Here is a 41,836-nt window from a genome sequence, read left to right on the forward strand (position 1 = left end):
AGTCAGATATTGGCTGATGCCGAGCTCGCGCCACAAATCGGCGCACATGGCGATGATTTCGGCGTCGATATCGGGGCCTTCAAAGCCCAGCGCTTCCACGCCCACTTGATGAAATTGGCGGTAGCGCCCTTTCTGCGGGCGTTCGCGGCGGAACATGGGGCCCATATACCACAGCTTCTGGCCGCCGTTGTACAGCAGATTGTGCTCCACCACGGCGCGCAGGCAGGAGGCGGTGCCTTCGGGGCGCAGGCTGAGGCTGAGGGTGTCGTTGGAGTCGGCAAAGGTATACATTTCTTTGCCCACCACATCGGTGTCTTCGCCGATGGAGCGCACGAAAAGGCCGGTTTGCTCCACGATCGGGGTACGGATTTGGCGGTAGCCGAAGCGGTGCGCCCATTGGCCGATGCGGTTTTCAAAGGCCTGCCAGAAGGCGGCGGTGAGCTTGAAATCTTTCTGCTCCACCGGCAAGAGGTCGTTCATGCCTTTTACGGCTTGGATTTTTTGTCCCATGATTCGGTTTGGGGAGAGGGGTAAACGGAAATGCGGATTATAGCGGATATGTGGGGGTTCGGGCTAAAGCTGTGTGCAAGGCTACCTGAAAAAATGCTGCACTCGGTTTTCAGGTAGCCTCTGCCAACACCGCCCACTCCGCCTCGGGGAAATGCCGCTGCAGGTAATCGCGCAAATAGCGTTCGGTTTCCGCGCCGATGACGGGGTCGGCAGCGGGATAGCGGTTGTACACCAGCCGGTGCACCGGCAGGCCGGCATGGCGGGCGGCGGCCAGGCTGAGCAGGGTGTGGTTGATGCTGCCCAGGCGGCCGGACGTAACCAACACCAGCGGGTAGCCGCGTTCGGCGGCAAAGTCGAGCAGGGTTTGCTCGCGGTTTAGCGGCACCATCAACCCGCCCGCCCCTTCGAGCAGCACGGTGTCGTAGCTTTGCAGCAGGGTTTGGGTGGCTTTATCAATCACTTCCAGGGAAATCGGGCGCTGTTCCTGCTCGGCAGCCAAGTGCGGCGAGCAGGGATAGGCAAACACATAAGGGCAGGTGCTGCCGTTGCGGTCGTGCTCGGTGAGCCCGATGCCTTGCAGGCGGCGGTGGGTTTGGATGTCTTCGGCGATGCCTTGGCAGCCGGTTTGCACGATTTTTTGGGTAATCACACGGTGGCCGGCGGCGGCCAGCTCTTTGGCATACAGGCCGGTGGCGATGCTTTTGCCGATGCCGGTGTCGATGCCGCTCACAAAATAAACTGGTTTCTGCATACTGTTCTCCTCTCTGCAAACAGGCTATAGTGAATTAAATTTAAACCAGTACAGCGTTGGCTCGCCTTGCCGTACTATTTGTACTGTCTGCGGCTCGCCGCCTTGTCCTGGTTTTTGTTAATCCACTATACCTGAAAATTTCAGGTAGCCTTCAGCGCGTGTCCCATTATTCGGACTGCGGCCATGCTTCGCCGTATTCCTCCGCCACTGCCGCCAAGGTCTGTTCGGCCAAGAAATCCAATTCCTGCTGGCTGATCACAAACGGCGGCATCAGATACACCAGCCGCCCGAACGGCCGCACCCACACGCCCTTTTCCACCAGCCGCGGCTGCAGGGAAGCCATATTGACCGGCTGCGCCATCTCCAACACACCAATCGCGCCAAGCGCCCGCACTTCGCGCACGCAACGCCATTGCGCCGCCGCAGCCAGCTTACGCCGCAGCGTTTGCTCGATATTGGCCACCCGCTGCCGCCACGGGCTTTCCCGCAGCATCGCCACGCTCTCGGCCGCCACCGCGCAGGCCAGCGGGTTGGCCATGAAGGTGGGGCCGTGCATAAACGCACCCGCTTGGCCCCGGCTGATGGCCGCGGAAATTTCCTCGGTGCACACCGCCGCCGACAAGGTGAGATAACCGCCGGTGAGCCCCTTGCCCAGCAAGATAATGTCCGGCACCACGCCGGCATGCTCCAAGGCAAACATTTCGCCGCTGCGGCCGAAGCCGGTGGCGATTTCGTCAAAAATCAGCAGCACGCCGTATCGGCTGCACAATGCCCGCGCCTGCCGCAGGTATTCGGGGTGGTAGAAATACATTCCGCCCGCCCCCTGCACCACCGGCTCTAAAATCAGCGCCGCCAATTCATCGTGTTTTGCTGCCAACAAGCTTTCCAACGGGCGGATGCTTTCAGGCTGCCATTCGCCATGGAACGGGCTGGCCGGTTGCGGCAGGAAATACTGCACCGGCAGGCTGCTCGAAAACAGGCCATGCATGCCTTCTTCCGGGTCGCATACCGACATGGCATGCCAGGTGTCGCCGTGATAACCGGCGCGGATGGTGGCGAAACGGCAGCGTTTTCCCCGCCCCACGGCATGCTGGTATTGCAGCGCCATCTTCATCGCCACTTCCACCGCCACCGAGCCGCTGTCGGCATAAAACACTTGGTTGAGGGCCGGCGGCAGCAATTCCAGCAGCAACTGCGTGAGCCGTACCGCCGGCTCGTGGGTGAGCCCGCCGAACATCACATGGCTCATCTTCGCCAATTGTGCTGCGGCCGCGGCGTTGAGGCGCGGGTGGTTGTAACCGTGCAGCGCCGCCCACCAAGAAGAGGTGCCGTCCACCAGCCGTTTGCCGTCGGCCAGCTCGATGCTGCAGCCTTCCGCCCGTGCCACAGCATATACCGGCTGGGTGTTGGGCATGGCGGCGTAGGGGTGCCAAATGTGGCGGCGGTCGATTTGCGTGAGGGTTTCCCAATTCATGATGAGGCTACCTGAAAAATATCGGGCTGGCTTGCCCGCTTATGAAATCGAATCAAATCCTTCAAACACGGCCTGACGCGGCGCGGCACGCAGGGCGGCGGTGGCGGCGGATTCGCGGGTGAGGTTGAACCAAACTTCGTCTAGCGAGCGGCCGATTAAGAAGGGCTCTTCCCTGAAATCGAAAGCATAAATATCGAATTCGTCTTGGCTCGGCCTGCTTTCGATATCCCAAAACAGATAAGTGCCGGATTCGCTTTTGGCAAAAAATTCCATCCTGGCCATCAGGCGGAGGTGCTGTTCGGAGAAAAAGCCTTCGTATTCGCCTAACTCATTGATATAGATAGATTTCACCGCTGCCCTGGCCTGCTGCCAGGAATCGCAATATTGCGGATTGGCGGGGATATGGACGAGATAGTTGCCCAGCGAGCGGCCCCAGCCATATTGCGCGGCAAAGCGCTGGTAGGATGCGGGAAAGCCCCGGCCGTTGGCAAAGCGGAAGTTGGCCAACCCGTTGGGATCGCCGAATATTTTGGCCGGTTTTAACACCAGCAGCCTGGTTTCCATACCCTATCTCCGTTTTCGCCATGATTGAGGCTACCTGAAAAACCGGCACGGTATCAGTCAGGGTGGTAGCTGGCAGCATCGTACCAATACATTCCGTAGTAACGGCGCAAAAAACCGATGCTGTCGGTAGCCAGTTGGCGGAACAAATCACTGAGGTTATCGGCAATTTGCGAAATGCCGTTGCCGCCGTCATGCTCGAAAATGAAAATCTTGCCGCGGTACGCACCATCGGCGGGCATCAGCAGGCATTCGGGGCTGTAGCCGAAATAGGCAAACACCACGGCATTTTCCCACCAATCGGGAAAACCGTAATAAGCCGGTGCGCCTTCATCAGTAGTATAAAGCCCCAATTCGTCCTTATCTAGCGTGTCTTCGTCGATTTGCAACCAGTCGGCCAATGCCGCCTTGCCTGCCGCCATGTCGGCAACCGGCAAAAAGCTCAGGCAAGCCTGAGGGTCGTCTTTCCGTGCAAACAGTTGCAAACCATTGTGTCGGCGGTACAGCGCCAACAAGTCATCGCCCGCCCCATTGAGCCGGCCGGCCAAACAGACCGCATCGTCGGCATGGGCCGGTGCGGCCGCATGGTGGAAAACAGGAATCCGTTCGTCCCCGTCCTCGGCATGGTTGATGATATGCGGATCGGCAGCATCCAGCAGGGCGTGTAAATGGGCAAATAAAGATTGAGCACCCATAAGTTCCACAAGCCTCCTAAAATTAAACATCAAATAAACCAATAAAACACTTGTTTTGATAACCGTTGAAGGCTACCTGAAATTCTTTCAGGTAGCCTTCGCTATCCTACCCACTCATCAGCCCAGCACCTTCCGTGCTGTAGCAAACATCCGATACCAGCCGGCCAGTTCGCTGTCGCGCCATTCTTCCGGCAGCCAGCTCATTTGCGCGCTGCGGTACACCCGCTCCGGATGCGGCATCATGATGGTTACGCGGCCGTCGGCAGTGGTGACGGCGGCGATGGCATCGGGCGAGCCGTTGGGGTTGAGCGGGTAGGTTTGGGTGGGCTTGCCTTGGCCGTCGATATATTGCATGGCGGTTTTCAGGCTACCTGAAACTTGGTTTTCAGCTCGCCCCAAGTGGGTGAAATCGGCGCAGCCTTCGCCGTGGCTAACCACCACGGGCAGGCTGCTGCCCACCATATCGGCCAAAATCAGCGAGGGCGATTGCGGCACGCGCACCATGCTCAGGCGGGCTTCAAACTGTTCGGATTCGTTGCGGCGGAACTTCGGCCAGCCCTCCGCGCCGGGGATGATTTCAGCCAGGTTGGCCATCATCTGGCAGCCGTTGCACACGCCGAGTGAGAGTGTGTCCGGCCTAGCGAAGAATTCGGCAAACTGGTCGCGCAGTTTGCTGTGGAACAGGATAGATTTCGCCCAGCCTTCGCCAGCACCCAGCACGTCGCCGTAGCTGAACCCGCCGCAGGCGGCCAGCATTTGGAAGGTGTCCAACTTCACGCGGCCTGCCATCAGGTCGGACATATGCACATCGTAGGCATCGAAACCGGCGCGGGTGAAGGCGGCGGCCATTTCCACTTGGCCGTTCACGCCCTGCTCGCGCAGGATGGCGATTTTGGGTTTAGCCCCGCTGTTGATAAACGGCGCGGCAATATCCTGTTTCACATCAAAGCTTAAATCGGCAAACAGCCGGCTGAGTCCTTTGTCGGCCAGCAAGGCAAATTCGCTGTCGGCGCAGGCGGGATTGTCGCGCAGGCGTTGGATTTGGTGGGAGGTGGACTGCCAAGCGCGTTGCAAATCTACCAGGGGTTGGTCAAACAAAGTCTCCCCGTCATTCACAAGCGTGAAATTGCTGCCGCAATGCGCCTGTCCGATGCAGTAAACCGCGCTGCCCAAACCTTGTTTATCGAATGCCGCCATCACATCGGCAAAATCCTGCTTCCGCACCTGCAATACCGCGCCCAGCTCTTCGTTGAATAAGGCAGTCAGATGGGCAAGCGGCAACACTTCTTCCACAATCGCGTTCGGCAGTTTGCGTTCCCATTCTTTAAACAGAACCTGCGCGTATTCATCGATATTCGCTTCCAAGCCGCTCCGACCGGCAAACGCCATTTCCGCCAGCGTGGCAAACAGACCGCCATCCGAACGGTCGTGGTAGGCCAGCAGTTTGCCTTCCTGCACCAGCTGCTGAATCACGTTGTAAAACTTTTTCAGGTAGCCTGCTTCGATGTCGGGTGCTTCACCGCCCAATTCGCCGTATACCTGCGTTAAGGCCGAGCCGCCCATGCGGGCTTTGCCCCGCCCCAAATCCACCAGCAGCAACACGCTGTCTGCCACCGGCTTGATGTCGGGCGTAACCGTTTTGCGTACGTCCTGCACGGGGGCGAAGGCGGTGGCAATCAGGCTCAACGGCGACACCACGGATTTTTTCTCCGCACCGTCCTGCCACACGGTCTTCATGGAAAGGCTGTCTTTGCCCACGGGGATGCTCACGCCGATTTCCCGGCACATCTGCGACACGGCTTCCACCGTGCGGTAGAGTTTCTCGTCTTCGCCCGCATTGCCGCAGGCAGCCATCCAGTTGGCAGAGAATTTGATGTTGCCGATATTGCCGATATTAACCGCCGCGATATTGGTAATGGCTTCGCCGATACACATCCTGCCCGAAGCGGGCGCGTCAAACAGCGCGACGGCGGGTTTTTCGCCCATGGCCATCGCTTCGCCGCGATGCGTATCGAAGCCCATGATGGTCACGGCGCAGTCGGCCACGGGGGTTTGCCAGCGGCCGACCATTTGGTCGCGGTGGGTCAAGCCGCCGACGGTGCGGTCGCCGATGGTAATCAGGAAGTTTTTCGCGGCCACGGCCGGCAGTTGCAATACGCGGTAAGCGGCTTCCTTCAAATCGATATGGCTACCTGAAAACGGTTTTTCAGGCTGCTGTTGCGTTTTATCGGTGCGTGTGGTTTTGGGCGGTTTGCCGAGCAATACGTTCAGCGGCAAATCCACGGGCTTGTTGGCAAACAAATCGTCGCACACCTGCAAATGCCCGTCGTCGGTAGCCGTTCCGACCACGGCAAACGGGCAGCGCTCGCGTTCGCAAATGGCGCGGAAAGCATCCAAATCTTTTTCCAGAATCGACAATACATAACGCTCCTGCGCCTCGTTGCACCAGATTTGCAGCGGTGTCAGCCCGTGCTCTTCCAACGGCACATCGCGCAGCTTAAATACCGCACCGCGCCCGGCATCGTTGACCAATTCGGGGAAGGCGTTGGACAAACCGCCCGCACCCACGTCGTGAATGGCGATAATCGGGTTGGCCGCGCCGAGCTGCCAGCAGCGGTCGATCACTTCTTGCGCACGCCGTTCGATTTCGGGGTTGCCGCGCTGCACGGAGTTGAAATCGAGCGAAGCATCGTTCGCACCCGTGTCCATAGACGAAGCCGCGCCGCCGCCCAAACCGATGAGCATGCCCGGCCCGCCGAGCTGCACCAACAGCGCGCCTGCGGGAATTTCGTGTTTATGCGTTTGTTCCGCCTGGATATTGCCCAAACCGCCGGCAATCATAACCGGCTTGTGGTAGCCGCGCATTTGGCCGTCAAACTCGGCTTCGAAGGTGCGGAAATAGCCCAACAGGTTCGGGCGGCCGAATTCATTATTGAACGCCGCGCCGCCGATGGGGGCTTCAATCATGATGTCGAGCGGGGAGGCGGTGTGGGCGGGCCTGCCGTAGCCGCCTTCCCAAGGCTGTTTCAAATCGGGGATATTGAGGTTGGAAACCGTATAGCCGGTGAGGCCGGCCTTGGGGCGAGCGCCGCGCCCGGTTGCGCCTTCGTCGCGGATTTCACCGCCCGCGCCCGTGGCCGCACCGGCAAACGGCGCAATCGCCGTGGGGTGGTTGTGCGTCTCCACCTTCATCAGGATATGGGTATCTTCTTCGTGGAAACGGTAGCCCTGATTGGCCGCCGCATCGGGATAAAAACGGGCGATTTTCGCGCCTTCGATTACCGAGGCGTTGTCCTTATACGCCACCACCGTGCCGGCCGGAGCGGCTTCGTGCGTGTCGCGAATCATGCGGAACAGCGATTTGGGCTGCTTTTCGCCGTTTAAGATAAAGTCGGCATTGAAGATTTTGTGGCGGCAGTGTTCGCTGTTGGCCTGCGCGAACATCATCAGTTCCACGTCAGACGGATTGCGTTTCAAAGCCCGATAATTGTCCAGCAGATAATCGATTTCGTCGGGCGAAAGCGCCAATCCCAAGACGGCATTGGCTTTTTCCAGCGCGGCGCGGCCGCCTGAAAGCACGTCCACCGTGTCAAACGTTCGCGCTTCGGGGCGGGCGAACAATTTGGCGGCCGCCTGAAAATCGGGCAGCACCGATTCGGTCATGCGGTCGTGCAGCAAAGCCGCCCATTGCTGTTTCTGCACTTCGGAAAGGCTACCTGAAAGCCACACTGCCATGCCGCGTTCGATGCGCCGGATTGGGGTGAAGCCGCAGTTTTTCGCAATTTCCGTGGCTTTGGACGCCCAAGGCGAAATCGTGCCGATGCGCGGCGTGATGAGAAACAGATGCAGGCTACCTGAAGACTGCGGCAACTCCGATGCCACTTGCCCCGCCAGCAAGGCTTCCAACTTTTCCGCATCTGCCGCATTCAAGTGTTCGGCGCAATCGGCAAAATACCAATATTCGCTGCGGATTTCGGCTTCAGGTAGCCCCAAGGCAGCAGCTTTTTGCAGCAGTTTTTCAACACGGAAACCGGAGAGGGCGCGCTCGCCGCGCAGGAAGAGGATAGGCATGGGCAGACTCGCATGAGAGGGGTTGGGAAAGGCGCGATTATACGCCAAATCTGCCCCGTCCTGTCGGCGGAACGGGCGATTGAAAGCGCTGCGGGCTTGTGGTAGCTTTGCCGCCGGTTCACACGAGGACAAAACCCATGAAAAAAATCGAAGCCATCATCAAACCGTTCAAACTCGACGACGTGCGCGACGCGCTCACCGATATCGGCGTAAACGGCATGACCGTAACCGAAGTGAAAGGCTTCGGCCGCCAAAAAGGCCACACCGAAATCTATCGCGGCGCGGAATACGCGGTGGATTTCCTGCCCAAAATCCGGCTGGAAATCGTGCTGGAAGACAGCATGGTCGAGCAGGCGGTGGAAGCCATCGTGCAGGCGGCCAACTCCGGCAAAATCGGCGACGGCAAAATCTTCATCCTGCCGGTGGAAGGCGTGGTGCGCATCCGCACCGGCGAGCGGGACGAAGCCGCGCTGTAGGCTCTTGCAGCGGCAAACAAAGGCTACCTGAAAAACAGAAATCCGGTTTTCAGGTAGCCTTTTCCCTATTTTCCTCCCGCCCCGCAGAGGCTACCTGAAAATAGCAACAGGCAGGCAAAACAGAATACGGGCCGTACGGCTCCGGTAAGTTTCAGGTAGTCTCCTCCCCGCCCCGCGTTTGCCGTTTTCCCCCGATTGGGTGTAGATTCCCATCCCAACGCTTTTCTATTTCAAAAATCCGCAAAGGAATACCCCATGATGCCCGAACCTTCCGGCCAACACCCCTACAAAGACGCGCCGCTCTTCGACGACGTTGCCTTCCTCACCGGCGCGCTGCAAACCGTGCTGGCCGCGCAAACCGACCGCCCCGTGCAAGAAGCCGTGGCCGCGCTGCTGGGCGGCGAAGCACCGCAAGACGTGGTGTCGCGCAGCCTGCCGCAGCTCAACGACCAACAGCTGGAAGACCTCATCCGCGCCTGCGGCCTGTTTGCGCAAATCCTCAATATTGCCGAAGACGCCCACCACCAACGCCGCCGCCAGGCGCACAGCCAAACCCGCGACAACGCCAAATCCACCTTCGGCCACACCCTTGCCTTGCTGCAACAGCAAGGCGTGAGCGCTGAAGCCTTGCAGCAGCAGCTGAACCACACCGAAGTGGCCGCTGTGCTTACCGCGCACCCCACCGAAGTGCAGCGCCAAACCATCCTCACCCTGCACCGCCAAATCCGCAACTTGCTCGACCAACGCGCCAACCAGGCCGGGCAAAACGAAGAACGCTTGCAGCAGCAGGTGCAAACCATGCTGTGGACGCTGTGGCAAACCAATGAAAACCGCCATTTCAAAATCACGGTGGCCGACGAAATCAGCAACGGCATCATGTATTTCCCGCTCAGCTTCTTCAGCGCCGTGCCCGGCGTATACCGCAAGCTGGAGGCCGCTCTTCAGGTAGCCTACCCACACACCCGCCTACCCAATGTGCTGCACATCGGCGGCTGGATCGGCGGCGACCGCGACGGCAACCCTTTCGTTTCCGCCGACACCCTGCGCACCGCTTTCGCCCAACAGGCCAGCGCCGTGTTCCGCTTCTACCGCAGCCAGCTCTACAAACTGTATGAAGAATTGCCGATGTCGGTTCGGCGCGTAAACGTGAGCCCCGAAGTGTTGGCTTTGTCGGCCAAATCGCCCGACACCGAACGCGCCCGCGAAGAAGAACCCTACCGCCGCGCCCTGGCCTACATCCTCGCCCGCACCGTGGCCACCGCCCACCGTTTCGGCAGCGGACTGGGCAGCCGGTTCGGCCTGCTCGAACCGTATAATACGGTTGAAGAATTTTTAGCCGACCTGCACACCGTACACGCTTCCTTGTGCGCCAACGGCGGCCGCCCGCTGGCCGACGGCCGCCTGGCCGACCTGATCCGTGCCGCTTCCGTGTTCCGCTTTTATCTGATGCCGCTAGATTTGCGCCAACACGCCCAAAAGCATATCGACGTGGTGGCCGGGCTCTTTGCCGCTGCCGGTTTGGAAGACTTCGCTGCGCTAAACGAAACCGAACGCGAACGCGTGCTGCTGCGCGAACTGTCTTCCCCGCGCCCGCTCTACAGCCCGTTTGCCCGATACAGCGAAGATACCGAACACGAGCTGGCCATCTTCCGCGCCGCGGCCGAAATTAAAGCGCAATTCGGCGAGGAAGCCATCCGCCAAAGCATCATCTCCAATGCCGAAAACGTGAGCGAAATGCTGGCCTTGGCCTTGATTATGAAAGAAACCGGCCTGTTGCGCCTAAACACCGAAGGGCTACCTGAAAGCCGGCTCAATATCGTGCCGCTGTTTGAAACCATCGAAGCGCTGCAAGACTGCATCGGCGTGATGGATCATCTTTTCTCCCTGCCGTGGTACCGCCACCTGCTCGCCGGCCGCAGCAATATTCAGGAAATTATGCTCGGCTATTCCGACAGCAATAAAGACGGCGGTTATGTAACCAGCCAATGGGTGCTGTATCAAGCCGAGCAGGCTTTGGTGAAACTGTTTGCCAAACACCAAGTGCGCCTGCGCCTGTTCCACGGGCGCGGCGGCAGCGTGGGGCGTGGCGGCGGCCCTTCCTACGAAGCCGTACTGGCACAACCCGCCGGCAGCGTGGCCGGGCAAATCCGTATCACCGAGCAGGGTGAAGTCATCACCGCCAAATACGCCGATGCCGACAACGCCGAGCGCAACCTCGAAACCTTGGTGGCCGCCGCGCTGGAAGCCAGCCTGCTGCCGCACCGCACCGAAGAGCCCGATGCCGCGCTGATGCAGTCGCTCTCCGATGCCGCCTTCGCCTACTACCGCGAGCTCATCACCCATCCCGATTTCGTGGGCTATTTCCTGCAAACCAGCCCGATTAACGAAATCGCCAGCCTCAACATCGGCAGCCGCCCCGCCAGCCGCAAAACCCTGGCGCGGATACAGGATTTGCGCGCCATTCCCTGGGTGTTCTCCTGGACGCAAAACCGCCTGATGCTGCCTGCCTGGTACGGCTTCGGCAGCGCGGTCGAACAGCTCTTGCGCGACAACCCGACCAACCTCGAACGCCTGCACCATATGGTGCGGCACAGCGCCTTCTTCCAAGCCATGCTCTCCAATATGGAGCAAGTGATGGCCAAAGCGGATTTGGACATCGCCCGCGCCTACGTCGGCCTGGCCGACCAGCCGCAGGCCGCCCAAGCCATGTTTGAGCGCATTGCAGGCGAGTTCGAACGCAGCCGCCGCGCCCTGCTGCAGCTGACCGGGCACGACCAGCTGCTGGCCGACAACCGCAGCCTCGCCCGCTCCCTCGCCCTGCGCATTCCCTACCTGAACGCGCTCAACTGGCTTCAGGTAGCCCTGCTCGCCCGCCTGCGCCAGTACCCGGGCAACCCGCAGCTCGTCCACCTGATCCACCTCACCATCAACGGCGTGGCACAAGGCTTGCGCAATACGGGCTAACCTCTTTCCTACAAACGGCAGACAAGAAAAAGGCTACCTGAAAATTTCAGGTAGCCTTTTCATCATGGCCCCGCCGACAGGAATCGAACCTGTATTTTACGCTTAGGAGGCATACGTTCTATCCATTGAACTACGGCGAGAAATACTCAAACTTTCCAATCAAACTTTTCCGGCAATAAGCGACAAAATCCCCGCGGCAATCAGCGGCCCCACCGGAATGCCGCCCAAAAACGCCACGCCGATAATCGTACCCAGCAGCAGGCCGGTTACCAACACTGGCTGCTCGCTCATCAGCGGTACGCCGCGCCCGGCCAGCCAGGCCACCAATATGCCCGCCAACACCGCCGCCAGCATTTTCCAGCTCATCAAACCGGCCAAACCGGGAAACTGGATTCTACCCGACACCAGCGGGCTGAGCACGCCGATGGTGAGCAAAATGATGCCGGCTTGAATGCCGTATTGTTCGGCCAGCGGGATATAGCGCGCCAGCACGGTTTGCTGCATCAGGAGCAACACGGTGGCCGAGATAGTGATGGATTGGTTGTTGCTGAGCACGCCCAGCAAAATCAGCAGCACCAAAAACAGCGGGATAACATTCAGATGCAATTATATATTCCCGAAAAAGGCCGCTATGATACACGCGCCAGCGACTCTTCGGCAAGCTGCCGCATCGCTTGCGACACTTCATTATCCGGCAGTGCGGCCAGACAGGATAAAGCCTCGTCCACCGCCTTGCGCGCCTCGCTCACGCAATAGGCCAGCGCATCGGATTGCACCACATGGGCATGAATCTGCTCGAAATAGCTGCGGTCGGCGTGCTCCAAGGCGTGGCGCACGGCGTCGGCCACCGGCGGCTCGGCATTTTGCATCAGGTAAATCAGCGGCAGGGTCGGCTTGCCTTCGGCCAAATCGTCGCCCACGTTTTTGCCGATTTCTTCGATGTTGCCGGAATAATCCAACACGTCATCGATAATCTGAAAGGCGGTGCCGATGTGGCGTCCGTAGTCTTTCAGCGCGGTTTCCTGCTCGGGCGTGGCACCGGCCAAAATCGCGCCCACCTGTGCGGCGGCTTCAAACAATTTGGCAGTTTTGTATTGGATTACCTGCACATATTCGACTTCGGTGATGTTGGTATTGCCGATATTCATCAGCTGCAACACTTCGCCCTCGGCAATGATGTTGGTGGCATCGGCCATCACATCTAAAATCTTGAGGCTACCTGAAGACACCATCAGCTGGAAGGCGCGGGTGTAGAGAAAATCGCCCACCAACACGGCAGCAGCGTTGCCAAACATATTGTTTGCCGTTTTCCGGCCACGCCGCAGCTCGCTCTCGTCCACCACATCGTCATGCAGCAGGGTGGAGGTGTGGATGAATTCCACCATCGCCGCCAGCGCGTAGAGCGGGTCTTCATCGTAGCCCAACACCTTGCCGGAAAGGATGGTGAGGATGGGGCGCAAACGCTTGCCGCCGGCGCTGATGATGTAGCGCCCGATTTGCGAAATCAGCGCCACTTCCGATTGCACCGCGCGCTCAATCACCGCATTAACGCGGCTCAAATCGCGAGGCAGGTGTTGCTGGAAATAAGGCAGGTGTTCAAGCATGGTGATGTGCGGCTTTGTATGGTTATCGGCATAAGGCCAAAGCGCTGACTCCTTCCTAGCTGCGTGAAGAAATAACCGCTTTGGCTATACGGCCGGGCAAACGCACCGGCCAAACAGGGGCGGCATTATAGCAGCCTTATGGGCAAACTGCCTATTTCCGCCCTGCCCCGCAGGCTACCTGAAAACACAGTTTCAACGAAGCGGCACAATATTTTGCCTGACCGAAGCCGTACTTCTCCCGGGGCTGCCATCCCGCACCGCCGTTTTCAACCCGCTTCAAATCGCCTAAAGGCTACCTGAAAACCCAAACCGCAGCTTTCAGGTAGCCTTCTATGTTAAAATCCGCCGATTTTAATCTAACGGCATTTTAAGGAACACTCATGAGCATGAAATGCGGCATCGTCGGCCTGCCCAACGTCGGCAAATCCACCCTCTTTAACGCGCTGACCCAATCGGGTATCGAAGCGGCGAACTATCCCTTCTGCACCATCGAACCCAATGTCGGCATCGTCGAAGTGCCCGACCCGCGCATGGCGGAGTTGGCGAAAATCGTCAATCCGCAAAAAATGCAGCCCGCCATTGTGGAATTTGTGGACATCGCAGGCTTGGTCGCCGGCGCGAGCAAAGGCGAAGGCTTGGGCAACCAGTTCCTCGCCAACATCCGCGAAACCGACGCCATCGTGAACGTCGTGCGCTGCTTTGACGACGATAACATCGTCCACGTTTCCGGCAAAGTCGATCCGATTGCCGATATCGAAACCATCGGCACCGAACTGGCCTTGGCCGACCTCGCCAGCGTGGAAAAAGCCGTTGTGCGCGAAGAAAAACGCGCCCGCTCAGGCGACAAAGACGCGCAAAAACTGGTGGAACTGTGCAAAAAAATCCTGCCGCACCTCAACGAAGGCAAGCCCGTGCGCTCGCTCGACTTAGAAGCGGAAGAGCTCGCCATGCTCAAACCGCTGTTCCTGCTGACCGCCAAACCCGCCATGTATGTCGGCAACGTGGCCGAAGACGGTTTTGAAAACAACCCGCACCTCGACCGCCTGAAAGAATTGGCTGAAAAAGAAAATGCCCCTGTCGTCGCCGTTTGCGCCGCGATGGAGAGCGAAATCGCCGAATTGGAAGACGACGAAAAAGCCGAGTTCCTCGCCGAGATGGGCTTGGAAGAACCCGGTCTGAACCGCCTGATCCGCGCGGGCTACGACCTCTTGGGCCTGCAAACCTACTTCACCGCCGGCGTCAAAGAAGTCCGCGCCTGGACCATCCACAAAGGCGACACCGCCCCGCAAGCCGCCGGCGTCATCCACACCGACTTCGAACGCGGCTTCATCCGCGCCCAAGTCATTTCCTACGACGATTTTGTCTCGCTCGGCGGCGAAGCCAAAGCCAAGGAAGCCGGCAAAATGCGCGTGGAAGGCAAAGAATACGTGGTGCAGGATGGCGATGTGATGCACTTCTTGTTTAACGTGTAAACCGCATGAAGGCTACCTGAAAAGTGATAAATGGGTTTTTAGCTTGGCAGAAACTCTGCCTTGGCCGCGCCAAGACATTTTCAGGCAGCCCCTGCTTCGTCAGGCTGCCTGAAGCCCTTTCCTTCTCAAATTAGCGTAATCCTTCGCATCATGAAGAAACTACTCCTCCTTGCCCTGCTCCTTAGCTCCGCCGCCAGCCACGCGCACACCGCGTCAGCCACGCCCCGCGCACAAACGCCCGAGCAAATCGTACAACGCCACTACCGGAACTACTCGCAGCAACACCGCTGCTTCCGAGCCAGCCCATCAGATGCAGAACTGGGATACAACGCCGACTACGGCGGCGAATTCTGCATGCGCCAAACCAAACGTGAAATCCGCCAAACCGCACAGGGCAGGCTGATGTATCTGCTGTATACCGGCGACAGATTCGACTTCGGCAAGGGGGAAAGCACCGGCGGCCGGGTTCAATCTGGCTTGGCCGGTATATTTGTGCTGAAACAGGTACGCGGCGGCTGGCAGCTGCTGGCCGCCAAACCCTATATCGAAATCGGAACTTATGGCGTTGCGCCCGAAGCCAAATATTGGTCATTCCGCCAATTCGGCAGAGCGCGTTGGGGTTTTATGACGCCTATGTCCTACCTAAGCCACGGTTATGCCAACTCGGAAATCCTTATCTTTACCCATAACGGCTCAGGCAAAGTCAGCGAAAGCCGCATCACAACCAAGACAAACAACGGTTATATTTTAGACAATTGCAGAACTAACCGTGATACTGGCCAACCCAACACTCCCGCCGAACGCCAAAAATGCCGTGGCGAATGGTACAAACTATCCGCCGACTTCAGCATTGCAATCCACGCCCGCCCCACCGCAGGCTTCTACCCGCTGCAACTGACCGTATCCGGCTTCGACGGCTTCAAGCGCTACCGTAACCAAACCTTTCTCATCCACTATAATGTCGCAAAAGAAAGCTATGTTGAGCCCCAAACCTACCCCTTGGCAAACAAATAAAGAAACCAACCCGCCTATTCCCGCACCTAGTGCTGCCCCTATTCACCTGCCGGCCCAAGCCGACCCGGCCAACAATCGCATGCGCCGTAAAGCCGACCGGCAGCTTCAATAGGCAAAGCAGTAAAACGCTTGAGGCTACCTGAAAACATCCCAACCATTTTTCAGGTAGCCTCCCCCCAATCCTCCAACCTTAGAAAGCAATCATGAAAATCAGCAGCTTCGGCGAAGTATTATGGGACGACTTCCCCGGCGGCAAAGCCCTCGGTGGCGCACCGCTCAACGTTTTAGTGCGTCTGGCCTCGTTCGGCGCGGACTGCAGCATCATCAGCCGCCGCGGCCGCGATGCCGACGGCGAAGAGCTGCTGCGCCAGATTGCCGCGTGCAACGTGGCCGCCGACTTGGTGCAAACCGATGAAGAACACGCCACCAGCCTGGTGAAAGTGCTGCTCAAACCCGACGGCAGCGCCAGCTACGACATCGTCTATCCCTGCGCTTGGGATAAAATCAGCGCAACCGAAGCAGCGCTCGCGCGCGTGGCCGAATCCGACGTGCTCGTGTACGGCAGCCTCTCCGGGCGCGATCCCGTATCCCGTGCCGCACTGGAGCAAATCCTGCCTGCCGCCCGTTTCCGTGTGCTCGATGTCAATCTGCGCAAGCCGCATTACGAGCCCGAACGCGTGCTCAGCCTCATGCGCCATGCCGACCTCATCAAACTTAACGACGACGAACTCTACGAACTCTCCGCCGCCTTCGGCTCGCCCTACCACAGCCTCGAACAAAACCTGCGCTACCTCGCCGGCCACACCGACACCGCCCACATCTGCATCACCCTCGGCCAGCACGGCGCGGTGTATTTCCGCCACGGCAAAATCCTCGCCCACCACGGTTTCCGTGTGAGCATGGCCGATTCCGTGGGCGCGGGCGACAGTTTCCTTGCCGGTTTCTTATTCCAAATGCTCTCCGGCGCCAGCCCCGAAGACACCCTGGCCTTCGCCTGCGCCATCGGTGCGCTCAACGTTACCCGCCACGGCGCCGTGCCCGATATTTCCCTGGCTGAAATCCAGGCGCTGATGCACCCGGAATAGCATCGAACCTTTGCCTGGGCTGCAAGAGAAAGGCTACCTGAAAACTTAAACGCCAACGGAATAAAGTAATCCTTGGGTTTCTTTATAGTGGATTAACAAAAATCAGGACAAGGCGACGAGCCGCAGACAGCTCACACGTTACGGCAAGGCAAGCCAACGCTGTAGCATTCTTATTTTAATTCACTATAATTCACTATAAACCGAATTTCAGGTAGCCCTTCCCTCCCGTAAGCAATAAAAAACCGGCCGTTTTGGCCGGTTTGCTTTTTCCGTTAGCGGATGGTGTTGCCGATGCGCGATCTGTCGCCCACGTTCATCCACACGAAAAACGCTTTGCCCACAATCAGCTTATCGTCCACAAAGCCCCAGTAGCGCGAATCGGCGCTGCTGTCGCGGTTGTCGCCCATGGCGAAATATTTGCCCGCCGGTACGGTGCATTTAAAGCCGCTGCCGTCTGCCTCGTATTCGCAATTTTCGCGCAAACCGCTTTGGTAGCCTTTTTTGGCAGCATCATCGGCGGATTCGGCCAAGTAAGGGATGGAAACCGTGGGCGCGTTTTCATTTTTCAACACCTCGAAATGGCGGCCTTCCCAATCGGCGGAAAAGCGGGAGGATTCCAAAATCCGTTCCGGTTTGTAATCATCGGGATATTGGTAGCTGCCCACCAAATTATCCTGCTCGGTTTTACCGTTTACCGTCAGCACCTTATCGCGGTATTCCACCACATCGCCCGGCAGGCCGACAATGCGCTTGATGTAGTTGGTGTCCGGCTCCACCGGATAATTGAACACCACCACATCGCCGCGCTGCACCTGCCCCACCGGAATCAACACATTGTTCAACACCGGCACGCGGATGCCGTAGCTAAACTTGTTCACCAGCACAAAGTCGCCCTTCACCAGCCCCGGCCGCATCGAGCTGGAGGGAATCTGAAACGGCTCGGCCACAAAAGTGCGCAGCAAGAACACCACCAAAATCAGCGGAAAGAAGCTGCCCATATAATCGCGGAAATGATTGTCGTCTTGCGCGGCTTCTTCTGCATTGTCGGCCTGCCACATACGCTGTTTGCGTGCCGAACGCGCCCACAGCCACACCGCGCCGGTAAACAGCACCAGCAGCAGCAAAACCGCCGTGAGGCTCATCAGTTTAGCCAAAAGGCCGAACGAGCCCACCATCATCAAAAGGTAGCCCCATTGCAGGCCGCCGCTCCATTCGCCGTTTTCTTGCCGCGTTTTACCGCTCACGGCAAACAGCACGATGCCGGCCACCACAGCGGCGATGGCAGCATAAAGGATTGTATTGGATTGTTCCACTTTTATATTTTCCCGTTTGAAATAAGTTCGATCAGTTTCAGGCTACCTGAAAATCAAAAACCGCGAAGAAGCGCCGGCCACTCCCGTGCCTTATCCGCCCGCACAGCCTGCCGCACCATGCGGCAGCAGCCACACAAACAGCACCCACGCCACCAACACCACCGCAATCAGCAGCCGCGCCCAAAGCGTGCGCAAAGTTTTGGCCGGGCGCCAGCAAAAAACAGTGAACACCAGCAGGCTGACCGCCATCAGCGCATAAAACGCCAACTTGGCCGCACTAGCGCACGGCTGCCAGCCGTCCATATGCAGCACGGCCAGAATAATCCAAGCCAAACCGTGCGCCGTCCACACCGCCAGCGTGGCCACGCAGCGGACTAAAATGTCGATACCTTTGTTTTCCATTTTGAATATATTTCTGAAATGCTTTTATTGTTTAAACTGATAGCTTTCAGGTAGCCTCTATATCAAGGTCATCTAACCTAAAAATTAACTCTTTGCACAGCAACATATTAAAAGGTTCTTTCTTTAATTTACGGTCCAAAATGAACAACCGTCGCCCACCAGCCAAAAATAAATGCACCAATAGCAAGAAAAGGTAAGGCACAAAATAGGATAATCAAATAAATCCGGATTCGCCTCTTATCCCATACCCATATAGGGCTTAATGGCAAAATAAGCATTAACACCATTCCTATATGTCCAACATTTCTTGCCATTTCATTCGACATTGGCACGTTTCCGAAAAGTATCGGTATCCATACCGGCGAGGTCAATGCAAAAAACGAATACGCCCAGCGCAGCTTATAATGGCTCACCGGCGGCTCAGGCGGAAGTTTCTTAATTCGAATTTTTGCCATAAACACACTCCCGATTTCAGGCTACCTGAAAACCAAGCCGCCATTTCACAAACAGCCGCTTATCCGCCATAAGGCTTTCAATATTGGCTTCGGCATCTTTTTTCGTCTTGCACCTGCAACTCCCAAAGGGGGGGAGGAGAAATTACTGCCGTTTTTGAAATCTTGGATGTGGGTTTCCATAGCCATCCCGCGCTTTTCAGGTAGCCTGAATGCGGCTACTTATCCCCTACCTGCAAAATCGCCAAAAACGCGCTCTGCGGAATTTCCACATTGCCCACCTGCTTCATGCGTTTCTTACCGGCCTTTTGTTTTTCCAGCAATTTTTTCTTACGAGTAATGTCGCCGCCATAACATTTAGCCAATACGTTTTTGCGCAGCGCTTTCACGTTTTCACGCGCGATAATCTGGCTTCCGATGGCGGCCTGCACGGCGATGTCGAACATTTGGCGCGGAATCAGTTCGCGCATTTTCGCTGCCAGCTCGCGGCCACGGTGTACGGCATTTTGGCGATGCACAATCAAGCTGAGCGCATCCACTTTGTCGCCATTCACCATAATGTCCAATTTCACCAAATTGGCGGCACGGAACTCTTTGAAATGGTAGTCCAGCGAGGCATAGCCGCGCGAGGTGGATTTGAGCTTGTCGAAAAAGTCCATCACCACTTCGTTCATTGGCAAATCATAGGTGAGCATCACCTGGCGGCCGAGATACTGCATATTGATTTGCACGCCGCGCTTCTGGTTGCACAGCGTCATCACATTGCCCACGTATTCCTGCGGCACCAGGATGGTGGCGGTGATAATCGGCTCCAAAATGGATTCCACCGTGGCCAAATCCGGCAATTTGGACGGATTTTCCACTTCGATATGCTCGCCGTTTTTCAAAATCACTTCATACACCACGGTAGGCGCGGTGGTGATCAAATCCATATCGAACTCGCGCTCCAGGCGTTCCTGCACGATTTCCAAGTGCAAGAGGCCGAGGAAGCCGCAGCGGAAGCCGAAACCGAGCGCTTGAGACACTTCCGGCTCAAATTTTAATGAAGCGTCGTTGAGTTGCAGTTTTTCCAGCGCATCGCGCAAGGCTTCGTAGTCGTGGCTTTCCACGGGATACAGGCCGGCAAACACCTGGCTTTGCACTTCTTTGAAGCCGGGCAGCGGCTCGGAAGCGGGATTGGCGACCAAAGTAACCGTATCGCCTACTTTGGCTTGGCCGAGCTCTTTCACGCCGGTAATCAAAAAGCCTACTTCGCCCGCTTTAAGCTCTTGTCTGTTCACCGATTTCGGCGTAAACACGCCAAGCTGCTCCACTTGGCTTTCGGCTTTGGTGGACATGAAGCGCACTTTGTCTTTCAGTTTCAGCCGGCCGTTTTTCACGCGAATCAGCATCACCACGCCGACATAGTTGTCGAACCACGAATCGATAATCACGGCTTGCAGCGGCGCGTTTTCGTCGCCTTCGGGGGCGGGGATTTTAGCCACGATTTCTTCCAGCACGTCTTCCACGCCCAGCCCGGACTTAGCCGAGCAGGTGACCGCGCCCACAGCGTCGATGCCGACGATGTCTTCAATTTCCTGCGCCACGCGGTCGGGGTCGGCGGCGGGCAGGTCGATTTTGTTCAGCACGGGCACGACTTCCACGCCCAAATCAATCGCCGTGTAGCAGTTGGCCACGGTTTGCGCTTCCACGCCCTGCGATGCGTCCACCACCAACAACGCGCCTTCGCAGGCGGAAAGCGAACGGGAGACTTCGTAGGAAAAATCGACGTGCCCGGGTGTATCAATCAGATTCAAAAGATAAGTTTCGCCATTGCGGGCTTTATAGTTCAGCGCGGCGGTTTGCGCCTTAATCGTGATACCGCGCTCTTTTTCGATGTCCATGCTGTCCAAAACCTGCGAACTCATTTCGCGGTTTTCCAAGCCGCCACAGTGTTGGATGAAGCGGTCGGCGAGCGTGGATTTACCGTGGTCAATATGGGCGATGATGGAGAAATTGCGGATATTGTTCATATTCTGGCAAAAAAGTAAGCGGTCGTGATGGCAGGTAAAAGCATCGGCTTGGCCGATACGGGCTACCTGAAAAAGCGGAGCTTCAGCGAGGTTAAAACAGGGGCGGCAACGCAGCAAGCCGTGCCGAAACCAAACTGCGTATTCTAGCCGAAAACGCTTGAAGCTGCCCGACAATTTGCGCGCCCTCCGGCTTGACCCAACACAAGCCAAAAGCGCAAGCCCCAGCCCGATAGCGCAGAATCGGTTATCATGCCCGTTTTCCGTATCAGGCTACCTGAAACTGCCGATTGAATTTTTCAGGTAGCCTCCAAACCACTCCCGCCATGCACGCCCTATTCCGACTCATTCGCCCGCGCACCCTGCCGCTGGCCATTGCCGCCGTCTGCTGCGGCAACGCCATCGCTTGGCACGGCAGCCCCGCAAGCTGGCGCGGCAGCGTGTTCCTGCTCAGCCTGCTCACCGCGCTGGCCCTGCAAATCGTTTCCAACATCGCCAACGACTACGGCGACGGCATACGCGGTACCGACCGCCACCGCGCCACCGATGCACCCGAACGCCTCACCGCCGGCGGCCAAATTTCCCTCCCGCACATCCGCCGCCTCCTCGCCGCCAGCGTATTGGCCGCCCTGCTCCTCGGCAGCACACTCATCGCCCTCAGCTTGCACCACCCGCAGCAATGGCTCGCCTTCCTGCTCTTAGGCAGCCTCGCCCTCGCCGCCGCCCTCACCTACACCCTCGGCCGTCATGCCTACGGCTACCACGGGCTGGGCGAAATCAGCGTATTCCTGTTCTTCGGCCTGCTCGGCGTGCAGGGCAGCGCCTACCTGCAACAAGGCAGCTGCCCGCCCGAAGGCTGGCTGCCCGCTGCCGGCTGCGGCCTGCTCGCCGCTGCCGTGCTGCACATCAACAATATGCGCGACATCGAAAGCGACCGCCAATCCGGCAAAACCACCCCCGCTACCCGGCTGGGCTTTGAGCGCAGCAAAACCCTGCACCGCCTCCTCCTGGCCGCCGCCCTCGTCTGCTATGCCGCCCTCGCCCCTCAAATCCCCAGCGTCCTCTTCTGGCTAAGCGCACTGCCGCTGGCCATCACCCACCTGCACCGCCTGCAAACCGCCGCCAGCCCCGCTGCCGCCGGACGCGAACTGCCGCACATCGTGCGCCTTGCCCTGGCCGTCAACCTACTTTTCGACAGCGGCCTGCTGCTCGATTCCATATTACCTTAATCCATTTAAATTAAAGGGAAACCACATCATCACACGCAGTTAAAAAATATGTCTATCTTCTCGCAAATCCTTGTTTTACTCACTGCCGCCCTGTTCGGCTACATCATATACCTCGAAACCTTCGCCACCACTTCCCCCGCCACCGCCCGCGTATTCAAGCTCAGCCAAGAGCAACTCTCCGAGCCGCGCTTCAACGTATTGATGTGCAACCAAGGCATCTACAACGGCTGCATCGCCCTCATGCTTGCCTACTCCGCCCTGTTCGCTGCCCAAGCAAAAGAAACCGCCGCCCTGCTGCTACTCAACTGCATCGTCGTGGCTGCCTACGGCGCGTTCACCTCAAATAAAAGTATCCTGCTCAAGCAAGGCGGGCTGCCTATTTTGGCTTTAATCAGTCTGTGGTTCTAGCAAATAGGGGAAAGGCTACCTGAAACCGGTTTTCAGGTAGCCTTTTGCTATGCCGTGTGTCAATCAGCGGCCGAAGCTTGGCATTGTTTGCCAGCTATCGGCCTGGCAACACCAATCTGCAATACAGGTTACCTGAAAATCATCGGTGCGTTTTCAGGCAGCCTGCTCGTTTGCCGTGCGGCCAAAGATTTGCCCGCCCTACCGCCGGAGCCCGTAAGGCTACCTGAAAACCGATCTATTCGTTTCAGGTAGCCCTTTCCTCATTGCCACATGGGTAATAAGCGCCCACCCTGCCGCTGAAGCTTATGAGGCTACCTGAAAAATGGGAACACGGGTTTCAGGTAGCCTTTTATGCCGGGTTTTCAGGTAGCCTTTGCAGGCTATGTAGGATTTGTGCGGTATGCGCGGTTTGGAATGGCAAATAACAGCGTGCGTGCCCGTGGCACGCACCCTACACACGAAATAAGCAGGCGGTATGGGCTACCTGAGAACCGATTGCTTGCGTTTCAGGTAGCCCTTTCTGCATTGCCACGTGAGTAACGGACAACCAGCCACTAAAGTTTGTGAGGCTACCTGAAAATCGAAAATACGGGTTTTCAGGTAGCCTTTTATGCTGGGTTTTCAGGTAGCCCCTATCTTTTAAACCGGGCTTCTATCTTTAAAACCGGGCTTTGATGCCGAGGGTTACGGTGCGGCCCGGGCCGGGGGTGGGGACGTTGCTCATGGGGTCGAGGTAGTAGCGGTTGGTGAGGTTGTTCACGCCGAGGTTGATGCTGAGCCTGTTGCCGATGCGGTAGCGGGCGTAGGCATCCCAAATGGTGGAGGCGCGCCAGTGGTAGGCTTGACCGGTGGTTTTGAGCAGGCGGCCCATGCCTTGTTCGATGAGCCGGTCGTGCTGTTTGCTATCGCGGCGGCTGTGGTGGATGCCGCGGATGCCGAGCTCGAGTTTTTCGCCGAGGAGGCGCACACCCAAGTCTAAATTAATGGAGTATTTGGGCTGGATGGATTGGTAGAACCTGGTTGCGCCGATGCCGCCTTCGATGCAGGCGGGTACGCTGTTGTAGTACATATCGTAGGCGAAGGAGAGGTTTTCGTCGCAGGTTTGTTGTTTTAAACGGTAGGTGCCGCCGAGCGACATGAAGAAGCGGCCGAAATCGAGGCGGCTTTGCAGTTCGAGGCCTTGGGTGATTTTGCGGTCGTATTGGATGAGGTCTTTGTTGGCGGCGGTGTCGATGACGTTTTTGATGGTGTTGGAAAAATAGGTGAGGCGCACGTCGCCTTCGCGCAGCCTGCTCCACAGCGGGGCGAAGTTGTAGCTGTAGCCGATTTCCCAGTTGGTGCTGCGTTCGGGCTTGAGGTCGAACGAGGGCAGCATGGCTTCCAGATACACTGCGCCGAAGCTCATATTGGTGGCTTCGTAGATGCTGGGGAAGCGCGTCATCTGCGCCCAGCGCAGGTGCAGGCGGCTGTTGTCGGTGAGATCGTAGCTGAGGGCGAGCATGGGCGACCAGGCCGAGCCGTTGAGGCGTTTTACCGGCGGATAGTTGGCATCGCCCGTTATCGGGGTATGGATGTGGCGGGCTTCGTCGGGCAGGTCGGTGCTGGCCAGGTCGTTGCGGCGGGTGCGGTAGTCGGGCGAATTATCGTCGTTGGTGTTTTCTTGATATTGGCTGGCTTCATAGCCGTAATCAAACGGATAGTTGTCGTCATTGGGATGATATTCGAAGCGGGCGCTGCGGCTCACGCGCAGGTAGCGGTAGTAGCTGCCCTGCCTGCCCTGCGGGTTGCTTACTCGCTGGTCGAACAGGCCGTTTTCAAAGGCGGGGCCGTGGAATTTGCGGTTGCCGTATTCCACGATTTTGGGGCGCACCGGGCGGTAGAGCACGGTGCGGCTTTCATCGAAAGCCTGGTATTGGCCGTTACCGTCGATATAGCCGGTGTTGCCGTTTTGGTCGTGGCGCGACAGGCTCTCGTCGGGGAAGAAGCCGTAGCGCCGTTCGAAGTTGCGGTAGATGGTTTCGAAATTGCCCGGGTCGGCGTCGATTTCGGCTCTGGCGCGGCGGTAGGCATCGATTTCTTCCTGCGTCATCAGTTGCAAATACGGCAGGGCAATGCCGCTGATGACGTTGCCGCCGTCGGCATTTTGGGTAACGGAATAGGCGGGGTTGCGGCTGGCGCGGGCGCGGGCGAGCAGGTCGTCAAACGCCCAGAAGCGGTCGTAGCGGATGCCGCCTTCGATTTTCAGGCGTTCGGTCGGCCGCCAGTCGAAACTCAGTTGCGCGCCCCATTCTTTGCGCCGCCCGGAGCGCGGGCCGGTGAGCTTGGTGAGCGCGGTTACGGCATCCATCACGCCGAAGAAGTCTTGGTCGTTTTTCGCCACTTCGCTGCTTTCGTCCAGCTTTTCGTATTGGTGGCGGGCGGAGAGGGTGAGGCTGAATCGGTCGTTCAGGCGCATGCGGTTGCTGATGTTGAAGCCGGTACGGGTGGCTTTGGTGGTTTGCACCGCGCCGGAGAATACGGTGTTTGCGCCGTCGATAACGGGCGGGTCGTTGGGTGGGGTATTGCGGTCGTAGCCTTCGTCTATCAACTCTTGGCAGCTGGCAATGCCGCGTGCGGGGTCGGGCTGGAGGTTGTGGCGGAAGCAGCGCGCCCAGGCATCGTATTTGTTGTCGCCGTACGGCACGGCCAAGTCGGGGCCGCCGCTTTGGTGGCGGGTGCTGGTGGTGCGCACGCGCCAGATGTCGGCTTTGAGGTCGATCCAGCGGCTGCCTTCGGGCTGCCATTGGTAGCCGAGTTTGTAGGTGCGGCTGCGGATGTCGGAATCGATGCCTTGCACGGGGGCGATGTCGTAACGCTTGCGCTGCATATTGTATTGGCTGCCCAAGCCCAGCAGCAGGTTGTTGATGAAGGGGTTCATCTCGCCGAAGCGGATTTTGGTGTCCATGTAGTGCAGGTTGATTTGCTGGCCGCGCGGCAGATACCAGTTGTTTTTTACAAGCAGGCTGCGGCTGGCCACGTTGCTATTGGGCACTTGTTCGCCGGGGCGGTAGAGGTCGGCCATGTCGGGAATCAGGGCGTCGGAGCGGTCGGCGCGCGGGTCTTCGCTGTCGTAGATAGCATTATTCAGGTAGCCCGATGCGCCGCGTTTGCCGCTGAAATAAGTGCCTTTGCGGCGGTCGCTGTAGGCAACGAGGCCATCTGAAAGGTCGGTTTTGAAGGCGGCGGAAAACAAAAGGTTGCGGTCGTTTTTAAATTCGGCAAAGCGGCTGCTTTGGCGCGGTTTGTCGGCATCCGTGCCGTAGAAATTGAGCCCGGCGAAAGGCACGTTGCCGCCTAACGTGCCCGATGCGCCGTCTGCCGTGGGGTTGCCGGGCAGTGTGCGGTAGTCTTTGCCCAAATAGTCGTTTAAATTTTGCAGCGGCTTGGCGGTGTTGTTGGAAAACTCGGTTTTCACTTCCACACCCCAGCTTTTGCCTTCGGGGATGATGTCGGCAGGCTCGATGGTGCGGATAGCCACTGCGCCGCCCACGCCGGATTTCACGCCGCGCGTCATGGCCGGGCCTTTTTCCACCGTGATGCTGCGGAACAGGGCGGGATCGACGTAGTTGCGGTCGGCGATGCCGTAGTTGTTCATCCACACGTCCACGGTCTGCTCCGTGCCGTCGATGGTAACGGGGATGCGGCCTTTGCCGCTGATGCCGCGGATATTGGGCGTAATCGCGCTGCCGGCGTTGCGGGTGTTCATGTTGTACACGCCGTTTAAGCCTTTGAACACGTCGCCGGCGGCATCCGTGCGGTAACGTTCGAGATATTCGCGGCCGGCGTAGACGCTGGAAACGTTTTTGCGGTACACGTCGTCTGCCCCGCGCTGGTCGCGGCTGCGGGCTTTGATTTCGATGGTTTCGAGCTCGGCAGAAGTATCGGCGGCGGCCTGCATGTGGGCAAAGGCTGTTGTGAGCAGCAATACCAATACGCTGGGGCGGAAGACTTGTGGCTTCATTTGTTAGCAACCTGTAAATATCAGTAATCAAATAAAGGAATTGGAATGCTCATCCCTTCATTTATATGAATAAATGGATAAATATTGTTAATAATACTCGCATAATATTTAATATGAGAATTGTTTTCAATAGTAGGAAAGTATTAAATCCCGACTGAATCAATAAAACAGGCTGTGGATAAGAGCGGAGAGCGGTTTGTAAAAACCGGAATTTGAGCGCACATCGCTACAGTTTTGAAAAAAACGGCATTTTTCTTTACAATATCGGCCGGTAGCAATGCTGCCTTATCCGAACCAACCTTAAAAGAAGGAATGATTTATGAAGTCCAAACAAACACTTTGGTTGTTGTGCGTGGCCGCCGTACTCGGCCTTTCCGCCTGTGGCGGCAAAGGTGGGAATGAACAAGCCCCGGCACAGCAGCAACAAGCTTCGCAAAGCCAGGAAGCCAGCCAGCAGGCTGAAAGCGGCAGCCAACAAGAAGCCGCTTCTATGGATAATTTCCTGAGCAACGCCCAAGCTTTGCAGGCAGCAGAAGATTCCCTCAAAGCCCTGCCGCAGTTCTCCGGCAAGGAATTGAATGTATTCCAAAACGTTCAATTCTATGGCAGCAGCCGTCCGCGCATTGAAATCGACATCCAAGACCCGGAAAAACCGGATAATATCGACCACTACACCTATGAAGACGGCAAGTGGAGCGAACCGCAGCCGGTACAAATCTCCGGCGGCGGCGACATGAAAGACAACGTAACCCCGCTGAAAGACATCAAATTCGCCACTGTGGCCACCATTGCCAAAACCTGGGGCGAGAAAGCCAAGGAAGTGGAAGCCACTGAAACCCAGCTGGATTTCGTCAGCTTCCAACTTTGGGTGCCGAATCAAACCCGCCGTTGGATCACTTCCACCATCGAAACCCCGCGCGCCAAATACTCTGCCGATTTCAATGTGGACGGCACTTTGAAAGAGTTTGAAAAGCAGTAATACAAAGAATAGCTTAGAGAGTAATCAAAGGCTACCTGAAAACGTAACGCAGAGAATTTTCTGCGAAACTGAATTTTTCAGGTAGCCTTTTATAGTGGATTAAAATAAGAATGGGACAAGGCGGCGAGCCGCAGACAGTATGAGCAATACGGCAAGGCGAGCCAACGCGGTAGCATTCTTATTTTAATTCACTATATCTTGGCCGGGTAAAACCGGATACCGCCATATGCAGCAAAAGGCTACCTGAAAACACAGCGAACACAGCACATGTTTTCAGGTAGCCTTCATCCATTTATAGTAAATTAAATTTAAACCAGTACAGCGTTGGTTCGCCTTGCCGTAACGTGTGTACTATCTGCGGCTCGCTGCCTTGTCCTGATTTTTGTTAATTCACTATAAAACACTGTACTCAAACCACGGTCTTCTCCGCCTCTTCCAGCTGCTGCACGCGATATTGCTTCGGCGTTTGCCCGAAATACTGCTTAAACGCGCGGTTGAAATGCGATTCCGAAACAAAGCCATTTTCCAGCGCAATGCGCAAAATCGTATCCGCACTTGCCGCCAGCTGCACTGCCGCCTGCTGCAGGCGGATCGACAGCACAAAGCGGTGCGGGCTCTCTCCGATTACCGATTTAAACAAACGCATCAGCTGCGCCCGCGAGAGTTTGGCCATTTCCGCCATCCGCGCAATCGACCAATCCTCCTGCGGCGCGAGTAACACCGCCTGCAACAGCCCGCTGAGGCGCGGGTCTTCCAGCTGCGACAAAAAAGAAGGATCGCTGCTCTGCTGCCGGTAGCGCCGCAATACCGCCACCAGCATCACCTGCGAAAGCGCATTCACCACCGTGCCGCTGCCGTAACGCAGCCGTTCCGCCTCATCCAGCATCATCGCTGCCGTTTGCCGCATTTCCGGCAGCGGCAGCAGCAGGCATTCCGGCATACCCAGCCACAGTGCCGCATGGCGCGTGTAGCGGTATTGGCCGCACAAAAGCTGCAAGCGGTTGCCGCCGCAGTCTTTCACCGCCAACACGCCGCCTTCGTGAATCTGCGGCTTGCCTGCCGGTTGCGCCAAGCCCTCCAAACTGTCGGCAATGCTGTGCGCCGTATCGTAAGGCAGCAGCACCGCATCGCCCGCATGCAGCGCCACCGCCGGCCCGCTGCCCGCCCGCAGCCAGCCGCCGCCCGACACCACCCAATGCAGCCGCGCCGTTTCCGGCTCGGTTTTGTGTTCTAAATGAAACCCGCCGCCCAGCCGGCAGCACACATCAATCCGACCGCGCAGCCGCGCCAGATAAATTAATTTGTCCAACACATCCATTTCCATTCTCCCAAATTGTTCGGCGGCGGGAACATGTCGCCAAAACACTCCGCCTCCTGCAGTCTTGCCTTACCGCCATGCCAGAAAATAATTGCTCCGGCCATAGCGCGCAGTCAAAAAAATGAGACGATCAGTCAATCCCTGCCCTAAAACTTATGCCATCATACGCCCCATCAAACGGTTTCGGCAAAAGCCGTCCGTTCAAATTTTATTTCAGTTTGTTTGTTAGGAGAACACCATGTTTTTAGATTGGAAAAAACACGCAGCCCACGTTAAACAATCATTTGCCAAGCTCGGCAAAAACCACCCCAAAATGCTGGCCGGCTACGCCGCCCTCGAAAGCGCCGCCGCAGCCGAAGCGCTGGACGCCAAAACCCGCGAACTCATCGCCCTGGCCGTGGCCGTTACCACCCGCTGCGAAAGCTGCATTTCCGTGCATGCCCAAGCCGCTGTGAAAGCCGGTGCCACCGAGAGCGAAGTGGCCGGTGCGCTCGCCACCGCCATCTCCCTCAACGCCGGTGCCGCCTACACCTACTCCCTGCGCGCCCTCGAAGCCGTGGAAGACGCCCGCGAAGCCTAAACCCGGTTTTCAGGTAGCCTTTATGAATAACAAGCTACCTGAAAAACTCCCCCGCCATCAAGAAAGGTACATCATGAAAAAAACCCTCTCTCTAGCCGCCATCGCCCTGTTGGCCGCCCTGCCCGTTGCCGCTTCCGCCCACGGCCAGCACAGCCGCAAGCCTGCCCAGCAACAGAGCCGGCCGCGCCACGCCCCCGCCCGCCAAGAAGCCGTGTGGATCGACGTGCGCACGCCCGAGGAATATGCCGCAGGCCATCTGGAAAACGCCAAAAACATTCCGCACGACCAAATCGGCCAACAGATTGCCGCCCACGTTCCCAATAAAAACACCCCCATCAACCTCTACTGCCGCAGCGGCCGCCGTGCCGAAGCAGCCAAACAAGTGCTCGAAAGCATGGGCTACACCAACGTGCAAAACCGCGGCGGCTACGAACAGCTCAAACAGTCCGGCCTGCACTGATGCCTGCGTCTGACCACTGAAACACATCACGCCACTACCAAAAAGGCTACCTGAAATTTTTTCAGGTAGCCTTTCCTTCAGCCCAATCCCCTATCGCTTCAACGCCAACACCAGCACCCCGCCGGCAATCATCGCAATCCCCAGCCACTCCTGCGCTGCCGGCCGCTCTTTGAGAAACACCGCCGCCATCAGCGCCACCAGCACGATGCTGAATTTATCCACCGGAGCCACCTTGGAAGCCTCGCCCATCTGCAAAGCCTTGAAATAAGCCAGCCAAGAAGCCCCCGTGGCCAGGCCGGAAAGAATCAGAAACGCCCAGTTGCGCCCCGAAAAACCGCCCACCCCCTGCCATTTGCCGGTGTAGCTCAAAAACGCCGCCAAAGCCGCGATGATCACCAAGGTGCGGATAAAGGTGGCGAAATCCGAATCGATGCCCTGCAAGCCCAGTTTGGCGAAAATCGCCGTGAGCGCTGCGAAAAAGGCCGAAGCTAAAGCCCAATAGAGCCAAGCGTTTGAGGCCATGATGATTACTCCTTATTTTATTAGATAAATTTCAAATAACGTGCTACCTGAAAACCAAGAACAGCAGTTTTCAGGTAGCCTTTTCTTGCTTTTTCAGTTCATCCATATCGACAAAACCACAGTCCGGCAAACCGCTTGCCTCCGAAATTTCGGCGCGCAGCGCGGCGGCTTCCGGGCTGTCGGCGGCAGGCGCGCGCCGTTGCAGCCAGCAAAACTTCCGTCCCTGCCGCCGTGCCAGCTGCCAATCCAGCGTCAACGCCTCGTCCGAATCCGCACGTAGCAACACCGTGCGCAGCTCGTCCGTGCCGCCGAATATGCTGACGCCTATATAGCTGGCCACGCCGAAAAATTCTGCCAACGCGTAATTCTCCACCCGTTCCCCGCCCCAAAACCGCCGTCGCACCACGCGCACAGCCCGATCACTCAACTGAACCGCCAGCGGCCGCGCCAGCCATTCTATCCGCCAGCGCCACACCCACCCCAACACAGCATACACGCACAGCCCGCCCATAAAATACGGATTGAGACCAAACCACCAAGCCGCGCCGAAACACAGCGCCTGCACCGCCACCGCCCCGAAAAACCCGCGCATATCCGGCTTCCGCGCCGCACGGGCAGACCACAACACTTCCGAACCCATATCGCCCTCCTTTAAAGTTTCAGCCAGCCTGAGGATGCAATTATATATCACCCGCCCAACGCCCACTGCATTACCATCTTCCGCCCAATCCGCTACAATACTACCCGTTTTCCCATATTCAAAAGGACTTCCCATGAACAGCCTATTGCGCCGCAGCCTCGGCCTCTCCCTGCTCACCCTCTCCCTTTCCGCCTGCGGCCTCCTCGGCGGCGGTAGCGGCTCGCAAACCCCGTCCCGCCAGCCGCTCACCGCCACCCGCAAGCCCCAAGCCGTTATCGGCCTGGCTCTGGGCGGCGGCGCATCCAAAGGCTTCGCCCATATCGGCGTGATTAAGGTACTGGAAGAAAACAATATCCCCGTGAAAATCGTTACCGGCACCAGCGCAGGTGCCCTGGTGGGTAGTCTCTACGCCTCCGGCATGAACGCTCCCCGCCTGCAGCGTGAAGCAGAAAACCTGCAACGCGCTGATTTGGTGGATTTAACCCTTTCCACCAGCGGCTTTATCCGCGGCGAAAAACTGCAAAACTACATCAACCGCCAAGTGGGCAACCGCCCCATCCAAAACCTGCCACGCAAATTCGCCGCCGTGGCCACCGAATTCGACACCGGCCGCAGCGTGGTATTCCGCAGCGGCAACACCGGCCAGGCCGTGCGCGCCTCCGCCAGCATCCCCAACGTGTTCCAGCCCGCGGTAATCAACGGCAAACGCTATGTGGACGGCGGCCTCACCGCCCCCGTGCCCGTATCCGCCGCCCGCCAGATGGGCGCCAACGTGGTGATTGCGGTGGACATTTCCGCCAAGCCCGCCCGCATCAGCCAAAGCGGCTTCTTCTCCTACCTCGACCAAAGCCTCAACATCATGAGCACGCCCGCGCTGAACAGCGAGCTGGCCAAGGCCGACGTGGTGATCAAACCGCAAGTGCAGCACCTCGGCGCCGTGGGCGGCTTCGATGAAAAAGCCCACGCCATCAAGCTCGGCGAAGACGCTGCCCGCGCCGCCCTGCCGCAAATCCGCGCCGTATTGCAGCGCTACCAAGTGCATTGATGCCCATGCAAAAGGCTACCTGAAACTCTCAGCCTCGCAGCAGCCTGCCAAGTTCGTTTTCAGGTAGCCTCTTCAGCCCAGCCCGCCGGCATTAAAAGGCTGGCTGAAGCCCTACCACCCCATATCGCACAATGCTGTTGCGCAAGGCCGGCTATTTTTCAGGTAGCGGTTGCCCGAAACCTGCCGCACAGCCCGTTTGGCCGCGCCCGATTTTCAGGTAGCCCATATCCCGATTGGGGCTACCTGAAAAATTTCCCCTATTAAAAAATAACCCGCCGTACACCCATGTTCACCCTATTCCTCCCCGACCTCAACTGGCCGCAGCCCGAAGAACTCCCCGGCCTGCACACCCCCGCCCTCAACCGCCTGCTGTGTTTCGGCCGCTTCCAAGCCGCCCCCGCCGCACCTGCCGATTTCTGTTTCACCCACCTCGGCGTGCAGCTGAACCACCTCTTCGCCGAACCCTACGCCTTCGCCAGCCCCCTGCACCAGCAGCTCGGCCTGCACAGCGCCCAACTGCAAAACAACGGCCTCGCCATCAGCCCAGAAGAAGCCGAAGTGCTGTGCCACGGCCTCAACGCCTTCTGCGGCGAAGACGGCTGGCAGTTCGCCCCCCTCTCCCCCGAGCTGTGGAGCATCCGTCTGCCCCGCCCCGCCGCCTGGCAAGCCCCCTGCATTCTCAACATCGCCGGCCAGCACGCCGACCTGCCCCAAGCCGTCGGCCCCCAGCGCAGGCAATGGCTGCAACGCCAAACCGAAATCCAAATGTGGCTGCACAAGCACCCTGTCAACCAACGCCGCCAAGCCGAAGGCAAGCTCCCCATCAACGCCCTTTGGCTGTGGGACGAAATGCCCGACACCCATGCCGAGCCCCCCACCCTCATCGGCAGCAACAGCCCCTGGGCCGCCTACAGCCGCAGCCCGCAAATCCGCCCCGCTCCCAATAGCTTCCCCGATTGGCAAACTAGCGCCGCCGAAAGCCAAACACCAATCGAACACAGCGCCCTCTACCTCGACGCACTGCAACAAGCTGCCGAGCTTGGCGACCCGCACGCCTACGCCCACACCCTGCAACAATGGGACGAACAATTCTTCGCCCCCCTGTGGCACGCCCTGCAACGCAAACACCTTCCCGCCGCCCGCCTCCTCACCGACGGCGAACACGGCGGCAGCCTCGAAATCCGCGCCCGCAGCGGCTGGGCCTTCTGGAAACCCAAACGCCGCTTCAACGGCCGCTTGTGCGGCTCAGCCGGATAAATAAAAGGCTACCTGAAAACCAAGAGGCTACCTGAAAACGGATTTCCATTTTTCAGGTAGCCTTTAATCCACTGATAGCCAGCCAAATTAACTTTCGATACCGCATTATCGGTTTTCATTTCATCGCCGCTATCCGCCCCGCCACTTCTGCTGCACGGCTTCAGACGGCGGGCGGGCGATAAAGCTGCGTACGGCTTTCTCCGCCTGCGCCTCAATTTCCCGCCAATGCGGCAGGTTTTGGCGGTCGTACACCATCTCTAATTCAACTTTCATATCGTTACCAGACATTAAAAACTCGTGATCACATGGCGGTTTGGGCACGGGATTATTGGAACATTTGATATAGCTGACAACATACCCAGCAGCATTGCGTTGAACAAACAAATCGTCTGCTCCACGGTTATTGCGCCAAGCAATTCCGTTTTCCGGGTTGATGCCGGGGTTGGCATATACCTCCAAGCCGAATTTGGTTTCACCTGTTTTTGCATAGGCATAGAGTGGAATATAGTGAGGCGAGCTGGCATGTTGGGTTAAATTTCTTTCTAGATAGGTATTGTAGACATTCCTACTCGGATATCTTGAACCGCTTTTTACGGCCACCAATATCCAAGGTGTACCCGGTTCTTTTCTTGCCTCATACCATTTATTGAAGTTGGGATGCCAGCTGTCGTATATCGTGCCATCGGTGTAGTTCATAAAAAAGCTGAAGCCCTCAATTATATCTTTATAAGTCCGCACCGGCGGTTTGTAGTTTTCGGCTTTGCGCCAGTTGAAACCGGGCGAATCTTCATATTCCACCGGCGTTTCCATGCTGTGAACCGGCAAATTAACCGGCTGCCCGCCCAAATTGCCAATACGATAAGGCACGCCATAATGGTCGCGCGGATAATCGGCGGCAATCGGCGTGCCGTCGCGCCAGTGGGTGGGGACGATGGGTGCAGGCCGTTTTTCGGGGCCTCGGTCGGGTTCTTGGCAGGCGTTGAGCAATAAGGTGAGTAACAATAAGCAACTATACGATTGGATTTTAAACATTTTTGTTCTCCCGTTCACGGTTATGAGCGCTGCCCTTAAGGCTACCTGAAAACGGATTTCCATTTTTCAGGTAGCCTTTTGGTTTCATTATCGGCAAACAGCGGCGTGTTCATGCCATAGCTGAAATAATGATTGCCTCATGCCGGGCAGTGAGCCGCAGGCGGTAACAGTGCGTCAAGGCGAGACAGTATGGGCGGTTTGTATCCGCTATTCCATCGCCCAAAATTCCCCCACGCCCAAGGGCTTGCGCTCCAGCAGTTCGGCAAACGCGGTGCAGTCGGCGCACGAGCCTTCTTCCAGCAGCGCAAAGCTGCCTGCGCTCACCATGCCGTCGCTCAACACGTTCGCCAGCGGCAGAAACGGCTTCACCAACGCCAACGGAATCGGCAGCACGCGCAAGGGCGGTTTGCGGTGCAGCCCTGTGCGCATGGCAGCAAGATAGCCCGCCAGACTGGTGTGCAGGCTGCCGGTGAAAGGGATGATGGTGCCGTGCGGCGCGCCGTTTTCCAGCAGGCGCACCAAGCCGTCCGCCACGTCGTTTGCGTGCACGGGCTGGAGCATGAACTTGCCGCCGGCCGGCAGGGCGATAACGGACAGCCGCGCCAATTTGATAAACAATTCGCAGCTCGCGCCGCCGCGCCCGTACACAACAGACGGCCGCGCCACCGCCACGCGCATGCCGTGTGCCGCGCCAATTTGGCATACGGCCTCGTCGCCGCGCCCTTTGCTGCCGACAAAATTCACGGCGTGTTTCGGGTCGGCGCCCAACGCGGAAAGCTGCACCCAATGCCGCACGCCTTGTTCCGCCGCAATTTTTGCCAACAGTGCTGGCGTGCGGTGGTGCACGGCTTCCAGCACGTCGGTGTGGCGGCTCATCACGCCGATGCAGTTAAACACGGCATCCGCGCCGCGCAGGATTTCGCGGGCGGCGGCTTCGTTCGGTTGCAAATAATCGAATTCGCGGTGGCTCGGGGTGCGCAGCGTGTGGCCGTGTGCGCGCAGGATTTGGGCAACGCGGCGGCCGATAAAGCCGCTTGCGCCGAAGAGGACGATGTTCATCATGCCTTGGTTTGCCTTGGTTTCTTTAGATATAGTGGATTAACAAAAATCAGGACAAGGTGGCGAGCCGCAGACAGTACACACGTTACGGCAAGGCGAGCCAACGCTGTACTGGTTTTTGTTAATCCACTATAAAAATTTTCAGGTAGCCTTTTGTGCGGGCAGGAGGCGGATTTTCAGGTAGCCCTTGGTTTCCCGTGCAGGCAAGCGGTGCGCGCCCTGCGAAAGGCTACCTGAAAACTCAATTCAGCACCCACTCCCCGTTGCCGCTGTGCACCACCAGCTCATAATCGTCATAGCCGTAGCCATTCTCGTCCCGGCGGCGGGTTTCCATGCGGCCGATGCTGGCCAGCCAGGCTTGCGGTTGCTCTGAGGCTTGTTTGAGTTCGTCGTAGTTTGTCCACCCTTTTTCCCGGCTGGTTTTGAATTTCTCCACCGGCAGCATATCGCTGCGGCGGATGAGCACGGCGGAAAGATCCACTCTGCCGTTGTAGTCCTGATATTCGGGGACGTTGAGCCAGAGGATGTATTCCGAGTTGCACAAAATGCGGCTCTTTGCCACGGGGCTGCGGTATTTGTCGGAATAGATTTTGCCGTCGATTTGCAGCGGCTCGTGCAGCTTGAAGGGGGCGCGGTAAGGCTCGATCGGGCAGGCTTCGGCGAAGGTTTGTGCTGGGTTCGCCTTAAATCCGGCAATGATTTCGGTGTATAGCGGCGGCTGCCACAGGTGTTTGATTTCTTTGTCATATTCCGGGTACTGCCCCAAGCCGTCGGCTTTCACGGGCGCCTGCCACATGATTTGGCCGTCTGCTTTTTGGATAAACTGGATTTGCTCGCCCTGCTCGCCTTCTTTGGCGGGGCGGTAGCCGTAGCGGTAGTCGGCGGGCGCGGGGGCGGGGATGATGGAAAGGATGCCGTCTTCGTGGAAATATTCCTGTATCAGGTAGCCTTGATAAATAAAGCGTTTGGGCGGGGTGTATTCCTTGAGGCTACCTGAAACCAGAATGAGGCTGTTGTCTTGGGAAATTTCCAGCCCGCCCAGCCATTCGGCTGTACCGTTGTTCGGTTCGGGCAGCGACTGCGGCGGCGCGATATAGGGCAGGCTCGACGGCAGCATAAAGGCGAATACCGTGCCGAAGGGAAAGTATTGTTCGCGCTGCTGGGCATTGGCGGCGGCGTATTGCCAGCGGCCGAAGGCAAACAGGGCAAGGGTAACGGCGGCGCAGGTTTTCGCCCATTTTTTGAAGGATTGGCGCAGGGCTTCGGGGGTGTTCTCAGCAAACACAACCATTTGCATCAGATACAGGGCAGCCAGCCACAGCAACGCGCCCCAGCCCACGGCGACATATTCCGGCTCGGGCATCAGCACCAGCAGCAGTGTGAAAGAAGCAAACACCATGCTTAACAACGCCGCCACTTCCGGCCTTTTGCCGCGCAACAGGTGTATTACCGTCCACCAGTAAAACACGTTGGCATAAACGGCCAGTACGGCCACCCAACCGGCAATTAGTGCAAACCAGCCGTAAACAATGCCGACATACAGGATGGACAGGCCGATGTGCCCGCCCACCGCAGGCAGGAATAGGCAAACCGCATATAAGGCGAGCGAGATGGCAATCAGCCGTTTTTGGGTGTACATGATGCGTATCCTTTCATTTGTAAGTCTTCAGGTAGCCATTGTTTCAGACTAGCTGAAAGCGTTTTAATACCGCATCAGCAAACGGCGTGCCGTAGCGTTTTGCCGGCGGCAGTAGGCCTGTTTGCGCTGCGGGTTGCTGTTGAAGGCGCGAGCCTCGGCAGCAGGGCCTTCCACATAGGTGTTCAGCTCGGCTTGCACCCGTGCGGCATCGGCGGCATAGCGGGTTTCCAGCAGGCTGTTGCAGCGCGCTACTTGGCGCAGGTGGTTTTCAAATTTATGCTGCGGAATGTTTCCTGCAGAGGCATCAGGCGGGCAAGGCATGGTAAACACCATGATTTCCATATTGTCTTTAAACACTTGGCGGCAGCGTGCCAGCTCCGGACTTTCGGCAACGGCTTGTGCGGCAAGGGGCAGGAGCAGCATAGATAGCCAATATTTTCTCATTTTCTCGTCCTTTCTTTCGGTGGGATTCGGCACACGCCGCCTTCGCATTCGGGGCGCGGCAGCAGCCATTTGGGAAATTGGTAACGGTGGCGGGTGAACCACGGGTAAAGCCGGTCGGCCAATTTGTCCAGCAGCGGCAGATTGGCCAGTTTCACCAGCGCAAAGCCTTGGTAGCCTTCGTACATTTTGCGCACGGCGGCCATTTTTTGCAGCATCACGCCGTCGTCCGTCAAAACGTGCAGGTAGGTGAGCGCGGCTTCGGTGGTGATGCCGTATTGCGCCAACACGGCTTCGCTGCCCTGTATCGGCACGGCCTCCATAAATCCGGCGCGGCTGTCCTGCATGATTAACTCTATTTCGCGCACGCAGATGGGGCATTCGGCATCGTAAAAAATTTTGTGCATCTTAAATTCTCCAAAAATACGCTACTCTTCCAGCGGGGCAAAGCCGTTATATTTTTCTGCCTGCAAACGGGGCGGTGCAGCCTGCTTTTCGGGCTCTGCTTCGGGCTTCACGCCTTCAAAACCGCTGCGTTGCAACACCTGAATCTGTTTGCGTACCAAATGCGCCAGTACCAGCAGCAGGCTCACACCGCCGAACACGGACCAGCGCAGGGCGTAAAGCAGGTTGTCCGCCAAACTGCGCTCGAAGTTCGGTGCAAACAGCAACACGCACAGCAGCGGCGTGAACAGCGTCAGGCTCAAATACAGCCGCTGCCAGAATATGCCGCTGATTTCTTTCACTTCATCGCGCGGGTCGTTGCACAAAAACGCCAGCACCCGCCGTAAAGACACACCTAAAACCAACCAGCACACCAGGCTCACCGTTAAAGACACCATCACCAAAAGCAGCATCACAGATAAAGTATGCATCATCATTCTCCATTTTCAGTTTAACAATCTCTTGCCGGGCGCCTCCACAGAGGCAAACCCACACCTACATCGGCTTCAACACCATCAGGAAATACAGCACCACCGTGGCGCAGAAGGCCGGATAGCCCAGCATTTCCCACCAAAATTGATAGCGTTTGTAGCTGGCCGGCAGCGTATTTTCGCCCGCCTGCCAAGCCGCAGCCGCCTGGCGCGCCATCTTGATTTGCAGCCACACCACCGGCAGCCAGCACGCACCGGCCAGCGCATACAGCGCCAGCGTCCACTTCACCCACAACCACGCCCCGTCCCAAGTGAGCGGCATGCCTAAATGATGCAGCATCCACAAACCCGAGAGCGGCTGGAAAATCACCGCTGGCGTGGTGAACCACCAATCCGCCTTCATCACCCATTTCGACACCACCGCCTGCGCCGCCACCGAGCCGGAACGGTTCGCCCAAAACAGATAAAACGCCGTGCCGAAGCCCGTGCCCACCATCAGCGTGGCCGAAATAATGTGTAGGGTTTTCACCACCATATAAGTATTCATGATTCACTCCTAATCATTGTTTCCAAACAAATAAAATAACACTGCCAAAATCGGCACATTCTTAATAAGCGGCGCAAACGGATGCAGCCACATTTCAGGTAGCCTGCACGCCACAATCACGCTGTAGCCCAGTACTACGGCAAATTGTGCCAGCCATATAAAACGGTAATTTCTGAATTTGGTGAAACATAAAACCCCAAAAAATACGTCTAAAGCCGATGAAGCATAAAACGCTGCCATTTGCCATTCTGCCGCAATGCCTACCCTTCCCAGCAAATCTAAAGACATATCCGCTGCCGTCAAAGCAGGCTGCACCCCGCTCCACAACCACAAAAATCCCAGCGAAAACCGCAATACGTCAAGCCGCTTCATTTTCAAACCTTGCAAACACATTATTCTGTCCAATACCGTCGTACTCACCGTACTACAAAAGCGCAGTTACCCATGATTACTGCCGAAAACTAAAGAGACACCATCGCCAACATCAATTTGCCAGCTGCCAAAGGCTGCCTCATATGCATACTTTCGCCATGATGCATGGCTACCTGAAACTTGTTTACTCATAAATTTTTCTAAATTTCTGTCAAAAAAGAAATATAGGTTTAAAAATTAAGCGGAATCATCCGCATGAGTTTAAAAATTCAAACTGCTCAACCTGTTTAAGGGCTACCTGAAACAAGGCATCTATTCTGAATCTACCCTAATCCAAATACCAGCTTGAGGATTTTCTCCGCCGTTTCAGCTGCTCCCGCCGCTCCATTTGTTCTATTTCTTCCGGCTCTTGCGGCAAGAAAAGCAGCCCTAACAGCACGGCACACAACCCGCCTAAAACGGCAAAAAACAGCAGCATGGTCAGCGATTGGAATTCAAATTTCCCTTGCTCATCAAACGATAACTGCAAACCGGTTATCAAAATCAGCCACAGTACCGTACACCCCGCACCCACGACTCCCGCATAGGTAAGGCCATATTGCGTTCGCCGTACTTGGGCACACGCCAACCACAAGCCGAAAACTGCCGCCAGAGGAACGCCCACAAACAATGTAATTATCCAAGTAAGGGGAAACAGTAAAAGCAGAAACAGGGTTGGCAGGCTGAGTAACGCAGCACCCAGCATCGGCCCGAGAAAAGCATAAGCCAACCATACCTGCCAAAACGGATAAGGCTCATTTATACCGTGATCAGCATCATCGGATTGAGTATTGACATTAATCTTCATGCACCTTCATCCACTTTAAGCCTCCGCAAGGCTACCTGAAAATATCCAGTAATGTTTCAGGTAGCCTATTCACCTGCCAACTGCTTCAACGGAAAAATTTCTGAATGCCCGCACCCAGCTTCAAAATCTTCACCATTGTGCCGGTGGAAAGTTTTAGCATTTCATTTGCCCAGATGGTGAGGGTACCGATAAAGTCGTTGGTTTGCCGGATTCTCTGCTGCACAGCCTCGTTTTCCTGCGCAAATTCAGAACTGTCGATTAAGGCTTGCAAAAACTGCCGAGTGGGTTCGATTTCACGCTGCATCCGCACCTCCACAATAGTGCGAAACAATATCCATACATCATCCGAAGTGGCAAAATGATCACGCCTGTCACCCATGATGTGCACGGTGTGCACCAACAACAAGCCCTGCAATTCCTTAATACTATTAGAAACATTAGAGCGAGCTATGCCTAGCGTTTCACAAATTTCTTCGGCATTCATTGGCCGCCCGATGATATACAACAGCGCATGAATCTGTGCCACGCTGCGGTTCACACCCCACTTGGAGCCCATTTCGCCCCAATGCAGGATAAATTTTTCAGTAGTTGGATTCAGTTTCATAGTAAGCACATTTTATTTAAATCTATAATTTCTGTCAATACAGAAATTATAGATTTTTTAATTATGCCAGGATCGCTGTTCAAAATAATACATCGAACAAATATACCTATCCCCCACAACAATTGTTGTATGACAGGCAATAAGCTGCACGAAATCGTCACATTGTTTACATTTTTCTATGGCTTTCTACGCACGGACAGCGTTTGTTTTTGCTTAACCGCTTTTTAACAAGAACAAATCAGGTTTCACGTGTCTATCGACATTCTTGACCATGCCAGATAGTCGCTTAATCAGGTCTTCAATCAAAAGCCGAAAGTGCACACAACGCTGCTGATTTCTCCATGAAGAGAGGCCTGTTGAATATTAATACTCAGCCAGCCTCTCCTCATTTTATATAACCCCCTTTCCTGTCTGGTTCAAGCCAACCCGTTTTCAAGGCAGGATAGAGGCTACCTAAAAGCTTCAGCCAGCCTCTTAAAGGCAGTCTCCTAACCAGCAAATATAGTCAATTAAAAACAAAATAGTACTACAATACTCAACTTTGAAGGTCTAGCCATGGCATACTCTGCGGACTTAAGGAACAAAGCTTTAAACTATTACGAACAATGCAAAAACATCAGCCAAACCGCAGCAACGTTTCACTTGTCAAGAAACACGCTTTACTTATGGATTCGCCTTAAAAAACAAACAGGCAGCCTAAAACATCAAGTTACCGGTCTAAATGCCGTCAAATTGGATAGGCAAAAACTGGCTCAATATGTTGGGCAACACCAGGATGCCTATCTGCATGAAATCGCCAAACATTTTGATTGTACGCCAGCCGCCGTTTGCTATGCACTCAAACAGATAGGGATAACGCGCAAAAAAAGACCACCACTTACAAAGAACAAGACCCGGCCAAAGTAACGCATTATTTGACACAGCTGGCCGAATTTTCCGACTACCAACGTGTTTATTTGGATGAAACAGGATTTGACCGCTACCTGTTCCGTCCCTATGCCCGCAGCCTGAAAGGGCAAATAGTGAAAGCGCAGATAAGTGGAAAAAGATACCAACGCTTATCTCTGGTGTCCGCACAAGTCGGCAACCGGCTGATTGCTCCGATGGTTTATCAAAATACGATGACCGG

The 41,836-nt window shown here is 56.8% G+C and carries 39 protein-coding genes, 1 tRNA gene and 1 pseudogene (1 of these 41 only partly in view); 13 read left to right on the forward strand and 28 right to left on the reverse strand.

What is annotated here, in order from left to right:
• The 6 genes from hisS to purL all read right to left on the reverse strand — a co-directional run.
• On the reverse strand, positions 1–510 hold the 5' end (the start) of the coding sequence (gene hisS, locus A7Q00_RS12185; protein ID WP_064090796.1) for a histidine--tRNA ligase. It extends 783 nt beyond the left edge of the window; the window shows 510 of its 1,293 coding nt (coding positions 1–510); it begins with the start codon at positions 508–510; its stop codon lies off the left edge, out of view.
• Between the two features lie 109 nt (positions 511–619).
• Positions 620–1,261 carry a dethiobiotin synthase gene (gene bioD, locus A7Q00_RS12190; protein ID WP_064090797.1) on the reverse strand — a complete coding sequence of 214 codons (642 nt, stop codon included), beginning with the start codon at positions 1,259–1,261 and terminating at the stop codon, positions 620–622.
• Between the two features lie 166 nt (positions 1,262–1,427).
• Positions 1,428–2,735 carry an adenosylmethionine--8-amino-7-oxononanoate transaminase gene (gene bioA / locus A7Q00_RS12195; protein ID WP_064090798.1) on the reverse strand — a complete coding sequence of 436 codons (1,308 nt, stop codon included), beginning with the start codon at positions 2,733–2,735 and terminating at the stop codon, positions 1,428–1,430.
• 39 nt (positions 2,736–2,774) lie between these two features.
• On the reverse strand, positions 2,775–3,299 hold the full coding sequence (locus tag A7Q00_RS12200; RefSeq protein ID WP_156503826.1) for a hypothetical protein: 525 nt from the start codon (positions 3,297–3,299) through the stop codon (positions 2,775–2,777).
• Between the two features lie 53 nt (positions 3,300–3,352).
• A complete protein-coding gene (locus A7Q00_RS12205) occupies positions 3,353–3,991 on the reverse strand; it encodes an SMI1/KNR4 family protein (protein ID WP_064090799.1) in 639 nt (212 codons plus the stop codon).
• A 117-nt stretch (positions 3,992–4,108) separates the two neighbouring features.
• Complete coding sequence (gene purL, locus A7Q00_RS12210; protein ID WP_064090800.1) at positions 4,109–8,062, reverse strand: phosphoribosylformylglycinamidine synthase; 3,954 nt, start codon at positions 8,060–8,062, stop codon at positions 4,109–4,111.
• A gap of 137 nt (positions 8,063–8,199) precedes the next feature.
• On the opposite strand from purL, the gene A7Q00_RS12215 reads away from it, so the two are divergent.
• Both A7Q00_RS12215 and ppc read left to right on the forward strand, forming a co-directional pair.
• A complete protein-coding gene (locus A7Q00_RS12215; RefSeq protein ID WP_003823108.1) occupies positions 8,200–8,538 on the forward strand; it encodes a P-II family nitrogen regulator in 339 nt (112 codons plus the stop codon).
• Between the two features lie 255 nt (positions 8,539–8,793).
• A complete protein-coding gene (gene ppc / locus A7Q00_RS12220) occupies positions 8,794–11,502 on the forward strand; it encodes a phosphoenolpyruvate carboxylase (protein WP_082887862.1) in 2,709 nt (902 codons plus the stop codon).
• Positions 11,503–11,567: 65 nt separating this feature from the next.
• Here ppc and A7Q00_RS12225 read toward each other — a convergent pair.
• The 3 genes from A7Q00_RS12225 to A7Q00_RS12235 all read right to left on the reverse strand — a co-directional run bounded on the left by A7Q00_RS12225 (position 11,568) and on the right by A7Q00_RS12235 (position 13,106).
• Positions 11,568–11,642, reverse strand: a tRNA-Arg gene (locus tag A7Q00_RS12225).
• A 19-nt stretch (positions 11,643–11,661) separates the two neighbouring features.
• Positions 11,662–12,108: a DUF441 domain-containing protein gene (locus A7Q00_RS12230; RefSeq protein WP_064090801.1), complete on the reverse strand. Its 447-nt coding sequence runs from the start codon at positions 12,106–12,108 to the stop codon at positions 11,662–11,664.
• 23 nt (positions 12,109–12,131) lie between these two features.
• Positions 12,132–13,106, reverse strand: a complete 975-nt coding sequence (locus A7Q00_RS12235; protein WP_064090802.1) for a polyprenyl synthetase family protein — start codon at positions 13,104–13,106, stop codon at positions 12,132–12,134.
• Positions 13,107–13,486: 380 nt separating this feature from the next.
• Between A7Q00_RS12235 and ychF the strand changes: the two genes are divergently transcribed.
• From ychF to A7Q00_RS12250, 3 genes are all read left to right on the forward strand, one after another.
• Complete coding sequence (gene ychF / locus A7Q00_RS12240) at positions 13,487–14,578, forward strand: redox-regulated ATPase YchF (protein ID WP_064090803.1); 1,092 nt, start codon at positions 13,487–13,489, stop codon at positions 14,576–14,578.
• A gap of 150 nt (positions 14,579–14,728) precedes the next feature.
• Positions 14,729–15,592, forward strand: coding sequence for a hypothetical protein (locus A7Q00_RS12245; protein WP_064090804.1), 864 nt, complete (start codon positions 14,729–14,731; stop codon positions 15,590–15,592).
• Between the two features lie 203 nt (positions 15,593–15,795).
• A complete protein-coding gene (locus tag A7Q00_RS12250; RefSeq protein ID WP_064090805.1) occupies positions 15,796–16,677 on the forward strand; it encodes a carbohydrate kinase family protein in 882 nt (293 codons plus the stop codon).
• Positions 16,678–16,949: 272 nt separating this feature from the next.
• On the opposite strand, the gene lepB is transcribed toward A7Q00_RS12250, so the two are convergent.
• From lepB to lepA, 4 genes are all read right to left on the reverse strand, one after another.
• A complete protein-coding gene (gene lepB, locus A7Q00_RS12255) occupies positions 16,950–17,990 on the reverse strand; it encodes a signal peptidase I (RefSeq protein ID WP_082887863.1) in 1,041 nt (346 codons plus the stop codon).
• 90 nt (positions 17,991–18,080) lie between these two features.
• Positions 18,081–18,392, reverse strand: coding sequence for a hypothetical protein (locus A7Q00_RS12260; protein ID WP_064090806.1), 312 nt, complete (start codon positions 18,390–18,392; stop codon positions 18,081–18,083).
• A gap of 128 nt (positions 18,393–18,520) precedes the next feature.
• Positions 18,521–18,847 carry a hypothetical protein gene (locus A7Q00_RS13815; RefSeq protein WP_156503827.1) on the reverse strand — a complete coding sequence of 109 codons (327 nt, stop codon included), beginning with the start codon at positions 18,845–18,847 and terminating at the stop codon, positions 18,521–18,523.
• 215 nt (positions 18,848–19,062) lie between these two features.
• Positions 19,063–20,856 (reverse strand): translation elongation factor 4, encoded by a 1,794-nt coding sequence (gene lepA / locus A7Q00_RS12265; RefSeq protein WP_064090834.1) that lies wholly within the window; start codon positions 20,854–20,856, stop codon positions 19,063–19,065.
• 323 nt (positions 20,857–21,179) lie between these two features.
• Between lepA and menA the strand changes: the two genes are divergently transcribed.
• The gene (menA, locus tag A7Q00_RS12270; protein WP_064090807.1) at positions 21,180–22,082 is read left to right on the forward strand and encodes a 1,4-dihydroxy-2-naphthoate octaprenyltransferase; all 903 of its coding nucleotides are present in this window, start codon (positions 21,180–21,182) and stop codon (positions 22,080–22,082) included.
• A 48-nt stretch (positions 22,083–22,130) separates the two neighbouring features.
• Complete coding sequence (locus A7Q00_RS12275; RefSeq protein ID WP_064090808.1) at positions 22,131–22,490, forward strand: DUF1304 domain-containing protein; 360 nt, start codon at positions 22,131–22,133, stop codon at positions 22,488–22,490.
• Positions 22,491–23,148: 658 nt separating this feature from the next.
• On the opposite strand, the gene A7Q00_RS12280 is transcribed toward A7Q00_RS12275, so the two are convergent.
• The gene (locus A7Q00_RS12280; protein ID WP_064090809.1) at positions 23,149–26,490 is read right to left on the reverse strand and encodes a TonB-dependent receptor domain-containing protein; all 3,342 of its coding nucleotides are present in this window, start codon (positions 26,488–26,490) and stop codon (positions 23,149–23,151) included.
• 319 nt (positions 26,491–26,809) lie between these two features.
• Here A7Q00_RS12280 and A7Q00_RS12285 point away from each other — a divergent pair, with 319 nt between their 5' ends.
• Complete coding sequence (locus tag A7Q00_RS12285) at positions 26,810–27,469, forward strand: hypothetical protein (RefSeq protein ID WP_064090810.1); 660 nt, start codon at positions 26,810–26,812, stop codon at positions 27,467–27,469.
• 409 nt (positions 27,470–27,878) lie between these two features.
• Here A7Q00_RS12285 and A7Q00_RS12290 read toward each other — a convergent pair whose 3' ends face one another.
• Positions 27,879–28,835 (reverse strand): AraC family transcriptional regulator, encoded by a 957-nt coding sequence (locus A7Q00_RS12290; RefSeq protein WP_156503828.1) that lies wholly within the window; start codon positions 28,833–28,835, stop codon positions 27,879–27,881.
• A 190-nt stretch (positions 28,836–29,025) separates the two neighbouring features.
• Here A7Q00_RS12290 and A7Q00_RS12295 point away from each other — a divergent pair, with 190 nt between their 5' ends.
• The gene (locus A7Q00_RS12295; RefSeq protein WP_064090811.1) at positions 29,026–29,367 is read left to right on the forward strand and encodes a carboxymuconolactone decarboxylase family protein; all 342 of its coding nucleotides are present in this window, start codon (positions 29,026–29,028) and stop codon (positions 29,365–29,367) included.
• Between the two features lie 73 nt (positions 29,368–29,440).
• Positions 29,441–29,827: a rhodanese-like domain-containing protein gene (locus A7Q00_RS12300; RefSeq protein ID WP_064090812.1), complete on the forward strand. Its 387-nt coding sequence runs from the start codon at positions 29,441–29,443 to the stop codon at positions 29,825–29,827.
• 90 nt (positions 29,828–29,917) lie between these two features.
• On the opposite strand, the gene A7Q00_RS12305 is transcribed toward A7Q00_RS12300, so the two are convergent.
• Both A7Q00_RS12305 and A7Q00_RS12310 read right to left on the reverse strand, forming a co-directional pair.
• Complete coding sequence (locus tag A7Q00_RS12305; RefSeq protein ID WP_064090813.1) at positions 29,918–30,349, reverse strand: EamA family transporter; 432 nt, start codon at positions 30,347–30,349, stop codon at positions 29,918–29,920.
• Between the two features lie 70 nt (positions 30,350–30,419).
• Positions 30,420–30,989 (reverse strand): hypothetical protein, encoded by a 570-nt coding sequence (locus A7Q00_RS12310; RefSeq protein ID WP_156503829.1) that lies wholly within the window; start codon positions 30,987–30,989, stop codon positions 30,420–30,422.
• Positions 30,990–31,122: 133 nt separating this feature from the next.
• On the opposite strand from A7Q00_RS12310, the gene A7Q00_RS12315 reads away from it, so the two are divergent.
• Together A7Q00_RS12315 and A7Q00_RS12320 are read left to right on the forward strand one after the other, a co-directional pair.
• Entirely contained in the window at positions 31,123–32,034 is a 912-nt protein-coding gene (locus tag A7Q00_RS12315; protein ID WP_064090815.1) for a patatin-like phospholipase family protein, read from the forward strand.
• Positions 32,035–32,319: 285 nt separating this feature from the next.
• Positions 32,320–33,291 carry a hypothetical protein gene (locus A7Q00_RS12320; RefSeq protein ID WP_064090816.1) on the forward strand — a complete coding sequence of 324 codons (972 nt, stop codon included), beginning with the start codon at positions 32,320–32,322 and terminating at the stop codon, positions 33,289–33,291.
• Between the two features lie 129 nt (positions 33,292–33,420).
• Here the strand turns inward: A7Q00_RS12320 and A7Q00_RS12325 are convergent, their stop codons facing one another.
• The 11 genes from A7Q00_RS12325 to A7Q00_RS12370 form a co-directional block, all read right to left on the reverse strand.
• Positions 33,421–34,323, reverse strand: coding sequence for a hypothetical protein (locus tag A7Q00_RS12325; protein WP_064090817.1), 903 nt, complete (start codon positions 34,321–34,323; stop codon positions 33,421–33,423).
• Between the two features lie 207 nt (positions 34,324–34,530).
• Positions 34,531–35,382, reverse strand: coding sequence for an NAD-dependent epimerase/dehydratase family protein (locus tag A7Q00_RS12330; RefSeq protein ID WP_064090836.1), 852 nt, complete (start codon positions 35,380–35,382; stop codon positions 34,531–34,533).
• Positions 35,383–35,623: 241 nt separating this feature from the next.
• The gene (locus A7Q00_RS12335; RefSeq protein WP_064090818.1) at positions 35,624–37,021 is read right to left on the reverse strand and encodes a hypothetical protein; all 1,398 of its coding nucleotides are present in this window, start codon (positions 37,019–37,021) and stop codon (positions 35,624–35,626) included.
• Between the two features lie 63 nt (positions 37,022–37,084).
• The gene (locus A7Q00_RS12340) at positions 37,085–37,465 is read right to left on the reverse strand and encodes a hypothetical protein (RefSeq protein ID WP_156503830.1); all 381 of its coding nucleotides are present in this window, start codon (positions 37,463–37,465) and stop codon (positions 37,085–37,087) included.
• Positions 37,462–37,869, reverse strand: coding sequence for a thiol-disulfide oxidoreductase DCC family protein (locus tag A7Q00_RS12345; RefSeq protein WP_064090820.1), 408 nt, complete (start codon positions 37,867–37,869; stop codon positions 37,462–37,464). The genes A7Q00_RS12340 and A7Q00_RS12345 overlap by 4 nt, the downstream gene beginning before the upstream one ends.
• 21 nt (positions 37,870–37,890) lie before the next feature.
• Entirely contained in the window at positions 37,891–38,343 is a 453-nt protein-coding gene (locus A7Q00_RS12350; protein WP_245637582.1) for a hypothetical protein, read from the reverse strand.
• Positions 38,344–38,401: 58 nt separating this feature from the next.
• Positions 38,402–38,884 (reverse strand): DUF2269 family protein, encoded by a 483-nt coding sequence (locus A7Q00_RS12355; RefSeq protein WP_064090821.1) that lies wholly within the window; start codon positions 38,882–38,884, stop codon positions 38,402–38,404.
• Between the two features lie 9 nt (positions 38,885–38,893).
• Entirely contained in the window at positions 38,894–39,256 is a 363-nt protein-coding gene (locus A7Q00_RS12360) for a DoxX-like family protein (protein ID WP_064090822.1), read from the reverse strand.
• 66 nt (positions 39,257–39,322) lie between these two features.
• On the reverse strand, positions 39,323–39,448 hold the full coding sequence (locus tag A7Q00_RS14210) for a hypothetical protein (protein ID WP_281179016.1): 126 nt from the start codon (positions 39,446–39,448) through the stop codon (positions 39,323–39,325).
• Between the two features lie 136 nt (positions 39,449–39,584).
• Positions 39,585–40,103: a hypothetical protein gene (locus A7Q00_RS12365; RefSeq protein WP_064090823.1), complete on the reverse strand. Its 519-nt coding sequence runs from the start codon at positions 40,101–40,103 to the stop codon at positions 39,585–39,587.
• Positions 40,104–40,188: 85 nt separating this feature from the next.
• Positions 40,189–40,707: a GbsR/MarR family transcriptional regulator gene (locus tag A7Q00_RS12370; protein WP_064090824.1), complete on the reverse strand. Its 519-nt coding sequence runs from the start codon at positions 40,705–40,707 to the stop codon at positions 40,189–40,191.
• Between the two features lie 555 nt (positions 40,708–41,262).
• Here A7Q00_RS12370 and A7Q00_RS13950 point away from each other — a divergent pair.
• Positions 41,263–41,836, forward strand: a pseudogene (locus A7Q00_RS13950) (IS630 family transposase); the annotation flags it as partial.

Origin of the sequence: Eikenella halliae, from assembly GCF_001648475.1 — a bacterium.
GTDB classification, from domain to species: domain Bacteria; phylum Pseudomonadota; class Gammaproteobacteria; order Burkholderiales; family Neisseriaceae; genus Eikenella; species Eikenella halliae.

What these genes read in the sequence shown, in the direction of transcription:
- A7Q00_RS12345 (WP_064090820.1), bottom strand. Translation starts at nt 37,869, where the DNA reads ATGCACAAAATTTTTTACGATGCCGAATGCCCCATCTGCGTGCGCGAA.
- A7Q00_RS12280 (WP_064090809.1), bottom strand. Translation starts at nt 26,490, where the DNA reads ATGAAGCCACAAGTCTTCCGCCCCAGCGTATTGGTATTGCTGCTCACA.
- A7Q00_RS14210 (WP_281179016.1), bottom strand. Translation starts at nt 39,448, where the DNA reads ATGAGTAAACAAGTTTCAGGTAGCCATGCATCATGGCGAAAGTATGCA.
- bioD (WP_064090797.1), bottom strand. Translation starts at nt 1,261, where the DNA reads ATGCAGAAACCAGTTTATTTTGTGAGCGGCATCGACACCGGCATCGGC.
- A7Q00_RS12310 (WP_156503829.1), bottom strand. Translation starts at nt 30,989, where the DNA reads ATGGGTTCGGAAGTGTTGTGGTCTGCCCGTGCGGCGCGGAAGCCGGAT.
- purL (WP_064090800.1), bottom strand. Translation starts at nt 8,062, where the DNA reads ATGCCTATCCTCTTCCTGCGCGGCGAGCGCGCCCTCTCCGGTTTCCGT.
- A7Q00_RS12215 (WP_003823108.1), top strand. Translation starts at nt 8,200, where the DNA reads ATGAAAAAAATCGAAGCCATCATCAAACCGTTCAAACTCGACGACGTG.
- A7Q00_RS12300 (WP_064090812.1), top strand. Translation starts at nt 29,441, where the DNA reads ATGAAAAAAACCCTCTCTCTAGCCGCCATCGCCCTGTTGGCCGCCCTG.
- A7Q00_RS12305 (WP_064090813.1), bottom strand. Translation starts at nt 30,349, where the DNA reads ATGGCCTCAAACGCTTGGCTCTATTGGGCTTTAGCTTCGGCCTTTTTC.
- A7Q00_RS12205 (WP_064090799.1), bottom strand. Translation starts at nt 3,991, where the DNA reads ATGGGTGCTCAATCTTTATTTGCCCATTTACACGCCCTGCTGGATGCT.
- A7Q00_RS12285 (WP_064090810.1), top strand. Translation starts at nt 26,810, where the DNA reads ATGAAGTCCAAACAAACACTTTGGTTGTTGTGCGTGGCCGCCGTACTC.
- A7Q00_RS12295 (WP_064090811.1), top strand. Translation starts at nt 29,026, where the DNA reads ATGTTTTTAGATTGGAAAAAACACGCAGCCCACGTTAAACAATCATTT.
- A7Q00_RS12360 (WP_064090822.1), bottom strand. Translation starts at nt 39,256, where the DNA reads ATGAAGCGGCTTGACGTATTGCGGTTTTCGCTGGGATTTTTGTGGTTG.
- A7Q00_RS12355 (WP_064090821.1), bottom strand. Translation starts at nt 38,884, where the DNA reads ATGAATACTTATATGGTGGTGAAAACCCTACACATTATTTCGGCCACG.
- A7Q00_RS12200 (WP_156503826.1), bottom strand. Translation starts at nt 3,299, where the DNA reads ATGGAAACCAGGCTGCTGGTGTTAAAACCGGCCAAAATATTCGGCGAT.
- A7Q00_RS12350 (WP_245637582.1), bottom strand. Translation starts at nt 38,343, where the DNA reads ATGATGATGCATACTTTATCTGTGATGCTGCTTTTGGTGATGGTGTCT.
- A7Q00_RS12260 (WP_064090806.1), bottom strand. Translation starts at nt 18,392, where the DNA reads ATGGAAAACAAAGGTATCGACATTTTAGTCCGCTGCGTGGCCACGCTG.
- A7Q00_RS12250 (WP_064090805.1), top strand. Translation starts at nt 15,796, where the DNA reads ATGAAAATCAGCAGCTTCGGCGAAGTATTATGGGACGACTTCCCCGGC.
- menA (WP_064090807.1), top strand. Translation starts at nt 21,180, where the DNA reads ATGCACGCCCTATTCCGACTCATTCGCCCGCGCACCCTGCCGCTGGCC.
- A7Q00_RS12330 (WP_064090836.1), bottom strand. Translation starts at nt 35,382, where the DNA reads ATGAACATCGTCCTCTTCGGCGCAAGCGGCTTTATCGGCCGCCGCGTT.
- A7Q00_RS13815 (WP_156503827.1), bottom strand. Translation starts at nt 18,847, where the DNA reads ATGGCAAAAATTCGAATTAAGAAACTTCCGCCTGAGCCGCCGGTGAGC.
- A7Q00_RS12340 (WP_156503830.1), bottom strand. Translation starts at nt 37,465, where the DNA reads ATGAGAAAATATTGGCTATCTATGCTGCTCCTGCCCCTTGCCGCACAA.
- A7Q00_RS12275 (WP_064090808.1), top strand. Translation starts at nt 22,131, where the DNA reads ATGTCTATCTTCTCGCAAATCCTTGTTTTACTCACTGCCGCCCTGTTC.
- A7Q00_RS12365 (WP_064090823.1), bottom strand. Translation starts at nt 40,103, where the DNA reads ATGAAGATTAATGTCAATACTCAATCCGATGATGCTGATCACGGTATA.
- A7Q00_RS12315 (WP_064090815.1), top strand. Translation starts at nt 31,123, where the DNA reads ATGAACAGCCTATTGCGCCGCAGCCTCGGCCTCTCCCTGCTCACCCTC.
- A7Q00_RS12245 (WP_064090804.1), top strand. Translation starts at nt 14,729, where the DNA reads ATGAAGAAACTACTCCTCCTTGCCCTGCTCCTTAGCTCCGCCGCCAGC.
- ychF (WP_064090803.1), top strand. Translation starts at nt 13,487, where the DNA reads ATGAGCATGAAATGCGGCATCGTCGGCCTGCCCAACGTCGGCAAATCC.
- A7Q00_RS12325 (WP_064090817.1), bottom strand. Translation starts at nt 34,323, where the DNA reads ATGTTTAAAATCCAATCGTATAGTTGCTTATTGTTACTCACCTTATTG.
- A7Q00_RS12335 (WP_064090818.1), bottom strand. Translation starts at nt 37,021, where the DNA reads ATGTACACCCAAAAACGGCTGATTGCCATCTCGCTCGCCTTATATGCG.
- bioA (WP_064090798.1), bottom strand. Translation starts at nt 2,735, where the DNA reads ATGAATTGGGAAACCCTCACGCAAATCGACCGCCGCCACATTTGGCAC.
- A7Q00_RS12235 (WP_064090802.1), bottom strand. Translation starts at nt 13,106, where the DNA reads ATGCTTGAACACCTGCCTTATTTCCAGCAACACCTGCCTCGCGATTTG.
- ppc (WP_082887862.1), top strand. Translation starts at nt 8,794, where the DNA reads ATGATGCCCGAACCTTCCGGCCAACACCCCTACAAAGACGCGCCGCTC.
- lepA (WP_064090834.1), bottom strand. Translation starts at nt 20,856, where the DNA reads ATGAACAATATCCGCAATTTCTCCATCATCGCCCATATTGACCACGGT.
- A7Q00_RS12370 (WP_064090824.1), bottom strand. Translation starts at nt 40,707, where the DNA reads ATGAAACTGAATCCAACTACTGAAAAATTTATCCTGCATTGGGGCGAA.
- A7Q00_RS12320 (WP_064090816.1), top strand. Translation starts at nt 32,320, where the DNA reads ATGTTCACCCTATTCCTCCCCGACCTCAACTGGCCGCAGCCCGAAGAA.